Consider the following 57,671-nt stretch of genomic DNA (forward strand, 5'->3'; position numbering starts at 1 on the left):
CGTCGGCGCTCCCAGGCTTTGCAAATACGAAGAATTAGGATTTACTGTGTACTAGAACAAAGGAGCTGCTTTTTTCTCCATGATCGTCCCCAGATTCCGCCCGTGAGAATAGTTTTCCATGACGAACCGCACGGTTTTCGCCAGGATCTGGAGCGCCTCTTCCCGGGAAAAGACGCCGGACATTTCCTGCCCCAGCCGGGGACGCCTCCCCAGTTTTCCCCCGACAACAATACGAAAACCGCTGGACACGGATACAAGGGCGGACTGATCGCAGACGCGCAGGCACCTGCCGCAGCCAAGGCACAGGCCCCCGGTTATGCGGACCACGTCCCCGTCAGGGGAAATGGCCTGATCCGGACACGCCCGGACACATTTGCCGCACCCGATGCATAACTCCGGCTGAACCGAAGGGTACTCGGCCGCAATGAATCCGATATCCACGATATGGGGCCTGGAGCAACCGTTGGCGCAGGCTGCGATGCTTGCCCTGAACCGGTGGTGGTGGCCGATTTTACCTTTGACATTGTTGTGCAAAAATTCCGGCCAGCCGGAGATTTCGATGGTCCGGGTCACTTCTTGGGCGAATCCGAGGGAAAACTCCAGGCCGTTTGGGCAGCCGTCGGGTTGGGTGCCGCGGCAGGCAATGACGTCGTGGGTGAGTTGGGGCATGAGGGGTACCAGGGGTTGGGGGTGACTGTATTGACCTGATTGACCGGATTGACCTTGTTGACGGTGGATCGTGGGTTGATGCAAGGGGAGGTCGTGGTACGACACCTTCATTTTGGCAGGAGAAGATGTTTCATGGGCGAGCTGTTCGACAAACATGGCGGGTTCCGCAGGCTGCATTCTTTCACGCTGGCGACGATCATTCAGATCGAGACACTGCGGTTCTGCCGACGGTTTCTTACCTACGACGGGCGGCAGGCCGCAACCAAGATTTATGATCCCTAGGGACATCTCTACGACCAGATGACCCAGGCCGCCCGGAGTGGGCGGCAGAACATCATCGAGGGGTCCGAACGTGCGGCAACCTCCAAAGACACCGAGATGAAACTCACCGATGTGGCCCGGGCAAGTCTCGGGGAACTCCGGGGTGACTTCGGGATCATGATCCTCGAACGGAACCAGCTCCCCTGGTCGGTGCGTTCGCCCGAAGCAAAGGCCGTCAGCAGTGTTTCCCTTGACCAACCATGCTTCAAGGACGATATGGTCCGCGAATCGGCCAGGCATGCCCTGAAGCAGCGGTGCAAATACGCCCGATGGCTCGATGCCGATGACCTGGTGATCCCGGCCAATGCCATGCTCATCATAATCGGCAGGGCCATGAAAATGCTCAAACGCCAGATTGAAACCCAGGGCAAAACCTTCGAGCAAACCGGCGGGTTCCAGGAACGGCTGACAGCCAACCGCCTGGAAGCACGTGACAAGGACATGCCGCCTTCGCCGGCTTGCCCGCTGTGCGGCAACCCCATGCGCCGAAGAACCTCAGCGAGAGGGCCCTTCTGGGGGTGTTCGGCCCACCCCGACTGCAAGGGAATCCGGCCGATCGAGGAGAAATGACCGAATTGACCTGATTGACGACAAGCCCTCCGCCGTCAATCCGGTCAACAAGGTCAACCAGGTCACCCCACAAAGCCGTCAATCAGGTCAATCCGGTCATCCCCCCGCCTTCATCGACAACGCAATCCTCTTCCGGGCGACATCCACTTCCAGCACCACTACTTCCACCTGCTGCCCCACTTTTACAATGTCGGCCGGGTCCTTCACGTACGTATCAGCCAGTTGGCTGATATGCACAAGGCCGTCCTGGTGCACGCCCACGTCCACGAATGCGCCGAACCTGGTCACGTTGGTGACGATGCCCGGCAGACGCATACCCGGTTCCAGATCCTTGATGGCGGCCACATTGTCGGCAAAGGCAAAGGGCTTGAACGCCGACCGGGGGTCACGGCCGGGCTTTTTGAGTTCCTGCATGATATCCCGCAGGGTGGGCAACCCCACCTTATCGGTGACATAGTTCTCAATCAGGATCTTCTCCTGCAATTCCCCGGAGCCCATGAGATCCACAACACTGCAGCCAAGATCACCGGCCATTTTTTCAACGACGGCATAGCTCTCCGGATGCACGGCCGAACCGTCCAGGGGGTGTTTGCCCCCACGGATGCGTAGAAACCCGGCAGCCTGCTCAAAGGCCTTGGGGCCGAGACGCTTGACCTTCAAGAGCTGTTTTCTGGTCGTGAAGGGGCCGTGCTCATCCCGGTAGGCCAGGATGTTTGCCGCCAAAGTGGGTCCCAGACCGGACACAAAGGCCAGAAGCTCTCTACTGGCGGTGTTCACCTCCACGCCGACCTGGTTGACACAGGAAACCACCACCGCTTCCAGGCTTTTTTTCAGCTCTGTCTGATCCACGTCATGCTGGTACTGGCCGACACCTATGGCCTTGGGATCGATCTTGACCAGCTCGGCCAGGGGATCCATGAGTCTTCGCGCGATGGACACGGCTCCCCGGACGGTGACGTCATGATCAGGGAACTCCTCACGGGCCACCTCCGAGGCCGAATAGACCGAGGCCCCGGACTCGTTCACCATGACCACGTCCACATCCGATCCCAGATCCAGGGAACGGACAAAGGACTCGGTTTCCCGTCCGGCCGTGCCGTTACCGATGGCCACGGCCTGAATCCGGTACGTAGCACACAGGGTGGTCACCCGCTCGGCAGCCTGGGTCCGCTGCTTTTCCCCAAGGGTCGGAAAGATGGTTCCGTAATGGACAAGACCGCCCTGTTCGTCCAGGCAGACCAGCTTGGCCCCGGTCCTGAATCCGGGATCGAGCCCCATGACCCTTTTTGCCCCAAGGGGAGCGGCCATGAGGAGTTCCCGCAGATTTTCCGCAAACACCCGGATGGCTTCCTGGTCCGCCCGTTGCTTGAGCTCACCGCGCAGTTCCGTTTCCATGGACGGGGCCAGCAGCCGCTTGTAGGCATCGCGTGCAGCCTGTTCCATCTGTCTGCCTGACGGGGTGTTGTTCTTCACCGCATGCGGGATGACGAGTCCCAGGCCCCGGGCCTCCTCAGGCAGTACATGGAGGCCCAGAACCCCCTCGCGCTCCCCCCGGAACATGGCCAGGATCCGATGGCTCGGTGCTCGAGACGCCTGTTCCGACCATTCGAAATAATCCTTGAACTTGATCCCGTCCTCTTCCCTGCCCTTCTTCACCCTGGCGGCGATACCTGCCTGCCGGGCAAACAAGGTCCGCAAGCCCTTGCGGAGGCCCCCATCCTCGCTCACAACCTCGGCCAGAATATGCCGGGCTCCTTCAAGGGCCTGGGCGGTATCGGCAACGCCCTTGTCCCTGTCCACATAGGGTCTTGCCCAATCCTCCACATTTCCGGGTCGCTGGCCTGCCAGCATATCGGCCAGGGGACCCAACCCTTTTTCCCGGGCCATGGTGGCCTTGGTCCGCCTTTTGGGACGGTACGGCAGATAGAGGTCCTCGAGCACGGTCAGATTCGCCGCCGCCAGGATCGATCTTTTGAGCCCACCAGTCAGCAGCTCCCGCTCCTCGAGGGAAGAAAGGATCGCCTCGCGTCGCTGATCCAGCTGGACCAACCGGGCCAGACCATCCCTGATCGCGGCAATGGCCACCTCATCCAGCGATCCGGTCCTTTCCTTGCGGTACCGGGCAATGAACGGAACGGTTGCCCCCCCGTCCAACAGCCCGGCAACCGTTTCCACCCGTTCCGCACCAAGCCCCATCTCCCGGGCCAGCCTCGAATATCTTTCTTCCACATGCACCTTCCCGTATCAGATTGCACCCAACATGGTTTTCTCCGCGCTCCTGCGTCTTTGCGCAAAAAAAAATAAAAAACAGCCCCCCATCAACCAGAATCAATCCTGATAATGCATTGACACCTCCCCCGCAAACCCATATTGGTCCAACCAATGAGAGAAAAAAAGACGATGCCCCAGCCGGAACCGGCGGACAATGGGCCCAAGAAGTTGTACACCGAGATTGTCGACCGGATCAGGACCATGATCACGGAGGACGAACTCGGGCCGGGAGACCGGTTGCCCGCGGAACGGAAACTGGCCCACAGCTTCGGTGTCTCACGCAATTCCGTGCGGGAGGCCATCAAGCAGCTTGAAGAGGGCGGGATTCTGGAAAGCAGGATCGGGGCCGGGACCTATGTGGCGGCCCATGACAAGGCGACCCTGGTCCGGGCCTTGGCCAGGGAACTGGAGCGGGGCAAAATCAGGATCAGGGAAATCTTTGAGATCAGGACCATACTCGAACCCCAGATTGCGGGATTGGCTGCAGCCAAAATCACCGGCCCCTGCCTCAAAAAACTGCAAAAAATCGTTGACAAACAGCAAAATGCCATCGGCGATACCAAAAAATTCACCATATTGGACACCCGCTTCCATACCCTGCTGGTGCAGGCTGCAGATAACCATGTCCTGGAACAGGTCATGGTCACCCTGCGCAGCATCCTCGGGGAGAGCCGATCAGCCCCCCTCATGACCACGGCCAGGCAGACAATTTCCATCAGGGGGCACCGAGCCATCATCACGGCCCTTGAGAACCGGGACGGACACGGCGCGATCACGGCCATGCTCGAACACATCCGCGACATCGAAAAACCCGATCGGCCTTCCACTACACCATAACCCACTCACCGGAAGTCCTGGCGGAGACATCGTTCATATTCCCCGCCATTACCGGAGAATTTCTCGGACACCTTCCGTTTGCCACCTTCAACACCAAGGAACTCCCATGTTCACAGCCCTTGTTATGTATCTGCTCACCGGTGCCTTTGCCGGATTTCTGGCCGGTCTCCTGGGGATCGGCGGCGGCCTGGTCATCGTACCCATGCTCACCTTCATGTTCACCAGCCAGGGACTCCCCCACGAGCATATCCTGCACCTGGCCCTGGGAACCTCGCTGACGAGCATCCTGTTCACGTCCCTGTCCAGCCTGCACGCCCACAACAAACGGGGAGCCGTGGTATGGTCTGTGGTCCTGCGGATCACTCCCGGGATTATCGCGGGTACGCTGTTCGGCACCTGGATAGCTGCCCAGCTTTCGACCGGTTTTTTGAAAATCTTCTTCTCATGTTTTCTCTATTATGTCGGGTTCCAGATGCTCCTGGGCATCCGCCCCCAACCCAAACGGGGGCTTCCGGGTACAACCGGCATAACCACTGCGGGGGGGATCATCGGTATTTTTTCCAGCCTTGTGGGCATCGGTGGGGGAACCCTTTCCGTGCCCTTTCTGACCTGGTGCAACACCCCCATGCACAAGGCCATCGGCACATCTGCGGCCATCGGTTTCCCCATCGCTCTGGCCGGGGCGACCGGATACATGATCAACGGACTCATGGCCGAGGGGCTGCCTGCCGACTGTTTCGGTTTCATCCATCTGACCGCCCTGGGAACCATTGTCCTGGCCAGCGTGGCCATGGCCCCGCTCGGGGCGAAGACGGCCCACAGTCTGCCCGTCTCCAAGCTTAAAAAATGCTTTGCCGTGCTCCTCTTCGTCCTGGCCACGAGGATGGTCTGGAGTCTGTTCTAGGAGGACGGGTAGACCCGGTCTTGTTAGACTCCGGGGCAGTCCTCAAAAAAACGGGACACCACCCGGACATGCCCCTTTTCCTGCTCCGCAAGCAGTCGGAAAAAGGACGCGGCCTGGGGATCGCCGGCCATACGGGTCAGATGTCTGTACAGATCATAGGCCGTGTTTTCGATGACCAGGGCGGCCTCGGCAAAATCCAGGCAGGCCAAACCGCCCGCCTGGTCGAGCCGCGTTGCCCACTGGTCAAAGGTCTCTCCTCCCTCGAGGACGTCCCCTCCCAGAGAAGCGAACAGATCCTCGAAAGATCCGGACGGCTTTGGGCGGATGTGTCGTTCCCAATAGACGTACAATGCTTGGGCATGTTTTTTTTCCAGATCGACGAGCCGTTCCAGCCGGGAAATGAACCGGGCCACGGGAAAACGTTCCCGGAATAGGGAATAGAATCTGAAGGCCCCCTTTTCCATGTCCATGGCCCGGACAACGATCGTGTCCAAGGATGCATCCATATCCACGGCATCCAGTCGAGGAAGACCGACCAACCCCGTTCCCCCATACCCGCCAAATCCACCCACCAGATTGTAGATTCCCTTGAAACCGATACCGGTGCCGCGGAGCAGATTGGCCGCGGCCTTGGACCGGGCTCCGCTGCGACAATACAATAAGAAATCCTGATCGACACCGAATTCATCCAGCCGTTCCTCTATCTCCCCCAGAGGGATCAACACCGCGCCAGGAATATGACCGGCCTGATACTCTCCCGGTTGCCGGACATCCACGATTTCATATTCCCCTTCCCTGCGGGCCCCTATCAACCCTTCCAATTCTTCAGGAAAAATGTCCTTGACCACAATCTGCTCATTCTCATCGCCCATATGCCCTCCTGCAGTGCGATTATCAGGGGCAATGCCCAATACGACAAAAGGGTCAAGAGCCGACAAGGCTTTTGACCCTTTTGTGTTCCAAAGATGTAAGGCGTCCCTACTCCTTGGAGATGGCCTCCACCGGACAACTGTCTATGGCTTCTTCTACGCATTCCAAAGAGGAATCAGGATCAATGACCACAGCCTTTTCCCCTTCATCATCCATTTTGAAAACCTCCGGGCACAGCTCCACACAGGTTTCACATCCCAGACATTCATCTACATCAATAACGATCGCCATAATAGTACCTCCGTATGTGATTGGATTCATCTTCCCCATATAATGTTCAACCGGGTTTGGCAATTGTTCGTAAAAATTTTCTTTGCACCTGTCGGTGGGGCCGACGGGTTGGCTGGAATCCACAGGGGCCCCACCCAACCCCCTTTTTTGTCTTGATTTTTCCATCAAGCATAGATTATCCAAACGGTTCCGTCACATGTTTTCAACCCAAGGAGTCCCAGCATGGCATCCGTTGTCGAGATCAAGGATACAAACACCCTCTTTCGGGTCAGCAAAAATCCCAATGGAACCATCCTGGTCGACTGTCAGGGAGAGATCACCTGTATAGAAACCTTTCCCGACGGGAGTGCCCTGGCCACTTTCTGTCAAGAGCACCGTATCGATCTGAATGCGTTCTTTACCCAACTGGCGACGTGGGACAGGTCCGTTGCCGCCCAGTTCGCCAAGGGGATCTACAGATAGGCCCCCTTGCCAACTCCCGCGCATTGATTATTTTTAGACTATGACGAGGGTACACGTGCCTCCGGACCGAAGGAAAAACGAACACCAAAAAGTTGAAAGAGTCCGCAGGTCGGGCTGACACGTAGACAAAAGATTGTTTCTCCCCACCGGATCACGGTACCCTGGTCATTCCAGACAGGTTCTCCCCCATCCTCCAACTCGGGGAATGGAGTGGGCTCCCTATAAAAAAGGCTGATCCATACACGGACCAGCCTTTTCTCATTTTTGGAATATCCAATCATGGGAGCATGGAATATTCACTCCAGCTCCCACTGCATATCCTGGGCAACGGCAAAACAATCGATCGGACTCCCCTGGTCCGCAAGGATCTGCCGGCATTCCCGGACAATCGTCTCTATCTCATCATCCATCCTGTCCTGATTGTGGTGGAAAAGGCCCAACCGATCCACGCCCGCGTCCATTGCCAGCCGGACCGCGTCCACATACCTGGAATGCCCCCAGGTCCTGGTCTGCTCATAATCTTTTTCGGTGTATTCACCATCATGCACAAGGAGATCCGCTCCCCGACAGAACTCCACGAAGGCCGCATAAGAGGAACCGTTCGCATAGGTCTCATCCAGTTCGTTGTCCGTGAGAAAGACAAAAGAGCGTCCCTGCTCGGTGATCCTGAACCCCAGTCCCTGGTTCGGGTGGTTCAGGGGGATGGTCGAGATGTGGAGTTCGCCAAGATCGAGTTCCGGGGTATGGCACGCTACCGTTGAAATCTGGGCGCTGATATCCCGCGCCGGAACGGGGAAATGGGGTGGGGCCATGACATGGAAGAGTTTTTCCTGAACGTCCCCCTGTACCTTGGGCCATCCATACAGGGTCATTCTGGTCGATGCCCTGTACAATGGTCTGAAAAAGGGAAACCCGAGCACGTGGTCCCAGTGGAAATGGGTCATGACCAGGGCGAGTTCCTGTCGCCCTTCCTCCATGATCCGCATACCCAAGCGCCGCATTCCCGTCCCACAATCGATGATCAGGCATACTCCCCTGCGGTCCCTGACCTCGATACACGGGGAATCTCCCCCGAATTTTTGATAATTTTTTCCGGAAACCGGAATGGACCCCCTGGCTCCCCAACATCGGATCAGCATGCAGACCTCGTTTCCCTGTGATCGTTGCCTGCCTCAGCAGGTATCCTACCTTCTAGCATGACATGAGTGCATACCTGTTTTTTCCGCTGCTATCCAGTCCATTTTTGCCCTTTTTTGCATACCGGAAGGACCCGTTTCTCCAGGTCGTCTCTCAAGGGGGTCCGGCACTCAATGGAACCTGACCCAAGAGGCACCGGACAACGTGCAACATCTCGACAACGCCGCCGCCAGAGAAGATTGCGGTCTTTGTGGGGGCAGGCAAAGATCCATGACCGCCCCGCCGGAAAACAGCGGTAGCAGCCTGGATTGATGATCGACCACGGTCTCAAGATCCAATCCGTGGTCCTTGGGCAGTCCCATCCCATTGGTATAGTGGGGATACCCACTGTTCGAAAAAGCGATTCCCGAATACAAATCCCTGTCGATTGCCGCCAGCCGGGTACTGGGTTTTTCGTCCAGGACACCGGCCAGCGTATAGGTATTTCCTGTCTCTGCGGTGAACCCCGCAACGATACGGCCAAGACGCTCAAGCACCTTGGTCATGAGAACGGTCCCCTCTGGGGACGCTATTCCCCTAGACAGTAGATTCAAACAGGCCTCGTGTCCGCCGACCACGGACATTGTGCTGCAATGATTCCCAAAGCCATGCTCCAGATAGTATCCGGAATAGGGGTACATGTTTCTGGCCATATAGTTGGAAAGAATTTTGCGTTTGAACTCCAAGGCCTGTTTGGCATATTCGGCATATTCTTCGATCAGGTTCAAAAAATCCGTTTCGCCCCCGGCAAGAAAGGCGAGCTTGGGGAGGTTCAGGGATACAACTCCCACAGAACCGGTCCTTTCCCCCGCGCCATAAGGAATCCCGCACAGCCGTCCGTCGGAAGGGCCCTGCGTTGGGACCCTTGTTCCGGTCAGACGGAGGTGAACGCACCGTCCATTGCGTATGAGCCGTTCGATCCCCTCCCCCTGCACACTCTCCCACTGGAACCCCGGACCAATGTCAAAAAAAATGGCCGGCGACCGGTATGCCTGGCCCAGATGGTCCCCCGCAAGAAGCACATCGGTCAGGGCCCGCGTGATCATCGCGGCCTCTTGAACATATTCGGCATAGGTCCCGGCGTGGGGAGCACGGGAAAAACGGACCGGAGTTTTTTGCAACCATCCCGGCATCTCTCCATCGAACCCAAGGGCACAGGGTAATGCCGGCCCATTGGCACACAGGGAACTGTCCAGCCCCAAAACAAAATTTTCCACCACATGGCCGACCCCTTGTTCGTCCAGTCCCTCCCAGCGAACCAGCGGGGCCAACAGCGTGTCCACATGACTGAACGTCTGGGCGGCTGCCCATTCGCCCTGCATGGCCGTCAAAAAGGCAACCATCCGGCAGAAAGCCGAATCAAGATGGGTTGCGGGGGGATGGGCGGTCACCCCCTTGAACCCGCACCCCCTTCCGAGGAGGGTATTGAGATCCCATCCCGCACAATACCCGGCCATTCCAAAGGAGAGGTCGTGGATATGCAGATACCCGTTATCGTGGGCCAAGCGGATCTCTTCGGGATATTGCTCCAAGGCATACCTTTGGCGCACCGATCCCGCGAGGGCCTCGGAAAACGCCTGGAAAGAGGGGGGGATCGAAAGATCCCGGTTGTGGGCATCCCCCCTTTTCACAAAGGTGCCGGACGTGTCCCTCCCCTCCAGGAACGCCTGGTCCTGACTGCGGACACCACGCCGGCTCTCGCGGTAGAGGATATATTTTCTGGCTACCGAATAGAGCCGTTCCTCCATGAGTACCTGCTCGACCATATCCTGGACGTCTTCCTGCTCGGGCACGGACACGTCCTCAAACTGCCGCTCGACCCTGGAGGCCAGCCTGTTGGCAAGCATGGAGTCCTTGATCCCACTGGCCCATAATGATTTGAAGATGGCCTTGGCGATCCGGTCCACGGACCAGGTTTCCACCCTGCCATCACGTTTTTGGAATTTTTCCGGCATGGTTACAAGGGGGATGAGGGTTGCTCGTCATCAAAACTATTTGGCATGCCTACGGGGTCGGCCTCCGGAGGAACGATATAGTCCTGGAGCGTGAGCTCACATCCCGCAGGGAGGTACGAACGGGCCGTGAGGATATCCTCGTCCGTAAGAATGGGCACCTGGGTGCATCTAAAATAGAACCGCTCCGGCTGTTCCGTCGCCATACCGAAAATGGCGCCGAGGCTCTCACGAGCCCCGCTTGCCGTTACCCTGCCGCCGGTCAGTTCCGGATACTTGGCCCACGGCCCCTTGACATCGACAGCAAAGCAATCGACCAGCCCATCGTCCAGGAAACCACGTACGAGATCGGGACGCATTCCGTTCGTGTCCATCTTGACGGGCAGTCCAATGCCCTTGAGATCCATGAGTACCCCGGCGATGCCGGGGACGATCGAGGCCTCTCCTCCGGAAACGACAATCCCGTCCAGCCATGCCCTCCGTTTGACCAGGTCGCTCATGGTCCCCTTGAGGGGCAGCTCTGGCAGTGACTGGGGCCGCCAGGCAATGGACTGATTGTGGCAAGTAGGGCACCGCAGATTGCATCCCCCAAAAAAGAGCACGGAACACACACGCTCCGGCCAGTCGCATAGACTGACCGGGGCGATACCTCGCAACATTTGCCAACCGTTCATGATACACCGCCTTCTTTACAGCATTCCCATCGATCGAATGGGACCAGGGTCCCGTACGCCGGTCGGTACTAGGCTATCTTGTAGGTAACCCTGTCCCGGTACTCGGCGGCCTTGCCCTTGTTGAACTTGGTCACCGGTCTGTAGAAACCGGTCACCCGCGTGTAGACCTCGCAATCCGCTCCACACTCCGGACAGACAAAGTGCTCTCCGGACAGATACCCGTGCTCCTGACAAATACTGAAGGTCGGGGTGACGGAGATATACGGGATCTTCGTCTTGCCCATGGCCCGGATGATCAGTTTTTTGAGTGCCTGGAGATCCTTGACGTTTTCACCAAGGTAGCAGTGGAAAACCGTCCCGCCGGTGTACAGGGTCTGGAGCCGGTTCTGGTGTTCCAGGGCCTCGAAGACATCCGGGGTGGCATCCACGGGCAGATTCGTGCTGTTGGTGTAGTAGGGATCCTCCCCTCCCGAAACGATGATCCGGTCCCCGTAGGTCGACCGGTCGATCTTGGCCAGCCGGTAGCAGGTCCCTTCGGCCGGAGTGGCCTCCAGATTGTACAGATTGCCTGTCTCTTCCTGGAAGCGGGTCATGAGCCCACGCAGATGATTGAGGGCCCTCTGCATCAGTTCCCCGCCCCGGTCGGTGTTGATCCCTTTGTCGATGAGATTCAGACAGGCCTCGTGGCCACCGACCAGTCCGATGGTCGAGAAGTGGTTCTTGAACCCCTGTTTGAGATACCTCTGTGTAAAGGGGTAGAACCCGCGTTCCAAAAAGGAAGAGATGGTCTTGCGCTTGAGTTCCAGGGCCTCACTGGCCAATTCGGCATGTTCGGTGATCAGATCCAGGAATTCGTCCTCGGTCCGGGCCAGGAAGGCATATTTGGGCAGGTTCAGGGTGACCACACCGATGGAACCGGTCATGTCGCCCGAACCAAATAGTCCCCCGGTCTTCTTGCGTAGTTCACGCAGGTCCATCTGCAGTCTGCAGCACATGGATCTGACGTCCTCGGGGGAGATATCCGAATTGATGAAGTTCTGAAAATAGGGGGCCCCGTACTTGGCGGTCACTTGCAGAAGGAGTTCCCCGACCTCGCTCTCCCACGGAAAATCAGGGGTCACGTTGTAGGTGGGGATGGGATAGGAAAAGATTTTTCCATAGGAATCCCCCTCGAGCATGACCTCCAAAAAGGCCTTGTTGAACAGGTCCTGACCGGCCTGGAAGTCTTTGTACGTGTGGCTTTCGTGATACTTCCCACCGATGACCACCGGTTCGTCGGCCATGGATTTGGGACAGTGCAGATCCAGGGTAAAGTTGGTGAATGGACTCTGTCCGCCCCACCTGGAGGTGGTGTTCAGATTAAAAATAAATTTCTGCATCTCCTGCTTGACCTGCTCGTAGGAAAGGCCGTCCAACTCGATATACGGAGCGAGCAGGGTATCGATGTTGTTGAAGGCCTGGGCCCCGGCCCATTCGTTCTGCAGCGTTCCCAAGAAGTTGACCATCTGCATCAAAGCCGAATCCAGATGTTTGGGGGGTTTGCTGGAACAGAATCCCGCCGCGTTGAACCCTTCGAGCAGCAAATCCTTGAGGGACCACCCGGCGCAATACCCGGCCAGGCCAAAGGAGAGGTCATGGATATGGAAGTATCCATTGCGATGGGCCTGCCTGATGTGTTCCGGAAAGGCCTCCAGGGCGTACCGCGCCTGAACGGAGCCCGAAGTATGCAGAATGAGCCCCTGGAAAGAGTGGGAGACATTGGAATTTTCCTTGGACCGCCAGTCGAACTCCTGGACATAGCCGTCAATGGTGTCGCGCACAAAATCGGCCTCGGCCTCCCTGGCCCGTCGGCGGCTGTCACGGTACAGGATGTACGACTTGACCACCCTGGGCAGATTCTGCTGCACCAGCACCTGCTCCACCCGGTCCTGGACATCCTCGATATGCGGACAATCGTCCCCGTCGAGCAATTGCTCCACTTTTTTGGACAATCGCCTGGCCAGCAATACGTCGTTGATTTTCTGGGCCTTGAGGGCCTTGTGGATGGCTGACTGGATTTTTGATAAATCCCATTCGGCGATGGAGCCGTCACGTTTTATAATATGCTTGGTCTGGATTCCGGGCACGGTGCTTCCCCTTTGCTGGTTGGACCCAAAACACCCTTGAACACTCTGCGCACAAGGCCACACCTGTCCTTCAATCTCATGGATAGGCAAGTGTGCCCCGGCACGATTGTAGTCGGATAAATCGGGAAGAAATGGATCAGGGAATAGGTTATCCCTGACTAGAACATGAATGGATTTCTCGGGCCGGATCCGGATACGGAACCGACCATGGAGAGGCTACAGACCGGGCGTCTGACTCGCTCTTGGCGTGCCCGTTTTGGCGGAAGCACGGGGGGAGAGCTCACAGCGGCTGAACCGTTCCGGAATTCCACCGGATTGCCGTCAAAACCCCTGTTGGGATGGGCCTGAAGAAATAGTGACAAAGAGCAAGCGATTATACCCATGGCCGATTTTTGGCAATGGCGGAAATGTTATTCGAATAGCAATCCCAAAAAATCCCGGGGCAGCGATGGTCTTTTCTGTTACGCTTTCCGTCGCCCCATTCCTGCTCTCTTGGAATAGCCAACACGAGTTTTCCACAACCAGAACCCCTTTTTTCTCCGGACAACACCCATTTTCTTGACCTATCGTTTCTGTCCCCCGGTATCCTTTGCCTGTCCTCCTGCCGATAGAGAACGCAAGACCGGCAATTTTCCGACCAAGTAGGCCACCTTCCCTCCCCAAAAAACAAGGCCGCCAAAAAGGCGGCCTTGTTCAAGGTGCAATGGATCCCTAAGGACGAGGACCTACGCGTTGAGCTCCTTTTCCTTGGGGAAGATGGGCAGATACCTGTAGGACAGGCTCATGAGCAATGCCCCGTAGGCCACGATCATCAGGGATGTGGACCACTCCGCCCAGTTGGGAATGTATATCTGCCAGACATCAAAAGGCATGACCGGGTGGGCCGAGGTCTGGACGGTCTGGACGAACCGGTTGATGACGATGCCCGTACAATTGAGCAGGGCGGCAATGTACATCAACCCGTGGATCTTCCGGATGGCCGGGACCACGAGCATTATCGCCGGAACGACACCGCAGAAGAACAATTCGGTCCACAGGAGCCATTTACCAAAGGCGAGGCCGTAGAACATCTGGTCGAAGGTCAATCCTTCCTTGGGAAGGAGCCCATTGGCCCATGCCCAGGTATCCAGGATCTTCCAGAAGATGTAGAAGGTGAGCAGAAGGCCGGAAATCTTGGCCATGAGTTCCTTGGTGGAGTCATCGACCAGCTTCTTACCGGTCATGAATTCCATGAACTTGTTCACCAGCAGGGTAAAGGCAGGGCCCGAGGCGATGGCCGAGGCGATGAACAAAAAGAAGGTCCAGGGCCAGATAAAGAATCCTTCACGGAAGGCATAGGGACGACCGAAGAGGACCCCGTACATCCCGCCCAGAGAACCCTGGTGGAAGAAGGACAGGAAGGTACCGATACCGGCAAAGAGCGGCATGTACACGTGGAAATTATGGGCCAGATGGTGCAGGAAACGGTTCTTGTTGATGACCCGGTTTTCCAGGATCAGAGGAACGTATTCAATGATCAGAACGGTACAATAGCAGGTGATACAAAAGATAACTTCCGTGAGCATGGAGTGGACATTGGGATGCCAGTATCCGAACCAGGCCCGGAGCGGCTGCCCGATATCCAGAACCAGGACCATCATTGCTCCGGAGTAGCACAAGAATCCGATGATGACCGTCAGGTTGATGATGTTCTGGAGCTGGTCGATACGCAGAATATAGCGCAAGAAACCGGTAAAAAAGGCACCCGCTCCCAGGGCGATGACCGCCAGATCAAAGGTGATCCACAGGCCGAATCCAAAATAGTTGTCCAGCCCGGTCGTACCGAGTCCTTGGGAGAGGATGACAAATGCACCGTACAGGCCCCAACCAAGAAAAATCCCGATAAACGCCAGCCAAAGCAAGAACTTGCCAATTGAACACCGTTGTACCCCTTCGGGTATCCAAGCTTTATCAATCATTGCCTACGCCCCCTTGGTCTTTTCGTTTTTGAGGTAGTTGTCACCCTGGCGGCGGACCCATTCCCTTTTGGAATAGTAATAGACCTGCGGATCGGTGCCCAGACGTTCCAGGAGCCTAAAGGCGTATTTTTCATGGGCCATCTCATGGACCGTGTGCTCCGGATTATTCAGATCGCCGAAATGCATAGCGCCATTGGGACAGGCAGCCACACAGGCCGGGATATAATCGCCTTCTTCGAGATGGCTGGGATCACGCCCTTCAGCCCGGGCGAGTTCCTTGGCCTCTGCAAACTTGTGGTGACAAAACGTACATTTTTCGGCCACACCACGGGGACGGACGGATACGTTCGGGGTCAGGGTCTTTTCCATGCCCTCGGGCCAGATGGGATCGAACCAGTTAAAATACCGAGCGTGGTACGGACAAGCGGCCATGCAGTACCTGCATCCGATGCACCGGGGGTAGATCTGACTGACGATCCCGCCTTCCTCGCTCTTGTCGATGGCCGTGACCGGACAAACGGTCATGCACGAAGGTTTGCCGCACTGCATACAAGGACGGGGCAGATAGGCCACATCATGGTCGGGATAGGATTTGCCGTTGGTCAATTCGTACACAAGCATCCAAGACAGCGTGCGCAGCTTGTTGGATGAATCAGGGGTCGGGGCGATATTGTTCTCGGCCTCGCAGGCAACCATACAGGCACCGCAGCCCGTACACTTGTCCAGGTCAATGACCATGCCCCAGCGGATTTTCGATTCTTTATGCTCCATTGTGGACTACCTCTCTCCTTAGGCCCTGGTGATTTGTACCTGGGGATTACCGAACACGGACATACCGGTCCCGGGTTCAGGCTTTATTTCCATCAGCTTGTACACATTGTCGCCCTTGTTCTTGGAAAACTCATCCCAGGCAGTATGGCCAAATCCAAGGGGCATGGCCACCACTCCGGGCATGAGCGATTCAGACAAGGAAACAACGGCCTTGCAGGACCCGACACCACTCTTGACCGTGACGGTCTGGCCCTGACTGACCCCATGTTTTGCGGCCGTGGCACTGTTCATCTGGGCGCACAGAACATTGTCCTTGAGTTCCGTATCCCTTATGGTCAGGACACCAAAAGGCGTGGTGGGCATACCATCGACGCCCAGCCGCAGCTTGGCCACGGGGGTCAATACAAGATCTCTACCGGACGTCCGGGGAAGGCCAAGGGCCCGCAGCCCGTCGTTCCAAAGCCCCATACCGAATCCGCCAATAAAACCACCGGACACCCAGGCATTGCCGTCGGTCAGATCACCCCAGTCAGCACCCAGGGCTTCTGCCTTGGCCTTGATCGCATCCGCCATGGATCCAACGCCCAGATCGACGCCGGCCCGTTTGGCCAGATCGACCAACACATCTCCGGCCGGCTTTGTATCAAAAACCGGATCGACAATGGCATCGGAGACCGTATAGTTGGCCCGGGCCGATCCATACGGGGTATACACGTCATCCCTGGCCTCAAGAAAATACGGGGCCGGCAGGATCACATCGGCCATGGCCGCCGTTTCATCCATAAAAGTACTGACACTGACGACAAAACCACTCTTTTCCAGGGTCTTGGCTACGGTAGCCGGCTGGGGAAGGACATAGGCCGGATTGGCGTCCACGATCAGGGCCACCTTTGCGGGATTGACCTTGCCCTGGGCAACATCCTGGACATAGCCCACCGTGTCCCGGGAGAGCAGTTCATCCCGCTCCGGTCCACCGGCAACCACCCTGGGGGCAAAGGGGATTTCCCTGATCCCGCCACGGGCGTTCATTCGGCCCAGGAGAAGGTTCAGGGCCAAACCAACGGCCGTGCCCATGACATCGGCCCCCTGACCGCTTTCAGCCCCCGTGATGACCAGGGGTCTCTCCGCCCGCATGAGATCTTGGGCAAGACGCTGCATTGTCGCCTGAGAAACCCCGGTGGCCTTGGCAATCCGTGAGGGAGTGTTGGTCGTGGTCACAAAATCCTTGAAGGCTTCGTATCCGGGCATACCCATCCCTTTGCCCGCCTCGACCAAGTATGCCGCAACACCGAGAGCGACCAGGGATTCACGCCCGGGCGTACATGCAACCCAGGTTTTGGCGGGAATGGAGGTTCCCGGCTTCTGGACGGGGCCGACGTAGGTATACACGGCGTTGTTCTCGGCCATGGCCTTACCGTTGCGGACCACCGTGCCCCAGGATTCATGGATGTCGCCCCCCAGGCTGAGCACGAAATCGGCGTTTTCAATGTCGTAGCCGGGCATGCCCTGCCCACCGAGCATCTTCCAGGCCTTGGCCGCCGGAGCCGTTTCTCCGGGCAGGAGGAAACACTTGTCCGATCCCAGCCCGGCCAAAAGCCCGGCCAGAATATCCGTGGTCGTCCCGGTTTCATCACCGGTTATTGCACAGACATCCCCCCCCGCATCCCGGAGCTTTGCAGCCACGAGTTTGGAAGCTTCGTCCCATGAAATTTTTTCGAACCCATTTCCCGACTTTTTCATCGGCCCCTGGACCCTGGAAGGGCTGTACAACATCTGGACACTGGCCGCACCAAGGGGATCGATCCCTCCCTTGCTCAGGGGATGGTCGGGGTTGCCCTTTGCGGCAAAGGGACGCCCAGATGCGGTCTCGACAAGGATCCCATAGGCATCGGATCCGAATTTACAGGCCACAGGTTTGCTTTCCCGCTCACCATACTGCAATTTGGGAATCCACGGCCAATTCTGGCTCCAAATGGAAACATCGTCCAGCAACTTCCAAACCACAGGGGTGCAGAGAATCCCGCCTGTGCCGCCAGCCAAAAACGCTATAAAACTTCTGCGATCAAGTCCCATAGTTCACTATCCTCTTTTATTTATGGCACACATAGCAGGCATTACTGGCGCCGTTCTCGGCATGACAACGCTCACACTGCCACATCTTCATCGTCTGTTTACTGTACCCGGTCAGCCTATTTTCGTAATACGTCGGAGGGGTATCAACCTCGGACATATCCATGTGGCAATCGGTGCAATCCTGATCGACATGGGCCATATGCGAAAAATACACATTATCCGGCTGCTTCTGGTACACGAGCCATGGCACTTCCTTGCCCTCGGCAACGTATTTTTCAACAAATTCGATCTCGGCGGGGTCGTCGCTCATGGCTTCCTCATGACAGTCGGCACAAGTGTCCGTGGACGGGAATCCCGCATAGGAACCATCTTCCCGAAGATAGTGACACTCATCACACCCCATGCCCACATCCATGACATGGATACTGTGACTGAACCTGATCGGCTGTGTCTTCTCGGAAAAAACCAGTTTGGGATAGCCCCACCACCCCAATGCCACCGCCGCCGCAAACCCCACTAAAAGGGGCAGCATGATGCAGCTTTTTTTTCTCCGCACGTTCATAACCTCCATACCCGATTTCGTATCCCAACCAGACCGGCAAGGATAACGGTTTGAAATAAAACATCCACCATTTGCCCGGCTAAAATTCGGGCGTATGTTATAGAACACCCCAAACGGGTGTCAAGCGCAAATGAAAAAATTCACGAACTCAAAAGGTTGTAACGGGCGCCCATGGTACCGGGCCGCCTCATTCTGGGGAGGATTCCTCTTTCTTGATCCGCCCGTACACATCGTCGAACCGGACGATATCGTCCTCCTCGAGATACGGCCCGGTCTGGATCTCGATGATCTCGACGGGCACCCGTCCGGGATTGGCCAAACGGTGCGTGGCCGTCTTGGGGATATCGATGGACTGGTTCTCCGTGAGCAAATACTCGGTCCCATTGACCTCGGTCATGGCCGTCCCCGCGACCACCACCCAGTGTTCACTGCGGTGGTGGTGCATCTGCTTACTCAATTTGGCCCCGGGAAGAACCTCCAGCCGTTTGATCTTGTAGTACGGTCCCTCTTCGAGGATGGTATAACTCCCCCAAGGACGGTACACGGTCAGATGGGCTTCGACCAGACTGCTCTGTTCTTTCTTGAGCATCTCAACGACATTCTTGACCTTTTGGACCTCGTTCTTGTCACAGACCAACGTGGCGTCCCGGGTCTGGACGACGACAACATTATCCAGGCCGACAGCGGCCAGCTTGCCCCCCGAGGAATAGAGCAGGCTGTCCTTGCACTTCAGTGAGAGGACATCCCCGCTCAATACGCATCCGGAGTCATCCTTGTCCCCCATACGGTGGAGGGCTTCCCAATTGCCGAGATCATCCCATCCGAAGTCAGTCGGGACAACGGCGATCCGCCCGGCCTGCTCCATGATCCCATAATCCACGGATTCCTCCGGGATTGTCCCATACCCCTCCTCAAGGGGCCGGGCCCCACGGCTCTCCCACCAGGCGTACATCTCGGGCTGCAGCTCCTGGACGGCCTCCAAAAAGGGCTGGACACCGAACATGAACATCCCGCTATTCCAGGAATACCGTCCGCTGGACACGAACTCTTCGGCACGCTGACGATCGGGCTTTTCCACGAACCGTTCCACCTCGAATCCTCCGGGCTCGAGGGGGGCCCCCTGTTCGATATACCCGTATCCGGTCTCTGCCTTGTCCGGGGTGACGCCGAAAGTGACAAAATAATCCTGTTCGGCGAGTTTTTTCCCGAGGGCAAGGGCATCCTGCCACTTGCCCTCGTCACGGATTTGATGGTCCGAAGGGAACACAGCCACAACGGCCCCGTTGTCCCGGTCCACTATCCGATCCATACCCAGGATGATCGCCGGCAGGGTATTGCGTTTGTGGGGTTCACTGACGACCTGTCTTTCCAGCAGGGGATCGAGCTCCTTGAGCTGGGAACGGACTTCAAAGACATGCTCCTCATTGGTCACGACCCAGACCCGTTCCGGGGCGAGGATCTTCAATACCCGCAAAACGGTCTGCTGGAGCAGGGAACGGCTCCCGTTGAGAGGAAGGAGCTGTTTGGGCAGCAGGGTCCGCGACAGGGGCCAGAGTCTGGTTCCGGACCCCCCGGCCAGGATAAGGGCATGGCAGGAATCCCAGGACGTGGTAACGTCAGATGGTTGGTTCATACAGCAACCTCGCTTGCCTTGGTGGTGTGGGGTGGACAGTCTTCCCGCCATCAGGCGGGATTGTATACAAAAGGAGAGTCAAAATCCCTCATCAGGGGGAGCCGCGTATCCTTGTCCGAAAGAACGGGATCTTCGAGGGGCCAGGGTATCCCGATATCCGGATCGTTCCAGCGCAGGCCGCCGTCATGCTCCGGGGCATAAAAGCCATCAACCTTATACTGGAATTCGGTCATCGGCTCCAACGTAACGTATCCATGGGCAAAGCCCCTGGGGATCAAAAGCTGGCAAAAATTTTCACCTGAAAGTTCTTCGCCGAACCATTGGCCAAATGTCGGGGATCCCTTGCGGAGATCAACAACAACGTCAAAGACCGCCCCCCGAGTGACCCTGACCAGTTTGGCCTGGGCGGCCGGGGGGGTCTGGAAATGCAACCCGCGGAGGACCCCTACCTGTTCGGAACGGGCATGGTTATCCTGCACAAAATCATAATAGATGCCGTGGGACACGAAATCCCTTTGATTATACGTCTCTGCAAAAAATCCCCGACGGTCCTCAAAGACCTGCGGATGGATGACCCAGAGCCCTGGAAAACGGGTAGGTATGATTTCCATGTTCCAACTGTAGGAGGTAACAATGTTCCCGGCCATGCGACCACGGAACCGGATGGCTCCCCCCGCATTCCACGGGGTTCCCGTTCCACGACGGATCATGGATCTGGTCGCTGTCTGTTCGCACATACAAAAAAACCGGCGCAAGACTCCAGGTCGTGTAAACAAAAACAGGGGATGAAACAAGAAAAACAAGGGGGGAAGAAAAAAGAAAATCCCGCCCATTGCTGGTGCGGGATAGATATCGAGAATGGAATGGCGGAGGGCTAGGGATTCGAACCCCAGATACCCGTGAAGGTATGCCGGTTTTCAAGACCGGTGCAATCAACCAACTCTGCCAGCCCTCCGGGCAAAGCAAAAAAATGGCGGAGAGGGAGGGATTTGAACCCTCGATAGAGGTTTTGCCCCTATACACGCTTAGCAGGCGCGCGCCTTCAGCCAACTCGGCCACCTCTCCTTGAACAGCGGAAGAGAGTACCTATCCAAATCACCTTGCACCGTCAACTCTCTTTTCCCGATTTTTTTCCTCCGGATGATTTCTGGATTAGCGGAGGTTTTTTTGCTACGCACCACTCTTTCTCGACCACAATCTGTCAAACAACACGACAATCCCCCGAGCAGCGAGGAAACCATCTTGAACCGATCATACATCAACCTGGCTGTCGCCGGCTTCGGCACCGTGGGCACGGGTCTGGCCAAGGCGATCCGGGAAAACGCGGACTGGATAGGCCGCCGGCTGGGCAAGACCCTGCGCATCCACACGGTTCTCGTCAGGGATATCCACAAACAGCGCCATTTCATCCCCGACCCGGACACCGTGTTCACCGATGATCCCGAAACCTTTCTGACAACACCGGATATCGATATCGTGGTGGAGCTCATCGGGGGAACCGGCCTGGCCTTTGGGATCATCTCCCGGTCCCTGGCCATGGGCCGCTCCGTGGTCACGGCCAACAAGGCACTCCTTGCCGAAAAGGGCGGGGAACTCTTTGCCCTGGCCGCGGAAAAACAGACCGGACTGTACTACGAGGCCAGCGTTGCCGGAGGCATCCCCATTGTCCAGACCCTGAAGGAGAGTCTGGCCGGGAACCGGATAAAGAACCTGATGGGCATCCTGAACGGCACGGCCAATTATATCCTGTCGGAAATGACCGCCAAGGGGCTGGACTTCCAGACCGCCCTGTCCATGGCCCAGACCAAGGGGTATGCCGAGGCCGATCCCACCTTTGATATCGAAGGCATCGATGCGGCCCACAAACTGACCCTGCTCATTCGACTGGCCCACGGTCGGAATTATCGCTTTGCCGATCTGGCCGTCACCGGCATTTCCCACGTCGAGGCCCAGGATATCGCCCTGGGCGGAGGATTCGGGTACAAACTCAAACTGCTGGCCCAGGTTTCCGACACCGACGGCAAACTCCAGGCAGGGGTGTATCCCGCGTTCATCGCCAAGAACCACATGCTCGCCAAGGTGGAGGGACCGTTCAATTCTATCCTTCTGGAAGGCAATGTGGTCGGGCCGATCATGCTCTACGGGCAGGGCGCGGGCGATCTGCCCACGGGAAGCGCGGTCCTGGCCGATGTCATGGCCCTGGCCAAGACCCCCACCCCGCCCAACAACACCGGCTTTCCCGAACCCGTGCTCCCCCCGGCGGAGATCCTCGATCCCATGCTCTCCTCATCCGGCCACTATTTCCGGTTCACGGTCCAGGACCGTCCCGGGGTCCTTTCGGCCATCTCGGGCATCATGGGCACCAATGACATCAGCATCGCCCAGGCGGTCCAGAAACAGACCGAAGACCCGAGCAAGGGGGTGTCCATCGTCTTTCTGAGCCACAAGGCCCTGCTGAGGGATGTGACAAAGGCGATTGCCAAGATCGATGACTGTGATTTTGTCATGGCCCCCACGGTGCACTACAGGATCGTATAGTTCCGATTCGTTCTCGCCTCCATACGAAACAAGCGTGCACGCGCGGGCAAACCCGTACAGGGCATCATCATACAATGCTACCATCATCCCGTTTTGACCCATAAGGCGGACCGACCATGGAACAAATACTCTTTCTCGTTGCCGACGGCATGGGGGACTGGCCCCTGGAATCACTGGGAAACAAGACCCCCCTCCAGGCGGCCCAGACCCCGAACATGGATCTTTTGGCCCAAAACGGATGCATGGGCACCTGCCAGACCATCCCCCAGGGCATGCAGCCGGGATCGGACGTGGCCAACATGGCCCTGCTCGGTTACGCCCCTGAAACATATCATACCGGCCGGGGGCCCATCGAGGCGGCGGCCCAGGGGCTTGACCTCGATCCGGACGACCTTGTCTGGCGGCTCAATCTGGTCACGGTTGCGGGATCCGACGATCAATCGAGCATGCTCGACTATTCGGCAGGACATATCAATAATGACGTGGCCCGCGAGATCGTCGAACATCTCCAGGAGAAACTGGGTGATGAAACCTTTACCTTTCATCCAGGCATCCAGTACAGACATCTTCTGGTCCAGAAAAAGGGAAAGAGCGCCCCGGAAGCCGGGCTGGCCATCAATCCCCCCCATGACATCACGGACCAGCCACTTGCCGCGGACCTTGCAACCTACGCCACAAGCCCGCGCCTCATGGATCTGATCACCAGGGCCCGCGGACTCATGCGTCCCTGGTCTAAAAAGTGCGCGGCCAATGCCATCTGGCCGTGGGGGCAGGGAACGCCGCTGCTGCTCCCCGATTTCACATCGACCTTCGGCCACCGGGGCGGCATCATCTCGGCCGTGGATCTGGTCAAGGGGCTTGGCCGGGCAGCCGGCATGGATGTTCTGGATATCCCCGGAGCCACGGGCTTTCTGGACACCAACTACCGGGGCAAGGTGGACGCGGCCCGCGAATATCTGGACCAGGGCGATTATGTGTATCTCCACGTGGAGGCCCCGGACGAATGCGGCCACATGGGCGATCCGGCCAAGAAGATCCAGGCCATCGAGGATTTCGATGCCAAGATACTCGGCCCGCTCCTCGAGTCCCATGGCGACCGGGACATCCTCTGGGTCCTCACCTGCGACCATTTCACGCCCATCGTCCGCAAGACCCACACCACCGATCCGGTACCATTTGTGGTCCGCGCCATGGGAGTTGAACCAAATCATGCCGCACACGGGTTTGAGGAAATCCTTGCCGCACAAACCAGCCTCACCCTGGATTCCGGCCCCGCCCTCATGAATCTGATCACCGAACGGGCTGATTGGTAACATCGCCCTTCTCCGCGTCTTTGCGCCTCTGCGCGAGAATGCCTTTATCATCTGAGAACCATGAAACCATCCACCACCTTCCCTATCCCTGACGCCTGGCTCGACCACCGCGTCTCCTACGGCGAGACCGACGCCATGGGTGTTGTCTACTATGCCAACTACCTGCACTGGTTCGAGATGGCCCGGAGTCTGTACATCCGCGAGCTGGGCATGAGCTACCGGCTCATCGAGAAAAAGGGCGTCTTCCTGCCCGTGCGCGAGGCCTCGTGCCGGTATTTTGCGCCCGCCCGGTTCGACGATCTCGTCCGTGTGCACACGGCCATCAGCCAGTGGACGCGTGCCGCCCTGACCTTTGTCTTTGAGGTCACCGATGCGGACAGAGCCCGCGTTCTGACAACGGGCTCGACCCAGCATGCCGTGGTCGATCCCCGGGGCAAACCCCGCAGGGTCCCTGACTGGCTCAGGGAGCTGTGTACCTGATCCAAAACGCACAACCATCAATCATTCCGATCCGCTGTAGTTTCCCCAAACACATTCCCCATGCCGCCTCGGTGCGGCAATAAACACAACCACTCCGGGAACCTGGTTCCCGGATTTTTTTGGTGCCATCATGCCCATAGATATCCACACCCATGCATTCCATCCCAAGATAGCGGACAAGGTCCTGGCCCAGCTCGAAGACCATTATAACATTCCCCCCACCGGCACGGGCACGGTGGAAGACCTGCTCCCCCGCCTGCACAAGGCCGGGATCGGCCGCGCGGCCGTGCACTCGGCTGCCACTAAACCCGACCAGGTCATTCCGGCCAACAACTGGGCCATGGCCATGCAGGAAAACCATCCCCAGCTGGTCTCCTTCGGCACCATCCATCCCGGTTATGAAAACTGGGAAAAGGAACTGGACCGCCTGGAACAAAACGGCATCAAGGGCCTCAAGATCCATCCGGATTTCCAGGGCTTCTCCATGACCGACAAACGCCTCGCCCCCATCTACGAAACCATCGGCACCCGATTCGTGATCATGCTCCACGTGGGGGACACGACCCCGCCCGAAGAAAACGCCTCCAGCCCCCAGAAGGTGGCCGAACTCATCCGGAATTTCCCCCTCCTCACGGTCATCGCGGCCCATTTCGGCGGCTACCACCACTGGGAATACGTCTGTGACCACCTGGCCGGCAAAAACGTCTTTCTGGACACCTCGAGCTCCCTGTTCACCATCCCCCAGGATCTGCTGGAAGCGATCTTCAACGGACACCCCCGGGAACGGATTCTCTTTGGGAGCGACTACCCCCTGTTCGATCCATCGGAGGAAATCGGGCTGCTTGCGAAGCGGTTGCGCCTGACCGGCCCGGAGATCCAGGATCTGTTGACCAATGGAGATGCGCTGCTCGCTAAATAGTATCCCATAGACCCCACATCCATCCACCTCTGTAAAAAAAAATGCGCCGGGTCCCCTCCCCGGCGCATTCCCACTTTTTCATTTGCTGCAAGAACTCTCCACAACGGAGCAGCTCGTTCCCACTCAGGCCGCGGCGGTGTTCAACACCGGGCCCACCTTGGGGTCAAAGTCGATTTGGTAGACACTCCCGTGCAACCCAAGAAAATCCTTGTCCGCGATGAACGGGACCCCGCGTATTTCCACCAGACCATCGTCGTCCTCATCGCGTTCATCCATGCCCAGACCGAGCACGATTTTCGAGTGTCAGCCCCCGCCGACATTATATTCACGAAGACGGATGCACGTATCGTCGTCTTCGTCCTCCAACATGGTACGGAACTTTTCGAGGAGTTCCTCAGATACAGTCACGGTAAACATTACTCTCTACTCCATGGTTGTTAAACAATAACGGGCACGAGTCCATTCCGGTCAAATCGTTCGAGCACGACCTCCAGCTCATCCGGGGCATACTGAAAGATCGCCGGATACTCTTTGCCCAATGCATAATATTTGTTGCGACCAAAGGCATGGCACGGCATGACTTCGATTTCGTGACGGTCGAATTCACAGAACAACGCGGCCATGGCGGCGATATTCTCTTCGGCATCATTCATGTTCGGCATCAGCGGCATACGGATACGCACCTGGGTATCGGAGCCCAGAGCCGCCCGCATGTTCCGCAGGATGATCCCGTTTTCCTGCCCGGTAAGTTTCTTGTGTTCCACCGGGTCCATGTGCTTGCAGTCGAACAGGAAGAGATCCGCCAATTCGATGGTTCTGTCGAAACGCTCCTCCGGGCAGAACCCGCAGGTGTCCACAGTCACGTGGTATCCTTCGTCGTGGACGGCATGGACCATATCCAGAAAGAACTGCCCGCCGGCCGTGGGCTCTCCGCCGCCGAAAGTCACTCCGCCGCCGGAATTCTCATAGAACAGGGAATCCTTGCGTACCACATCCATGACCTCGTCCACGGTCATGATCTTGCCGGACATTTCCCGGGCCGATGTGGGACACGATTGCGTACATAGACCACAATCCGTGCATTGCTCGATATCCCGCCCAAAGATCCCGTCCTTCTCAACAACGGCCCCGTTCGGACAGACGTCCAGACAGGTCCCGCATCCCGTGCACATATTTTCGAAGAACATCATCTGCGGTGTCGTTTTCTGGGATTCCGGGTTGCTGCACCACAGGCACCGCAAGGGACAGCCCTTCAAGAACACCGTTGTTCGCAATCCAGGTCCGTCATGAACCGACATCCGCTGGATATTGTAAATCATCCCCTGACTCATCTCGTCCTCCGAGGTTGAACCGCTCCCTGCGGACCGACCCGCAACGTTTTCTAGTACTCCGACCGTTTCTTGCCGGACAGACCGTCATGAGCACAGCCGTGCGGCTCATTGGTTTTTTCAAGGCAGACCGCCCCTTCTTCACGGAAAGGCGGTCTGCCCGGGAAACAATAGCTCAGCACCGGATTATGCTAGGATGCATACTCGGTACGCTTGATGATCTCATTCTGCACGCCGCGATCCAGACGGGTGAAATAGGCACTGAAGCCGGCCACGCGAACGACCAGATCCTTGTACTCCACTGGAGTTTCCTGGGCCTTTTTCAGGGTTTCCGAACGCACGCAGTTGAACTGGATGTGGGATCCGCCGTAGTCGCAATAGGTCTTGATCAAGGAAAGCAGGGTACGGGCCCCATTGGGACCTTCGATAGTCGAGGGGGAGAGTTTCACGTTGAAGTGGTTGGCCCCGTAACGCACCGTATCGATACACTCGGCCCCGGATTTGATAAGGGCGGTGATCCCTTCAGCGTCAGTGCCCGGCATGGCCGAGACACTTCCGTCGGTCAAAGCCATGCCCGCCTTGCGGCCCGTGGGGATGGCGCCCATGAGACCGCCGAAGTAATTGTGATAGGACAGGGAATAGGCATCCAGCGGAGTCCGGTAGCCGAAGCAGTCCGGCCCCTGGGCGTGATGGATGGCATCCACGTCCCGGTAAAACTGCTGCACGAATCCTTCCACCTCGGGATAGTCGTTACCGTGCTTGGGCGCATTGAAGCACATCTGGCGGATGTCCTCATAGCCTTCAAAGTTGGCCTTGAGGGCCTTGAGAAGGTGCTCCATGGTGATCTTTTTGGTGTCGAAAACCAGATGCTTGATGGCGAGCAGGGAGTTGGCCGCGTCGATCCCGGCAGTCATGATGGGATTGACCTGGGGATAGCGGGTCCCCCCGGCCTCTTCACACACCCCCTTTTCTATGCAGCCGTCGTACATGGCGGAACGAAAAATGCTTGGAACGACCTGCAAACGGGCCATCTGGCTCAGATCCGAGTGTTTTCTGGACATATTGAAGAGGTGATCCAGCTGTTTCTTGGTCGCCTCGTATACCTCGTCAAAGGTCTCAAATGATGTGGGATCACCAGTTTCCGCGCCGACCTTCTTTTTGGTAACCGGACATTTGCCTCTGTTGAGCATCAGCTCGACCGTTTTGGCGAGACAGGGCTGGTCTTCCTGGGTGATAAAGCTGCCCTTGCCGCAGATGCCCGTGGACACACAGCCGTAGTTACCGCAGTTCCTGGCGTCTTCCAGGGTGATACTCTCCTCGTACGGGGCAAACCGGGCAAGATTACGCTGCACCACAACGGTGTTGTTCAATATCTGCGGCTGGCCCGAACCGGCCCGGATGCACTCCACCACCTTCTTGAGGTAGGAATCCTTCATCTTGGGATGGTAGAGCAGAGTCAGCGTGGGCTGGATGTTTCTCATGACGGTCTGCGTCTCGAGGAGCAGCTCTTCCAGTTCGGTGGAGGCGTCGTTGCCGTCCTTGTCCACACCGCCAATGGTGATGGACTGTCCTGTATGTCCGGACAGGGTGAGGGCATAGGAGTTACCCTGGTACTCGGCCAGTTCGAGATGCTTGATCCACTGGAATTTGAGCAGTGTCATGACCTGCTCACGGGAGAGGTTCCCCTCGTCGATATCCTTTTTGTAGAAGGGATACATGTACTGCCCGTACCGACCGGGGGAAGTGGCGCATGCCATCTGTTCGATCTCGATGGCCAGATGGATGAACCAGAAGGACTGGATGGCCTCGCGGAAATTGCGGGCCGGGAACTCGGGCACACGGCGGCAGACCTCGGCGATTTCCAGCAGTTCGGCCTTCGCCGCGGGATCACTTTCCTCGGCAGCGGTCGTTTCCGCCAGTTCGGCATAGCGGTGGGAATGGGTGATGACCGCCTCCAGGGTGACGAGCATTGCCCGGTACAGGTCATGCTTTTCCTTGTTGGCCAAGGTGGTCGGGCATCCGACAAACCGTTTTTTCACATCGTCGATGACCCAGCGCAGACCCTTGTTCAGGGCCAGCGGATAATCGGCGATGCCGGAACCGCTGGCCACGCTGACATTTTCGTAATACATTCCGGCCTTGGCAAAGGGCTTGGGTTTGATCCCGTACTTATCCTTGAACATCTTGTCGTTGAGATCGATACAGGTCCGCCCCTTCCATCGCTTGTACGTCTTCTGCAAAAGATCCTGGGTCTCCTGGGGGATCTTCATCTCACCCAGAGACGCCATCTTAGCCATCTGCATTTCTTCCTTGATCCAGGAGACGTTCCATTCGGGGTAGGCATACACGCCGGCCCGCACGCCGGTGAGGGTCCCCACGATGGGATTGCCGTCCAGAAAAATCTTCTTCTTTGTCAAAACCCGCTCGAAAAGCTTGGCCCGGATATAAAAGGCCGATTCGCCCTCGAATTCTTCATAGACATCGTTGAGAAACTGCAAACGTTCGGGATCCATGATCTGGGGGGCGTTCATCAAGAATTCCTTGAGGTCCTTGAGCCGGGTGCCTGCGGTCTCCCAATCGATCTTATACCCCTCGGGTGAGGGAGTTCCGGTTGTGTCGGTCGTATTGGAAAGTGTATCCATTATTTTCTCCTTGCCATGCGCTGTGATTTTCCCGGGTGACCGGGATACAAAAAGCGGGTCTGCCCTTGCCCGGGTGTGCCACCTCGTTCGGGTGCGGTGTTCCAGGTGATGCCGACCGCCGATGTGCCTTGGGGATGCGGGAATGAGCCGCCCCTGATGTTGTTCTGTCTTCCGTCCTTGACCGTTCGCTTGTTCCTATTCAGCACAAGGTATGCCACCCGGTATCCATCGTACAAATCCCAACCGAAATCCCGTCCCGTAAGGAATATCTTTGTAGAACGACGGCACCGCGCAATAAAAAAATTTTAATTTTTCAAAAAAAAACTTTCTTTTTGGAGAATTTTTTTTTACCCGCTTGCGGACACTTTTTCGAGCACACCAACCAAAACTGACGTACCCGGGTGCACCTATGTATTCCACTACAAAAAAATTCCATAATGTCAGCCGTACCAACGTACTGAACCCGGCCATGACCGCCATCTGGGATGACATGAATATCGGCGTGGCCGTGGTCAACGCCCAGGGTATATGTGAATACATGAATCCCATCCAGCGACGGATCGACGGATTCAGCCGTATCAAGGTCGTAGGCCAACACATCACCAGTCTGTACGTCCCCCACGAACTCGACCGTATCCCGACCATCGAATGCCTGCGCAAGGGTGAACCGATCCTGAAAAAATCCTATTTCTACAAAACGACCAAGAACTATCTCGCCAGCACGGTCACTGATTTTTTCCCTCTCTTTGATCATGGCAAAAAGGACGGGGTCATCACCTTCATCATCTGGACGGGCAACACCTCGCTGGTTGAACGTGACCATCGGCGTGTGAAACCGGTGCCTTCGAAAAATAAAGCCTATGATTTCTATACGTTCGAGAGTATTGTGGGTGAGGGAGAAAGCCTGCGGGAAGTGGTCAAAGAGGCACGGATAGCGGCCCAGACAGACTCGCCGGTCATGATCTGGGGGGAAAGCGGTACAGGAAAGGAGATCTTTGCCCAGGCCATCCATGCGGAGAGCGGACGCCGTGGCAATTCCTTCGTGGCCGTGAATTGTGCCGCCATCCCTGAAAATCTCCTGGAAGGGCTGCTCTTCGGGACGGTCAAAGGCGCGTACACGGACGCTCCGGACAAACCGGGACTTTTTGAAAAGGCCGACGGGGGGACCCTGCTCCTGGACGAACTCAATTCCATGCCCCTTGGTTTGCAGGCCAAACTCTTGCGTGCGCTCCAGGAAAAACGGGTCCGCCGGCTGGGCTCCCACAAGGAGGTCCCCGTGGATGTCCGTGTGGTCAGCATATTGAACCAGCCCCCCCTGGAAGCCATCGGTACGGGCAGCCTCAGGAACGATCTCTACTATCGACTGGCCGTGGTCGGCATCAAGGCCCCCCCCCTGCGGGACCGCAAAGAGGATATCAGCCTCCTGGCACAGACCTTTATCGATCGTTCCCCTCTGCGAAAGAACACTGACCCCATCTCCATTTCCGAGGAGGTCCTTCGGATATTCCTTACCTATGACTGGCCGGGCAATATCCGCGAACTACTCCACGTCATCGAGGGGAGTCTGGCTCTTCTTCCGGCGCACAACAGGATAGAGCGGTCCGGTCTGCCGCGCCACTTCCGAGAATCCTGTACCGACGGCAACGGAGTGCAGTCAGCCGTTCCCCCGCTCCAGTCACCACAGGTTCCGGAAACAATCTTGGCCACCAAGGCATATTACGACTACGACGGGGTGACGAAAAGCAGTGTCATACCGCTGAAAAACTCAGTTCGGGAATATGAAACACAATGCATCCGCAATGTGTTACGCGTCACAGGTGGCAACGTGGCCAAGGCTGCCCGTATTTTTCAGATCACTGCGGCCGGACTACGCTACAAGATGAAACAGCTCGATATCCGTGATGAGGATTGATGGCTAAGTGATAGGGGAAGGACTATTGGAAGGGATGACCAGCCATGACTCGGGCAGGGAACTAGAGGGCTCTCCAGCCCCGGGGCCATGGTAGACCATCTAGACAAGGGAACGGACCAGGCAGATGCCCCCCGCCAGAACGATGACCACCCGCAGAACCCGCTTAAAGGTATCAACATTGAGATGATTGACGACGGGGAAGGCACACAAGGTCCCCAGAATCGTGGCGGGTACGCCGTAGAGTCCATGCTGGATCAATGTGGCGGTATACATCCCCGCATGTGCCTGGAGAAGGCATGTCAGGGTCCCCCTGATGACAAAGAAGACCCCCAGCGTCCCCAAAAATACACGCGGCGACCACCCCACATAAAGGCCGTAGGCCCCTACCGGCGGCCCGTCAAAAGAGATGGCCGTCCCGAGAAGCCCTGCACCGAATCCTGCCGAGCCACCGTGCATCCAGTTTTCCTCATGGGGCCGCTCGACACTGAATGTGCGCTGCCAATATACATAGTAGAGCAAAAGGGCACCAACGCCCCCCTGCAAGACAGCCCCGGAAACGAATTGGAGGATGCACAGTCCGGCCACGGCTCCGGGCAAAGATCCCGCCAGCATCGGCCACAGGGCGGATACCCGACAATGCCGGAAATGCATGCACGCGATACATCCGTCCATGGAGACATTGAGCATACAGCTGAGCGGAATGAGTTCGTGCATGGGGATGGCGCTTGCCGCGATCGGCACGGCGACCAGTGCTCCGCCGATGCCGCTGACCCCGGAAACAAACCCGCCAATGAACCAGGCCACGAAAACGAGCAAACAGACCCCATCAACCATCGTAGCGGCCCGTCTTGTGTCCGGCATCCGCACACGCCAGACCTTCCTCACACCCGGCCAAAGAACCGTAACCGAGTTTCTCCATCAAACGGTCAAACCGCAGCCGGGCGAGATTGGAGCCCTCCTGCCTCGCCCTATCCACACACAGACCATACTCCCTTCTGCTCCGGTCCGAGTAGGTCTGCAGCTCGCATCCAAGATAGAGACAGAATGGTTCGTGCCCGTCCGGCTTGACGGTTCGGGGAAATTCCGAGGCAACGGCCCTGCGCCAGAGCCCCTCGGCGGCCACGATTTTTCCGATCATCGGATCCGTACTGATCGCGGGAATAAGACCTTCCATAAGGGCATATTTTTCAGTCATGAGATTACGGCCCTTTTGTTCCGCAACCTCGAGATCACCCACATAGGATTCAAGATATGCGCGGGAAAGGGCCCCGTGGCTGATTTCTCGCATGATGCGGAAAGACTCGGGAGATTCCTGACACGGGGAAGTCCCCCCTCTGCTCGGAACGGCCAAAAACATGGTCTGTTCGCGGTCGACGATCTCTTGTACCAGGCTCTCGTGCACGGCATCGGTCATGGTCATGTCCTCCAGGATAATGTTTTTCCATGCGCTGTATGGGCGCCACTCCGTGGGTCCATATCCGTTAGCAAAGCCAATGCCGATCCCTTGCTGCCCCCCTGTAACTGCCATGGCCTTCCACGCCCCTATCCCAAGTCCCATGCCCGAGGGGCCGCGATTGGATAAGGGATCATTTTGGAATTCTCCATAATTCCATATAAAATTTTTTTATCGAAAAAGATATTTTTTTATCGAAAAAATAACATTTCAACTCTCTACCGCACTCTCCCTCCTCCTTAGTCTTTTGGGTGACCGAGCACGCACAGGTCCCCAAAAACCACCTCCCATCAGGACGCCTCCCCTCCCCGGGGATGCCAGGGACTACCCGTTCCTGGATCTTTTTTGACCAGCCTGTTGTTCGCACAGACGACCTCGGTGGCCACAAAAACATAACAGCTTGATACGATTATACATAATGCCAAAGACGATCCTTTGCCCTTTCCTTCCTAATGAATTATTTCACATATCGGAACACTTATTGCTGAACCCCTAAAAATCGTAATGCGGAATGCTTGTTCACCCTGATCTTCTGTCCATCCCTCGGGAACCGTTCGCTGCCCCCGACAGAGAGACACACCCCGCGCCAGGCCCAAGGCCCGCAGGGGCATGTCAGACCATTTGGAGACTATGGTGGTATGAACATCCACGGCCGGATACCTCGTGACCCTTTTCCTCCAATAAAAAGGGTCCGTCCTTGTGGGCGGAAGAGGAATCTGTCCGTCAACCCGTACATTTTGAGGTTTACAATGGCTCAAACAGAACACGTCAAACTTGAAAAATCCCTTTCACCGGCCCAGGTCTGGTCACTGGCCCTGGGCTCGATCGTCGGCTGGGGCTGTTTCGTTTTACCGGGGGACATGTTTCTTCCCCAGGCAGGCCCCCTGGCCACCCTGATCGGCTTCTTGATCGGTGCCTGCCTCCTCAGCTTCATCGCCGTCTCATACAGCTACATGATCGAATGCGCCCCAGTTGCAGGCGGGGAGTTCGCCTATGCCTATCTGGGATTCGGCCCCACCGCGGCCTTTGTGTGCGGCTGGGCCTTGGTCCTTGGCTACATCGCCATCATTGCCATCGACATAGCCGCTCTCGCCTTGATCTTTCGCTTCCTTTTTCCCGGGATCTTTGAATTCGGCAAAATGTACTCCATCGCGGGATGGGATGTGTACGCAGGCGAGGTCATCCTCATGACCAGTGCCACCCTCCTGTTCGGATGGCTCAATTACCGGGGCATCAAATTCGCCGGTAAGCTGCAAATCATCCTGGCCTTTGTACTCACCTTCGGCATCATCACCCTCTTTGCGGGCTCGGTCTCCATGGATACCGCCGCCATCTCCAATCTCACCCCCCTGTTCGCGGAAGACCGTGCGCCACTTCTCTCCATTATGGGCATATTCGCAATCTCACCGTTTCTCTTCGTTGGATTCGACACGGTCCCCCAGGCAGCAGAAGAATTTTCCTTCAAACCATCCAAAGCCCGGAATCTCATGATCCTGGCCATCTTTTGCGGGGTCATTCTCTACAGTCTGGTGACCCTTGCCGTCTCCATCGGCATCCCATACCCCGAGATGCTCGCCAGAATGGATCTGCTACGGAGCAATGGCGGCACGGCATGGGCAACCGGGGCGGCCGCGACACTGGCCTTTGGCAAACTCGGGGGCATCGTTCTGGCCTGCGCTGTTCTGGGAGCGGTATGCACCGGCATCAACGGTTTTTATATCGCCACGACACGTCTGCTCCTCAGTATGGCCCGGGGGCACATCCTGCCCGCCTGGTTCGGTGACATCCATCCCAAGTACCGCACCCCGCACAAAGCGGTTCTCTTCACTATCGCCATTGTCCTGCTGACCCCGTTTGCCGGTCGCGCCATTGTTGTCTGGATCGTGGACATGTGTTCCGTCGGCACGGGTATCGGCTATCTATTCACCTGCCTTGCCGCCCGTCGCGTCATGCTCGGCAGCCCCGATGTGGCCAACAGAAATCTTCGGGTGCTCTGCACGCTCGTCGGCTCCATAACCGCCGTGATCATTATTATGCTCCTCATGTGTCCCGGATCCCCCGCGCTCATCGGCAGCCCTTCCCGCTGGTGCATGCTGGCCTGGATCGTCATGGGACTGACCTTTTATTCTTCAAACAAAACCAACTGGGTAAACATGCCCGAGGAAAAAATACGCGTCAGTGTCCTTGGCAGCCTGGATGTCCCGGTCTTCTTCAAAACACGCAAAACACCGGCAGCCGACACGGCAACCGTCGCCGAATAGGTCCCCCCTCAATGTCTTTGGGAGACATGGCTCCCATTTGTTACAAAACCGGATTCGTCATCAATCTACGCAAAAAGGCCGCCCTTCAGGTAATCCCTGAAGAGCGGCCTTTTTGGTATGAACATGTCGTCCGTCCACAGTGGTGGAGCCGTCCTGTCCTTGGTACGTAGCGTAGAGAGAAGACATACATTGTCCACTCACTCCAATTTCCCTCCCAGTTCCGCCTCGATCTCTTCGATGCTCGGCAAACTCCCCTTCAACTCTCCGGGCAGGGTATCTGCAAGTTTTGTTTCCCAATCCGCAACGCCCATGGGTTTCTCAGGCCATCCCATGCGTACTCAACGATACGTCCGTTCTTACTCTTGCACAGCAGCAGTGCGATGGCGGGATTGTCGTCGGGATGGCACAGGAGATCATCCACGGCAGAAAGATAGAGGTTGAGCTTGCCCACAAAACCGGGGCCACAAGGAACGGCCTTGAGTTCCACCACCACATAGCCACGGACCGTGAGGTGGTAGAAAAGCAGGCCGAGAGAGAAGTCCTGATCGCCCACTTCCTTGTAAAATTCAGGATGCCAAAGATTTTTTTGGGTAATGTTGGTAGGGACAGTCATGCACAGCTGCTTACCGCTCAGCGTGCGGCGTGCAGGGCACGGATCACGGCCAGGACGCAGGAGATCCCGCCTCCGGTGCCGGGGTTGGTGATATGGGTGATAGTGGTTTGGGCGAGACGCTGCTTGATCGACGGGGCGTCTGAAAATCCTGGAGGCAGGGCTATCACCAGGGCAGGGGTGGGGGATTTCTGGAGAAGTGTGTCGACAATCTGGTGGTCGGAACCCACGGCAACGATTGATTCCGACAGGTGATTCTTGAAAAAGCCTTTGATCCGGTCACCCTCAGTGGCAACGCACACGGCCTCGTGTCCCATGAACCTCACCGCAGCGACCAGCTCCTCGGTGTCGCAGAGGAGGGGCTTGCCGGACGCTATGGCACCGCCAAAGGCGCTGACTACAGGGCCGTGGACCCGGATGTCGGCAGCCAGGGACAGGTCTCCGGTGGCCAGGGCCAGGGCCCTGAACAGGGGGAAGATATCGTCAGGCTTGCCCGTGGTTGCGAAATGTGCGGCGATGATATCGTCATCATCACCAGCGGGAGCACCCTGGTTGCCACAGTCACACTCCCGGACGCGGGCCTGGAGCCGGGTGACGACGATGGCCTCGAGCAGGGGCTCGTCCTCCATGGTTTCCAGAAGATCGAAATGAATCTGTGGAAACACCTCCCGCAAGTCCTGGACGACCCCGGGGAGCTCGTCGGCGATGTGCTTTCCGCTCAGGAGAAAATAGGGAAAAATGATGATCCGGGTGACCTTGGCCCGGGCCAGTTCCGCGGCCTGTTCGGCAAGGGTCGGGCTCCCGCAGGAAAAACAGGCAGGCACGACCCGGGCAGGGGCGAGTCTGCGGCCGATCCTGTCCACCAGGGCGAAGAACCCTTGTGACGCCTCTTTCCGCCGGGTCCCGTGTCCGAGAACGATCACTGCGCAGGAAGTATTCATGTAACAGCCTTGTTTCTCAATTTTTTGGATGCAAGGGTACTGCCCGGGTTTTTATCTGTCCGTCAAGGATGAAAAAAGGAATCTTTAGCATAAATTATTTTTTTGTAACACCCCATCTTCCTCCAATCCCTCCCCTGGACAGATAATGGAAATCCATTTTTTTTTACAATAAGTACTGGAAATTATCATTAAATTTCTCTATAGGGTTTCCATATTTTCCAACGCCGTGGAACCTTGAGAAATTCCAGTCCGCGTATTGCGATTTCTCCCTTTCCGTGGCATTGTCCGCCAGAAATTGAGCACGTAATGGAAACATGGAGCGTTGGAGCTGGCTTTTTCAAAACCAGTTTTAATCCTTCACGATTCTTGTCAAGGTTAACGTCAAGAAGATTCGTTCCCGACGAATTGCCATGTGTCTAACAATTATTTCCTAAGGAGGAGAATATGGCAGACGCAGCAGTCAAAGTTGGGACAGAACCCAAGACCACCTTCATGGACAAGGTGAAAGAGATTGTGCCCGAGGGCGGGAATTTGAATCTCTGTCTCACCTGCGGTGCCTGTTCCGCTGGATGTCCTGCTACCGGTCTTGAGGGGATGGACCCGAGAAAGTTCTTGCGAATGGCTGCCCTGGGATTGGATGAGGAAGTGACCTCAACCCCTTGGGTTTGGATGTGTACACAATGCATGCGGTGTGTCCACGCCTGTCCTATGAACATCAACATCCCGCAGCTTGTTTTCTATGCCCGCCAGTCCTGGCCCCGCGAGGAACGCCCCAAGGGTATCCTGGGTTCATGCGACTTTGCACTGAAAACAGAAGGAAACAGCGCCATGGGCGCAAACTCCGATGACTTCAGGTTCGTTGTCGAAGACGTGCTTGAAGAAGTCCAGGAAGCCCAGCCGCAGTTCAAAGACATGGTCGCCCCCATTGACAAGGAAGGCGCCTATTTCTTCTTCAACCAGAACTCCCGCGAACCCGTGACCGAGCCGGAGGAAATGATTCCGTCCTGGAAGATTTTCCACACCGTCGGCGCCGACTGGACATACGGCTCCAAGGGCTGGGGTGGTGAGAACTACTGTATGTTCCTTGCCGATGATCCGGCATGGGAACAGATTGTTCGCAACAAAGTCAAAGCATGTGAGGACCTGGGTTGTAAGGTGTTCCTCAACACCGAGTGAGGCCATGAATTCTATGCACTCCGGGCCGGAATGCAAAAATATGGTATCACCCCCAAGTTCGAATTCAAATCCATCATCGAATACTACGCCAAATGGATCAGGGAAGGAAAACTTCCCGTCAACTCCGATTGGAACAAGGACCTCAAGGTCAAATTCACCGTTCAAGACCCCTGCCAGCTGGTCCGCAAGAGCCTGGGCGATCCTATTGCCGAAGATCTCAGATTTGTTGTCGAATCCGTGGTCGGCAAGGAAAACTTCATAGACATGTACCCCAACAAGTCCAACAACTTCTGTTGCGGCGGCGGTGGCGGTACGCAGCAAACCGACTACAAGGATCAACGCGCCAAATTCGGCAAGGTCAAGACCGACCAGATCCTGGCCACAGGAGCGGATTACTGTATCGCCCCCTGTCACAACTGCCACTCCCAGATCCACTTCCTGAACGACTACTTTGAAGGCGGATGGTACACCGTCCATCTGTGGACCCTGATCTGCCTGTCTCTGGGCATCCTCGGTCCCGAAGAAAGAGAATACCTCGGTCCCAAGTTGAAAAACATCGGACTGTAGTTCTCCCGGAAGTGCCCATCAGTATACAAAAGGCCCTGCCCGATGTTCCGGGCAGGGCCTTTTGTCGTTTTCATATCAAACAATAATCTTGGGGGGGACCTGTGTGTCCGCCCTTTTCCGTGTCCGTCCTTTTCCGAGCACACCGTTCACCTTTGGCATAAACGCAAAAAAAAGGGCGGACACACAGATCCGCCCCTACGCTCGAGATATCTACGCATCGTGCGAATGCCCGTGACTGTGTTCATGGGTGTGTTCGTGGCTATGCGCATGCCCGTGTTCATGGGAATGTTCGTGGGAATGACCATCCCCTTCTTTATCGGCATAGAACACGGTCTCTCCGGTCTTGGGATCGTGATAGTGGTCCGAATGCTCGTGACCGTGACCATGTTCGTGTTCATGGTCATGATCCTGATTGTGGTAGTGTTCCTTGATGAACTTGGCGTACTTGGACGGCTTGCGCGCGCCGCATCCGCAATTTTTACACATGGACTCCTCCCGTGGTTATCGCTGTATCCGCTCTCGGTATATTGCTGACGCTATCCAACAGGTGAACCGGCACCAACCTGCCCCACCCCGGATGAGCAACCCGGATTTGCGGACATCTTTGTAACAATATCTATACCTATTCAGGACCAAATCTTGATGGTACAAATGTAGGAAATTGGAGGAATTCAGAGGGGTAAAAAATTAGCAACCAATACGCAAACCGCCACTCATTTCTGCCCCCCAACTTTCTAAAACCTCTTAACCCTCTCAAATCTCTCAAATTCCCTAAATTTCCCAACTCGGCAATCCTTATTCTGGAAAAATGCACCTGACTAGTTACCAATATCTTATTAAGGATTCTTCACTACTCCTGCAAAGGGCAAAAAGGCAAGCCCCCTGATCCTCTAGCCCATCGGCCATCCCGGACTTGCCAGCCGCTCGGTTCGTGCATAGTGACTGTGTTTTTTCGGTGTATGCCGTCATCATCACAATCCGTTTAGAAACAAGTCATCCAGACAGTCACGTTCCCAGGGGAGTACGGCATCCCAACATCCCTGTCATCCCGAACATGAATCGGGATCTCCAGGCTTCCGGCACATCCCCCTATCCGACACAGCAACCCTCTTGCAGCAAAAATTTATCATACCATGCACGACCACCCATCAAAGTCCATTCCGGCGGATTTCGATCTCGCCTCGTACGAATACCAACTCGACGAATCCCGCATCGCCCAGACCCCGGCGGGAAACCGAGAAGACTCCAAGCTTCTGGTTCTCGACCGCTCCAGCTCCGGCCAAAGGGCAACGGTGTTCAATTCCATAGCCGATCATCTTCCGGAAAACGCACTCCTTGTAGCCAACAACACCAAGGTCCTGCCGGCACGTCTTCTGGGGCACAAGGAAAGCGGGGGCAAGGCGGAGTTTCTTCTCCTCACGCCCCTTGTGCTCATCCATGGGACCCCGGACAGCTCCGGATGGACCAGGGCCGAGGTCCAGGGATTGCTCAAGGCCTCCAAATCGCCCAAAGAGGGCAGCAGGGTCATCTTCAGCGGGGAGCTCTTTCTCACCGTCATCAGTCGGGGAGCGTTCGGTCAAACAACGGTCATGCTCCACTGGAACGGAGACCTCACCGATCACTTCCTGAGCGGCGGCCACATGCCCCTGCCCCCGTACATCCGCCGGGAAGACCGGGAAGAAGACCGGGAGCGCTACCAGACGGTCTTTGCCCGTGAAGACAAGCTCGGATCCGTTGCCGCGCCCACGGCAGGACTGCATCTCACGCCTGCCGTACGGGAGAGCATGGCCCAAAAATCCATCACATGGGAGGAAATCACCCTATACGTGGGCTACGGAACATTTTCTCCCCTGCGTTGCCGGGATATCCGCGACCACTCCATGCACGCGGAGTACATCGAGGTGTCTGAAAAAACCGCCGCAACCATCGCCAGGGCCAAGGACGAAGGCCGGCCCATCGTGGCCCTGGGCACGACAACAGTGAGAACCCTTGAATCCATGTTCGCCAAGACCGGGGGGATCAACGCCTTTTCAGGGTGGACGGATCTGTTCATCACGCCCGGGTATCAATTCCAGGTGATTGATCATTTAATCACAAACTTCCACTTGCCCGGTTCATCTCTTATCGTCCTTGTCTCCGCCCTGGCAGGTAGAGACAGGATCAAAGAGGCCTATGCATTTGCCCTCGATCATGGGTTCCGTTTTTTTTCCTATGGTGACGCCATGCTGATCCTGTAATCCGGTCTTTCGTCCGTTCACCGATTCGCGCTTCGTGACCGGCCGGCACCGGGTGTAGGCTCCGTTGCGAAAATGACCATTACCCTTGCAGGATTTCAAAAAATGTTTGTGGATCCCCTCCCGGGGGGCTGCACAAACGGACGTTTCGTGAATCGCCCCTACGGGATTTTGGGTAATTATATGATGTTTTTGCACGTATGCTTAAGAGCGCATTGTCCCCACGTACACGCAACCCAAACCACCAAACGAGGATTCCCATGTCCAGAATCGTGATCCAGGAAGATCGGTGCAAGGGGTGCCTGCTCTGTACCCAGGTCTGTCCCACAGGCATCATTGTCCAGTCGAACCGGTTCAACCAGCAGGGCTACAAGGTTGCCGAGGTTCCCGAGGACAAGACGGACCTTTGTAAAGGGTGTGCCTTCTGTGCCGAGATCTGTCCCGATTATGCCATCACCGTGTTTCGGACCAGAACCTCTCCCGAAAAAGGAGAAGCGTCATGACCCAGCAGACACCACAACGCATGTTTGTCAAAGGCAACGAAGCCATCGCCCGGGGTGCTCTGGCAGCCGGATGCACCTGCTATTTCGGCTACCCCATCACTCCCCAGAACGATATCCCGGAGTTCATGTCCAAGGCCATCCGCGAGAACGGCGGCCAGTTCGTCCAGGCCGAGAGCGAGGTCGCCGCGGCCAACATGGTCCTCGGGGCCACGGCCTGCGGAATCAGGGCCATGACCTCCTCCTCCAGCCCGGGCATCTCCCTCAAGCAGGAGGCCATCTCCTACATGGCCGGGAGCGAACTCCCCGGGGTTATCGTAAACATGGTCCGCGGAGGGCCGGGTCTCGGAGATATCGGCCCCTCTCAAGGTGATTATTTCCAGTCCACCCGGGGCGGCGGTCACGGCGATTACCGGTTGCTCGTCCTCGCCCCGGCCTCGGGACAGGAAGCCTATGACCTGACCATCAAGGCCTTTGACCTGGCCTTCAAGTACCGCAATCCGGTCATGGTCCTGGGTGACGCCATCCTGGGCCAGATGAAGGAGCCCATCGTTCCCTGGACACCGGAAAATATCGACCCCGAGGAAGCCGCAAACTGGCGTCTGGACGGTGCTGCAGGCAGGCCGCCGCGCCTGCACAAGTCCCTTTTCCTCCAGGAAGGGGAACTGGCCGGCCAGAACATCAAGCTCCAGGAAAAATACACGGCCATGGAAGCGGAGATCGACTATGAAACCTTTCTGGTGGACGACGCCGATCTGGTGGTGGTGGCCTTCGGCTCCATCGGACGCATTGCCAAGTCGTCCATCCGCAAACTCCGGTCCATGGGTAAGAAGGTCGGTCTGATCCGGCCCATCACCGTGTATCCCTTCCCGTCGGAAATCCTCAAGGACCTGGCCAAACAGGGCAAAAAATTCCTGACCATCGAGCACAACATGGGCCAGATGGTCGAGGATGTCCGCCTGGCCATCCGGACCATCACGGATTCGGATTTCTACGGCTGCCTGCCGGGCAACCTGCCCACGCCCGATGATTTCGAAGAACCCATTCTCAAGGCACTGGAGGGATAACATGGAAGAACAACTCGTTTATACCCGTCCCGACGTAGTTGCCGACCGGGCCACCCATTATTGCCCCGGGTGCCACCACGGAACCATCCACAAACTGGTGGCTGAAACCCTCATCGACCTGGGTGTGGTGGACAAAACCATCTGCATCGGATCCATCGGCTGCTCGGTGTTCATCTACAACTACCTGAACCTGGACACGGTGGAGGCACCCCACGGACGCGCTCCGGCCGTTGCCACCGGGGTCAAACGGGCCCGGCCCGATAATTTCGTGTTCTCCTACCAGGGAGACGGCGACCTGGCCTCCATAGGCATGGCCGAGATCATGCACTGCGCCAACCGGGGTGAAAACGTGTCCGTGGTCTTTGTGAACAACACGGTCTACGGCATGACCGGCGGCCAGATGGCCCCCACGACCCTCCTCGGCCAGCGGGCCACCACCTGCCCCTCGGGACGGTGCGAAGAGCTCGAAGGACTGCCCATCAACATGGCCGAGATCATCGGCGGACTCGGCGCGACCGCATATTCCGCCCGGGTGGCCGTAGACACCATCAAAAACCTCAAAACGGCCAAAAAGGCCCTGCGCAAGGCATTTGCCTGCCAGGTAGAAAAAAAGGGTTTCGGATTCGTGGAATTCCTGGCCGCATGCCCGACCAACTGGAAGATGACCCCCATCCAGGCCAACGAACGGATCGCCAAGGAAATGATCCCCCATTTTCCGCTGGGAACCTTCAAAGACACGACAGGGGAGGAATAATGAGCATATACAACGATGTGGTGATCGCTGGATTCGGCGGCCAGGGCGTCATGCTCATAGGCAACCTTCTGGCCTATTCGGCCATGGAGGCAGGACTCAACGTCACCTACATGCCGGTCTACGGCCCGGAGATGCGCGGTGGGACAGCCAATTGCGCGGTGGTCATTTCCGATGAGGACATCGGTTCGCCCATCATCCATAGTCCGGTGAGCCTGATCATCATGAACCGCCCCTCCCTGGACAAGTTCCAGCCCAGGATGCAGGATGGTGGAATTATGGTCCTGAATACCTCATTGATTGACGCGGACCTGGCCGATACCGGGCGGGTCAAGGCCTACGGCGTTCCTTGCAACGATATTGCCGACAGCCTCGGCAACACCCGCATGGCCAACATGGTCGCTGCCGGTGCTTATGCCCAGGCAACGGGCGTGCTGACCATTGAGCAAATCCAGACCTGTCTGGAAAAGGTCATCTCCCCCCACTACGCCCATCTCATCCCCAAAAACAGCGAGGCCATTGCCGCGGGCGCGGCCCATGTGGCCGAACACGGCACTCTGTAACCAAACAAAACGCCGGTTCCTGAATGGAACCGGCGTTTTGTTTGTTGAACATTCCTTCTGATGAGCAAGGATCATCATCCATGGAAATCTACGGCATCCTGGGCCACCCTGCCGGCCACAGCCTGAGCCCGACCATCCATAATTGGGGATTTACCGCCAGGGGACTGGCCAAGACCTACCATTTCTTCGACATCGCCCCGGACAATCTGGCCACCTTCATGACCTGCGTCCGGACCCTGCCCATCCACGGACTGAGCGTGACCATTCCCCACAAGGAAACCATCCTGCCGTTCATGGACACCTTGACCGACACGGCCCGAGCGATCGGTGCGGTGAACACCGTCGTCAGAACCCAGGACGGCCGTCTTCTGGGGGACAATACGGATGTGACCGGGTTCCTCGCCCCCCTCATCGGCCAGGCCATCCGCCCGAAGACAGCCCTGGTCCTCGGCGCGGGAGGTGCTGCCCGGGCGGTTCTGTACGGTCTGGCGCAACTCGGTACCGCCACGGTTGTCACCTGCCGCAATGCCGGAACAGGCTCCCGGTTGGCCCGGGAAATGGAAGCGTCCTTTGTGGACTGGAATGACCGTTCCGGAGTCCAGGCCGAGTTACTGGTCAACACGACCCCGCTGGGCATGCGCGGAAAATTTTTGGAAGCCTCGCCCTGGCCTTTTTCCTTTTCAAACTGCCGGGTCTGCTATGACCTTATTTATACGCCCCGCATGACCACCTTTCTGTCGCAAGCCCGCAATGGGGGCAGGACCGTCATCTCCGGTCTGGATATGTTCGTCCACCAGGCAGCGGCCCAATTCAAACGCTGGACCCAACAGCCCCTTCCACTCCCCGGGGCCGCACTACTGGTGGCTTCACGGCTTGCCCCTCCGCCTGAGGCCCAGAATGGACCGGTTGGGCAGACAATGGGTCCAGCCTGACCGTCTACCCAGGATGATACCGGGATAACGGATTTCCGCTTTGACAACCCGTTGTCCCAGGACCAACGATTCGAGCCCCCTGGCGATGGTTTCGACCCCTGGCAATTCCGACATATCTTCCCCCCAAGGACCCCGGTCCATCATAAAAAGAGCGGGCCTGCCGGCCCGCTCTTGAACACTGCGTGGTACAACCGATTCGATCACTGATCGACATAGATTTTAATCCTGTCCCCGGGGCGCAGGATAGACCGACGGTTCAGGTTGTTCCAGGCAAAGAGATCCTTGGTCGTCACCCCGAACCTGCGGGCGATCCTCCACAAGTTGTCTCCCTTGCGCACATGGTAGCGGACCAGCCGTCTGAATTCCTTGGCCGCCTTCTTCCGGGCAAGCTTGGCAGCGGTGCCTGATCCGTCCGGTATATAGAGCTTCTGTCCTATCTGTAACCCCCGTCCCGACCGCATACCATTGGCCCGCAGGAGGGTTTTGGAAGAGGTACCGAATCGTCTGGCGATATCCCATATGGTATCCCCTTTTTTGACCCGATAGTTGGCCCGTTTCTTGGCCAGGACCCGAGTATTGGACAGGGCCTGGGTACTGCTCCCCTTTCCGGGGATCATCAAACGCTGTCCCGGGCGGAGAAGATTCTTATGGTACCCGTTGACCTTCTTGAGAACGGCGATGGGGACACCGTACCGGCGGGAAATTCTCCACCATGAATCACCGCGGCGGACCCGGTAGTGCTTGTATCCGGCATATGGGCGGGCCTTGGGAGAATCCAGGTATTGTTTGGCCAGGGTTATCTTGGATGGTGGAAGATAGACGTCACAGGTCTTGCCGGGTGGGGAGACCTGCCTGCGGAAGGCGGGATTCATGCGGCGGAACCCTTTCCAGGAAAGACCGGCGTGTGAGGCCAGGGCGAGGAGATCCGTCCCCCCCTTGACCCGGACCAGCTCGGTCCCGGTTGTAGCGTCCCAGTTGATCGGTTCGAAACCGAGCTCTTCGAGATTCTGGACGATCTTGAGAATGGCGATAAACTTGGGAACATAGTGCCGCGTCTCACGCTTGAGGTATCTGCGGGTCTTGGCCAGATCGAAAAAATTGTCACATCCGGTCCGGCGCAGGGCCCGACCGATGGTCCCTTCACCGGCATTGTAGGCGGCAAGGGCCAGGTACCAATCGTTGAAATCCTTATAGAGTCGTTTCAGATATCCGATGGCCGCCTCTGTGGCCATGAAGGGATTGCGGCGCTCATCAAGCCACCAGCCCACCTGCAGACCAAAACGCCGACCAGTGGCAGGCATGAACTGCCACATACCCGCAGCCCCTGCCCAGGAATAGGCCCACGGATTAAAACCGCTTTCGGCAAAGGGAAGAAAGATGAGATCCTGGGGCAGCCCCTGCTTCTTGAATTCATCACGCAGATACGGCAAGTAGGGCTCCGCCCGCTTGAGCCATCGGGCAAAGGTTTTCCTGTGTTTGCGGGTATAGTAGCGGAAATAGAGCTGGACATCCTTTGTGTCCCGAAGGTCGAGATCAAAATGGATATTGGGTTCCGTCTTGAGGGCGGTCTCTTCCTGGGGGGTCAAGGGAGTGGACGCATCCACGGAAGGCGGAACAACGCTCGGTTCGACCTCCTCGACCAGCGCGGTCTCCTCTTCATCCGGAATAACCGTTGACTGATCGGGCCGCGTGGCGTTGGGGGATACAACGGCCGCCCCGTCCCCCAGCCCGGGGGATCCGTCCGTAGGGACCTTGGCCACGGCCATCTCGGGCGCTATGTGACGGACAGTTTGGTGGCCGGGAGCGCAGGCAGTGGTCATGGCCAGCGCAATGAACAAAACAAAGATATTGTAACGCACAGGGACCTCGTAAAAAACACTCGTCGTGGTGGATAAAACAAACGTTGACAACAACGCGCCTGCACCCCACACGGGAAGCAAGAATTTTCATCGCTAGCGTAAACCCTGGCGGATTGCAACAATGGCGAGTGGCCGCGGAACGCCCGTGCCCATGCCCCAGCATCCCTGAGACCCCATCAACCTGTTTTCCCGTTATCGGCCCACAAAGGACAGCGTATGAACCAGGACACATCCAACCACCTTGTCATAGGCCGCAAACCAGTCACCGAACTCTTGCAAACCACTCCGGAAAAAATCGAAACAGTGTATCTCCTGGACCGAGCCGGCCGCGATATGCAAGCGATCCAGACGATCTGCCGTGCCCAACGCATCAAATACAAACGGCTGCCCGCGGACAAACTCAGTCGCATCTTTTCCGGCACCCACCAGGGGGTTGTCGCGCGGGTGGTCTCCCAGGGATTCTGTCCGCTGGAAACGCTGATCGACAAGGTCCGGACCACCCCTTTTCCGCTCATTCTAGCCCTTGACCAGGTCCAGGACCCAGGAAACCTGGGCACCCTGAGCAGAACCCTCTATGCCTTCGGGGGAGCGGGGATCATCCTGCCCAAGAACCGCTCCGCCTTTCCCGGGCCGGCTGCGTCACGCGCCTCGGCCGGGGCATTGGAAAAAACCCCCATCACCCAGGTGACCAACCTGGCCCGGAGCCTGGAAACATGCGCACAGGCCGGCCTGACCATATACGCGACGGCCATGCAGGACCGGGCCCGGGACCTGTTCACCGAGGACCCCGTATTTCCCGCTGTCCTGGTGCTGGGCAACGAAGAAAAAGGGATCCGACAGGGCGTCCTCAAACGGTGCGCCCAGGTCCTGACCATCCCCATGGCCGGGACCTTCGACTCCCTGAATGTCGCCCAGGCCGGGGCCGTGGTCATGGGACAATTCCTGCGCGGGCTGCGCGTTTCCTGAAGTTGGTCAGGGGATGTTATTTGATATACTGGGGAAAATTGAGGAAGAGCTCCCGGGTGTAGTTGATCATCTTGTCCATGATCCACGGAAATGCCACCAACAGGGCGATGAACACGGCCAGTATCTTGGGGACAAAGGTCAGGGTCATCTCCTGGATCTGTGTGGCCGCCTGGATGATGCTGACGATGACCCCGACGATGAGGCCGACCCCAAGCATGGGCATGGCTATGGAAAGGGTCACTTCAATGGCCTGTCTGGCAAAACCGACGACAAAATCCGGTGTCATAGACACTCCTTGATGGGTTAGCGGGCAGGGTGGTGGGGGGAACAGGGGACAGAGGACGACACGGAAAAAAGGTTGTCACTTTGTAGACCGGATTTTAGCCCTCCGTCCTCCACGGCGTTGGCCGGGATCTTGAAGGACATGGACGTGGCAGGAGGCCACAATGATGCCGGATCCGTGACGATCCCGGATCAAGTCCGGAACGACGGTTGTTATTCCACCGTTCGCCGCCCCCGGATCTATCCGTGTTCCCCTGGTGACCACGGGTTCCTCCTCACATGAAGCTGTTGACCAGGGAACCCAAAAGCAGATTCCACCCGTCGACCATGACGAACAAAAGGATCTTGAACGGTAGGGACACCATGACCGGAGGGAGCATCATCATACCCATGGACAAAAGGACACTGGCCACGACCATATCCAGGATGAGAAAGGGAACATAGAGGAGAAAACCGATCTGGAACCCCGTCTTGAGCTCACTGATGATATAGGCAGGGACGAGCAATTTCGTCCGCACCTCGTCCTTGGACTTGGGACGCTCCAGCCCGGAGATGGTATAGAATATGGAAAGATCCTTTTCCCGCGTATGTTTGAAAAGGAATGAACGTAAGGGGACCTCGGCCCTTGCCAGGGCCTCCTTGTACCCTATCTCTTCATTCAAATAGGGCTGCAGGGCCTCGGAGTTTATTTGTGACCCCACAGGGGTCATGATGGCGACGGTGACAAAGATGGCCAGACCCGCCAGGACCTGGTTGGGAGGCATCTGCTGTGTGCCCATGGCCTGGCGCAGGAAATGGAAGACAATGATGATCCTGGTGAAGGAGGTCATGGTCAGAACAATCCCCGGAGCCATGGTCAACACCGTGAACAGGGCCAGGATTTCCAAAAGTACGGAGACCTTTTCAGGGGAGGTCTGGTCCCCGGAAAGGGTCAGGGAAAGGGAGGGCATCGAGGGATCGGCCGCCCCGGCCAGGACCGGAACGGCGAGGAATACGAGGCTAATCAGGGCGAGAAGGGCCGGTCTTTTGGGTGGTCGATCCAAGAACGTCTTCAAAGGTCGTGGTATCATCCGCGGTCATCTCCGTGACAAGATTTATCTGGGTGTCGGTAACCCCCAGCACGAGAATTTTATTCAAGAAGCGGACCACGACCAGACTGCGTTTGGGGCCGAGCCCCAATTGTCCGAGTATCTTCAAGTCATGGCCCCCCGCCATGGAGAGCCCCGCCTTGTGTCCGAACCGTTTCAAAAGATAGAGCAGCCCGAGAACCAGGGCCAGGATAACAAAGAGCCAGCCCATCATATGCAAAAAATCCCCTAGATAGGATCCCTGCTCCGAGAGTGCGGTGGCGTTAGGCAAGTTGTTTCACCCGTTCGATGGGACTGATGATATCGGTCAGGCGGACACCGAATTTTTCGTTGATGACCACGGCCTCTCCACGGGCCACAAGTTTCCCGTTGACCATGATCTCCAGGGGTTCTCCGGCCAGCTTGTTCAGCTCGATGACCGAGCCCTGCCCAAGCTGCAAGAGCTCGTTGATCAGGAGTTGTGTGCTCCCCAGCTGGGCGCTCACAGTCAAGGGGATATCCAGGATGAAATCAAGATCGCGCTTGGTCTTTTCCCCCTGTCCCGCCTTGGCCTCGGCTGTCAAATTTTTGAACTCATACTCCCGTCCCTGCCGGGCCTCGACCCCCTGGTTCTGTTCCTTGGTGATCTGTTCATGCTCATCCTGGGCCAAGGCGGCGGCCCATTCGTCGGCCAGGGCATCCTCGCCGGATCCCTTGTCCGGCCCTCCCTGGTCCTCGCTCAAGGCCGCAGCCCATTGCGCGGCGAGGGCGTCCTCGTCCTGCCCCCCTCCCGTCTCCTCTCCGCCACCATCCTGTTCCAAGGCAGCGGCCCATTCCTCAGCAAGTTTGTCCTGGTTGTCCTGATCCGTCATAATCTCTCCCTGGCCTTGGATGGCCACCGTTTATGGGGCCATGGCCTTGGTGGCCCGTCCGACCGAAGGCCGTCCACGCCACACGTATACATCCGGAAGTCCCGAAACCCGTTTCCCTTTTTCCCTGTTCTCTGCGGCAACGGGCAAAGAGCACCGGCTAGAAATGGGTTTCTTCTTCCTTGAAAATCTGGAGCGCCTTGTTCCCTTTGACCACTCCGGGCCGCCCATGGAATTTAAGAACCCCCTGGACCTCCGCCCGGAGCATGTCGTCCTCGTCCGCATCCAGGAGGATGACATCCCCGACACTGAGGTTGAGCAGCTGCCTTCCGCTGAGTTCGCATCCACCCAAGGTGACGTCCATAGTCACCGGGGTCTCCATGAGTCGGTCCCTGAACCGGGAGATCCAGGCATGGTCGACCTCCAACCGTTCGGACTGGAACGCCGCATACAGTTTGGAACGGATGGGCTCGATGGTCGCATAGGGCAGAGCGACAAGCATGGACCCGATGGAATTCTCCAGCTCCACCTCAAAGGATATGACCACGACCACGTCGCTTGGGGGCACGATGGATGCGAACTGGGGATTGATCTCAGAGCGGACCAGTTCGATGTTCACTTCGTGCACGGGCCGCCAGGCATCTTCGAGGTTGGTCAACAAAAACCTGACCACGGTATCGATGATCCGCTGTTCAATGGCGGTAAAATCCCGCCCCTCGACCTTGGGTTGTGATCCGGCCCCGCCAAAAAAATTTTCCACCAGGGAAAAGACCAATCGGGTGTCCACGATGAGGATGGCGTTCCCACGCAGGGGCTCGATCTTGAAGATATTGATGCTCGTGGGCACGGGCAGGGAACGCATGAAATCCCCGAACTTGGACATATCGATGGACACGGGATTGACATCGACGCGTTTGCGAACGGAGTTGGCCAGCGAGTTGGACGAAAGCCGGGAAAACCGGTCGTTGATGATCTCCAAAACAGGCATCCGGCCACGGATAATCCGGTCCTGGTTGGCAAGGTCAAAAGCGACAATATCCCCTTCGTCCGCAGCCGCATCGTCAGCGACCTCGATCTCTCCGCCGGAAAGCCCCCGGAGCAGGGCATCGACCTCATCCTGATTGAGAATCTTGTTCATACGCTTGTCCACACTTCCTTGGGCCGCTCATGGCCCGTGGTTCCCGCATCCTTACTGGACGATGAATTCCGTGAAATAGACATTGGACACCTTGCCCGTACCCAGAATCTGCCCAAGCCGGGACATGATCTCGTTCTTGAGGGCGATCTTGTCTTCCATGGAGGACAGATCCTCGTAGGTCTTGCTGGACAGGAGCAGGAGCAGGGAATCCTTTATCCTCGGCATGGCCTCCTCGGTTTTTTCAAGTACGGCCAGGTTCTTCACTTCAACATCCAACGACAGCTTGAGATACCTCCTGCCGAGGGGATCGGCGAGGTTGACCACAAAGGCGGGAATGGAAAACATCTGGGACCGCTCTTCCCCCTCCCCTGAACTCTCATCCCCGGAGGTCCCGTCAGCGGATCCGCCTTCACCCTGGACTGCGGACTCCCCCGGGACATTTTTTTGGGCAAAAAAATGCTGGTAAGCAAAGAATCCCCCCGCCCCGATACACGCCAACAAAATAATAAGGATCAGCCATTTGACAATGCCTCGCTTGCCTTTTTTGGGGGCTTCGCTCTCTGTATTCTTGGTGTCTGCCACGTCGTCGCCTTCCTCACTGGTTGCTATCGCGCCATCCAAGGGGTGCATCCCCTTTGGAGGTGTTTCTTGTTTTTCATAGGTAGGTAAAGGAACCGGTCTTGACCAGTATTTCAATGCGTCGGTTCTTGGCCCGACCTACCGGCGTGTCGTTGTCGGCAATGGGAAAATTGGGGCCGTATCCCGACACGGAAAAACGTTGGGATGAAATACCCATGGAGATGAGAGAACGCAAGACCGACAGGGCCCGGCGGGCCGAAATCTCGTAATTATCGATACTGCCACCGGGAATGGAGTCGGTATACCCGGCAATGTTCACCCTGGCCGTGATCGCCATGAGAAACCGTCCGATCTCCTGGACCACCCCCTTGCCGGCCGGATCCAAGGTTGTCTGCCCCAGGGGGAAAAGAATCTTGTCCGTCAGGACCAGGGCCACCCCCTCGGGACGTTTGAGGACCATGAGATTGGCATCCAGCGTGCTCCTGGATATCTCCGGGGGCAAGACATCGTCGGGAAAAAGCAGGTCCTTGATCCTGTCGGGGTTGTTGATGGCATCAAGAGGGTTCTCCAGGAGCTTACGCAACATCTCGTACCGCCTCTCTATCTTGCTCGCCCCGGGCGCGGTCAGGTGGCTCACGTTGTGTTTGAAGAACGAGGCCACCTCCATGACGATACTCTTGTTCATGGACGACATGGACAAAAGCAGGACGAAAAAGGTCAAAAGCAGGGTCATCAGATCGGAAAACGTGACCAGCCATCCGGAACCTCCCCCGCCCCCTGCGGTCGCCTTCTTTTTCTTCTTGGCCATAGTGGTCGCTCCCGCGCCCTGTTGACCGTCCTCCATCCAACAGCGGGGTCACTCCCCGGTCGTCGCGTTGAGATCGAAAACAAAGTCATGGTACATATAGGTATCCTTCGTGAGTGCCCCCCCTTTTCCGGCCTCCCGGGCCATCTGGTGGCTCCACCCGCTGCCGCGTCGGTCCAGGATGAACTCGACCCGTCTATTGGCCCTCCGCCCCTGGGGAGTCGTACTCGTCGCCTTGGGTCTGAATTTTCCAAACCCCTCCATGCGCACGTTTTCCGGGTCCACCCCCCCCTTGAGAAGGGCCCGGTAGACACTCAGCACCCTTTGCAAGGAAAGATCCCAGGAAAGATCCACCCCTCGGTCGTCCTCCCCGACCACGTAATCCGCGCGGAATTCCGAACGGAGGGATCCGGTGTGCCCGGTAATAAGCAGTGGATATTTTACCCTGGCAAATACGGGTATCAGACGCTGCAGGGTTTCACGCCCCCGGGCCGAGAGCCGGGTCTCTCCCGGTCCGAACAGGATCCGGGTATCCACGGAAAAAACCTGGATGAACCGATTGGACTGGAAGTCGAAATCCTGGCCATCCTCCTCCCAGACGAGCTCCCTGAGCGGTTCGAGATCCTTGCTGGGAACATCCTCCATGGGTCCGGGCTCCGAGGTCGACGTGGTCGGCTTGGTCGTCAGGGGCTGCACACTCCCCTTGCCCGGACCAAAGGCCCCCATGATCGACCCGAGGGACACCTTGGTCTTTCTTTCGTCCACCAGAGATGCCAGACTGAGCAGGAGAACGAAAAAGGTCAAAAGCAGGGTCATCAGATCGGAAAACGTGACCAGCCAGGCCGGAGAACCGTCTTCTTCTGCCGTGTTCTTCTGTTTCCTGCCCATACCGTTCCTTCATTGCGTTACTACGGTTGCCTTCCAACCAGCCAAAGATTCTCCCGATCCCCTTTCTCCCGGATCAATCGCTGACCTTACGGATCTTTGGGGGGAGAAAACTGTTCAGCTTCTCTTCGATGACCCGAGGGTTCTCCCCTTTTGAGATGGAAAGCACCCCTTCAAGGATCATTTCCCTGACCAGAACCTCTTCTTTGCTCCGCGTCCGTAACTTACCCGCAAGGGGGTTGAAGACCAGATTGGCGAGAACGGCCCCGTAAAACGTGGTGATCAGGGCAACGGCCATGGACGGTCCGATCGTACTTGGGTCGCTCATGGTCTGGAGCATGAGGATGAGCCCGATGACCGTCCCGATCATTCCCAGGGCCGGGGCAAACCCGCCCATGACGGAGACCACCTCGGCACCGCTACCGTGACGCTCTTCGAGATAGGCGATTTCCGTCTCCAGGATATCCCTGATGATCTCGGGTTCCAGTCCGTCCACGGTGAGCTGAAGGCCCTTTTTCAGGTAATCGTCATCGATCTCCTTGATGAGCGGCTCCAGGGAAAGGATCCCTTCCCTGCGGGCCCTCTTGGCGTACTCCATGAATTTTTCGATGATCTCGGCCGGAGAATCGACACTGCTGAATAACGTCTTTTTGATGACCCCCATGACCCCGAGAACATGCCCCAGGGGATAGTTGACCAGGGTCGCGCCGATGGTCCCCCCGACCACGATGAGCAGGGCGGGGACATTGACAAAAAGAAGCACATTTTTGCCGATCGCCCCCAATACAAGACCAAAGGCCAATAAAATCCCGATTATTGTTGCCAGATCCATGAACCGCTCTATGTGTTATATTTTTGACATCTCGGGCAATAATCAATGCAAGATAAAGGCCAACAACCTATTCTACCCCCAGGGAAGACAGGAATCCCAGGTCGTCGGTCCACCGTGCCCGGACCTTGACCCACAGGTCCAGATAGACCTTCGATCCCACCAGGTCGACGATTTCGGGACGGGCCATCGAGCCGATTTGTTTCAGAGTCCGCCCCTGCTTGCCGATGATCATCCCCTTGTAGTTGGCCTTGGAGACGTAAATGGTCGCGGCGATATTCACCAGCCCCAACTCCGGATCCCGTTCCCATGCCTCAATGGTCACGGCGAGGTTGTAGGGAATCTCGGCCTGCATGGTCATGAACAGCTTCTCGCGTATGATCTCCGTGACCATGAACCGGACCGGCAGGGTGGACAGCTGGTCCTCATCATACGTTGGGAGCCCCCGGGGGAGCAACCCGACTACACCTTTGAGCAGCGCGTCCACCCCGGTCCCCTTGGCCGCAGAAACAGGAAATATGTCGGTCCCTGGCCATTGTTCCCCGCATTGGGCCAAAAGCGGGAGCAGCCGCTCCCTGGATCCGATCTTGTCGATCTTGTTCAGGACTACGATCGTGGGCAGTCCGGACCGTTTGAGCGGGGCGATAAGCGGCCCCACATCCTTGCGCCAACGCCCCTCTCGGCCGAGATATCGCGTCGCATCGAGCATGAGGACGACCAGATCCGCACCGTACAGAGCGTTCCACGCGGCATCGACCATGCGCTGGTTCAGGCGCACCCGGCTCTGGTGGATCCCCGGTGTGTCCAAAAAAATGGCCTGGACCCCTTCCCGGGTAAAGATCCCGCTGATCTGGTTCCGGGTCGTTTGGGGCTTGGGGCTGACTATGGCCACCTTTTCTCCGACAATGGCATTGAGCAATGTCGATTTTCCGGCATTGGGAGGACCGATAAGGGCGACAACGCCGGAACGGTACGGTGTGGGGCTCTCTGTCATATTACCTACCTTGGGTACATTACCCTACTATACACTATTAAGTCCGACGGCCGAAGGGGACCCAGCAGTCGCCGCTGTGATCGTTTGCTAGCGGGCTACGCAATATATCCCCCGTGCACAAGAGCCGGCCTGTATGAATTTTTCCTTGCCCTCGGCCTGGTCCATAGCTATACGCGCCCCATTATGGGTAAAAATTTAATCATAGTCGAGTCACCCGCAAAGGTGAAGACGATCAAAAAATTTCTTGGCAAGGGCTATACTGTGGAGGCCTCGGTGGGCCACATCCGCGACCTCCCCACCAAAATTCTCGGGGTCGACGAGGACCACGACTTCACCCCGGACTACCAGATCATACCTAGCAAGAAAAAAGTGGTCAGTGGATTGCGGGCCGCGGCCAAAAAGGCGGACACCGTGTATCTCGCTCCCGACCCCGACAGAGAGGGAGAGGCCATTGCTTGGCACATAGCCGAAGTGATCCGCAAACAGAACGACAATCTCAAGCGGATCACCTTTAACGAGATCACCTCCAGGGCGGTCAAGGGGGCCCTGGAGCGTTCCACGGACCTGAACAGGGATCTCTTTGACTCCCAACAGGCCCGCCGCATCCTTGATCGGATCGTTGGGTACAAGATTTCGCCACTGCTCTGGAAAAAGGTCAAACGGGGCATCTCTGCCGGACGGGTCCAGTCCGTGGCCCTTCGACTCATTGTCGAGCGTGAAAAGGAGCGTCAGGCGTTTGTCCCCGAAGAGTATTGGGTCTTTTCCGTTCTCCTGGCCGGAGCCACCCCCCCCCCCTTCGAGGTCCAGCTGTGGAAAATCGACAACCATCCGCCAAAAATCGGTTCTGCAGACCAGGCAAGTGTTCTGGAAAAGGCCCTGGAAAAGGCCGCCTTCAGGGTGGAAAAAGTCGTGGAGAAAGAGCGCAAACGCCAGCCGCGTCCGCCATTTATCACCTCGACCCTGCAGCAGGAAGCCAGCAACCGGCTGGGGTTCTCTGCAAAACGGACCATGATGGTCGCCCAGCGCCTCTACGAGGGCGTCGAACTCGGAGCCCGCGGGACCACGGCCCTGATTACCTACATGCGTACCGATTCCGTACGGATTTCCGATGAAGCCCGCGGGACCGCGGAGTCATGGATCAAGAAACAACTCGGGCCCGAATACTATCCGGAAAAACCCCGCAAGTTCAAATCCAAGGGGGGGGCACAGGACGCCCACGAGGCCATCCGCCCGGTCGACCCCCTGCTCACCCCGCAGGAAGTGGCCCCCTTTGTTCCCAAAGAACAACTGGGCCTGTACCGGCTGATCTGGGAACGGTTCATCGCCTCACAAATGGCCCCGGCAAGGTTTTGGGACACCACGGTGACGGTCAGTGCCGACACGACCCTGTGGCGGACCAAAGGAGAGAGGCTCATCTTTCCGGGATTCTTGAAGGTCATGAGCGGCGAGCAATCCCTGGGGGGGAAAAACATCGAACTCCCCCGTCTCGAACAGGGGATGGAACTGGGGCTGGAACGGCTCACCAAGGAACAAAAATTCACCCAGCCCCCGGCACGATTTTCCGAGGCCTCACTCGTGCGCAACCTCGAAAAACTCGGCATCGGCAGACCGTCCACGTACGCAACCATCATCTCCACTCTCAAAGACCGTGAATACGTCGCAACGGACGAGGGCCACTTCGTTCCCACCGACCTCGGTACCGTGGTCAGCGACCTCCTGGTCGCCCACTTTACCCAACTCATGGATGTGGGCTTCACCGCCCATATGGAAGAGGATCTGGACAAGGTCGCCGAAGGACGGCGCAACTGGGTCGAGCTGCTCAAGGATTTTGCCAAGGGGTTCTACCCCACCCTGGACAAGGCGGCCAAGGAAATGGCCGCGGTCAAGGGGGGCCTGGAAACCGACCTTCCCTGCCCGAAATGCGGCAGCCCGCTGGTCATCAAATTCGGAAAGAACGGCCCCTTTCTGGCATGTTCCGCGTACCCGGGATGCGGCTTCACCAGCAACTATACACGTGACGAAAAAGGGACCATCCACATTGATGTGGACAAAGACGCCGGCAAAAAAATGGGGACCTGTCCCCAATGCGGCGGGGACCTGGTCCTCAAAAAATCCCGTACCGGAAGCCGGTTCATCGCCTGCAACAACTATCCCGACTGCAGATATACCCTCTCCTTCTCCACCGGTGTCGCCTGCCCCAGGGAAGGCTGTCCCGGGGAATTGGTCGAAAAGAGCTCCCGTAGGGGCAAGGTCTTTTATGCCTGCAACCAATACCCCCAATGCGACTATGCGGTCTGGGACTGGCCGGTGGATAAGCCCTGCCCGGAATGCGGGTCGAAAATACTCGTGCGCAAGACGACCAAGTCCCGAGGGACCCATCTCGCCTGTCCGGAAAAAGGCTGCAAATACTGGAAACCCCTCGAGGACAACGGATAGACCGCTACCGCCATGCAGGTAACATTCAAGCGTCATATCAAGCTGCCCGATCCCGCAACATTGCAACGGTGTGTTCGGGGGCCCGAGCTCGGTCCGGGAATCCTTTTTTTTTCAGGCGGTTCCGCCCTGAAGGCATTGAGCCGAGAACTGATCGCGTATACCCACAATTCAATCCACATCATCACCCCCTTTGACTCGGGGGGAAGTTCCGCTGTCCTCCGCAACTCCTTTGATATGCCTGCCATTGGCGACCTGCGCAGCCGGCTCATGGCCCTGGCGGACAGGTCGGTGCTCGGGTACCCGGAAATCCGGACCCTCTTTTCCCACCGGCTGGGGAGCAAACACTCCCAGGGGGCCCTGGAGAGGGAACTGCAGGAGATGATCCGCGGCACCCACCCCATGGTCGGATCCATCCCTTTGCCCATGAGGACGATCATTCGGCGTTATCTGCACCGGTTCTATTCCAACATGGACCGTTTTTTTGATCTGCATGGGGCGAATATCGGCAATCTCGTGCTCACCGGAGGCTTCCTGGCAAACGACAGGGATCTTGAATCCACGTTGTTTATCTTCTCCCAGTTGGTCAAGGTCCGGGGAAAGGTCAACGCAGTACTCAGCGATCCTCTGCACCTGGGGGGACGGTTGCGGGACGGGA

General features: G+C 57.2%; 55 protein-coding genes, 2 tRNA genes and 1 riboswitch (1 of these 58 running past the window's edge). Of the genes, 21 read left to right on the forward strand and 36 right to left on the reverse strand.

What is annotated here, in order from left to right; genetic code table 11:
* Positions 1-51 precede the first annotated feature (51 nt).
* A complete protein-coding gene (locus tag ACY692_RS03305) occupies positions 52-669 on the reverse strand; it encodes a 4Fe-4S dicluster-binding protein (protein WP_462323913.1) in 618 nt (205 codons plus the stop codon).
* A 132-nt stretch (positions 670-801) separates the two neighbouring features.
* Here ACY692_RS03305 and ACY692_RS03310 point away from each other — a divergent pair, with 132 nt between their 5' ends.
* The gene (locus tag ACY692_RS03310) at positions 802-951 is read left to right on the forward strand and encodes a hypothetical protein (protein WP_462323914.1); all 150 of its coding nucleotides are present in this window, start codon (positions 802-804) and stop codon (positions 949-951) included.
* A gap of 18 nt (positions 952-969) precedes the next feature.
* Positions 970-1,560: a four helix bundle suffix domain-containing protein gene (locus ACY692_RS03315; RefSeq protein WP_462323915.1), complete on the forward strand. Its 591-nt coding sequence runs from the start codon at positions 970-972 to the stop codon at positions 1,558-1,560.
* A 96-nt stretch (positions 1,561-1,656) separates the two neighbouring features.
* Here ACY692_RS03315 and ACY692_RS03320 read toward each other — a convergent pair whose 3' ends face one another.
* Complete coding sequence (locus tag ACY692_RS03320; protein ID WP_462323916.1) at positions 1,657-3,789, reverse strand: Tex family protein; 2,133 nt, start codon at positions 3,787-3,789, stop codon at positions 1,657-1,659.
* A gap of 171 nt (positions 3,790-3,960) precedes the next feature.
* Here ACY692_RS03320 and ACY692_RS03325 point away from each other — a divergent pair, with 171 nt between their 5' ends.
* Positions 3,961-4,668, forward strand: coding sequence for a FadR/GntR family transcriptional regulator (locus tag ACY692_RS03325; RefSeq protein ID WP_462323917.1), 708 nt, complete (start codon positions 3,961-3,963; stop codon positions 4,666-4,668).
* Between the two features lie 106 nt (positions 4,669-4,774).
* Positions 4,775-5,572, forward strand: a complete 798-nt coding sequence (locus tag ACY692_RS03330) for a sulfite exporter TauE/SafE family protein (RefSeq protein WP_462323918.1) — start codon at positions 4,775-4,777, stop codon at positions 5,570-5,572.
* Between the two features lie 23 nt (positions 5,573-5,595).
* Here the strand turns inward: ACY692_RS03330 and ACY692_RS03335 are convergent, their stop codons facing one another.
* Both ACY692_RS03335 and ACY692_RS03340 read right to left on the reverse strand, forming a co-directional pair.
* Positions 5,596-6,444, reverse strand: a complete 849-nt coding sequence (locus ACY692_RS03335) for a rhodanese-like domain-containing protein (RefSeq protein ID WP_462323919.1) — start codon at positions 6,442-6,444, stop codon at positions 5,596-5,598.
* 106 nt (positions 6,445-6,550) lie between these two features.
* Entirely contained in the window at positions 6,551-6,733 is a 183-nt protein-coding gene (locus tag ACY692_RS03340) for a ferredoxin (protein WP_462323920.1), read from the reverse strand.
* Between the two features lie 222 nt (positions 6,734-6,955).
* On the opposite strand from ACY692_RS03340, the gene ACY692_RS03345 reads away from it, so the two are divergent.
* Entirely contained in the window at positions 6,956-7,195 is a 240-nt protein-coding gene (locus tag ACY692_RS03345) for a hypothetical protein (protein ID WP_462323921.1), read from the forward strand.
* 296 nt (positions 7,196-7,491) lie between these two features.
* Here the strand turns inward: ACY692_RS03345 and ACY692_RS03350 are convergent, their stop codons facing one another.
* The 12 genes from ACY692_RS03350 to ACY692_RS03405 form a co-directional block, all read right to left on the reverse strand.
* Positions 7,492-8,334 (reverse strand): MBL fold metallo-hydrolase, encoded by an 843-nt coding sequence (locus ACY692_RS03350; RefSeq protein ID WP_462323922.1) that lies wholly within the window; start codon positions 8,332-8,334, stop codon positions 7,492-7,494.
* A 168-nt stretch (positions 8,335-8,502) separates the two neighbouring features.
* A complete protein-coding gene (gene nrdD / locus ACY692_RS03355) occupies positions 8,503-10,326 on the reverse strand; it encodes an anaerobic ribonucleoside-triphosphate reductase (protein WP_462323923.1) in 1,824 nt (607 codons plus the stop codon).
* Positions 10,327-10,328: 2 nt separating this feature from the next.
* Positions 10,329-10,997: a radical SAM protein gene (locus ACY692_RS03360; protein ID WP_462323924.1), complete on the reverse strand. Its 669-nt coding sequence runs from the start codon at positions 10,995-10,997 to the stop codon at positions 10,329-10,331.
* A 68-nt stretch (positions 10,998-11,065) separates the two neighbouring features.
* Positions 11,066-13,123, reverse strand: coding sequence for a ribonucleoside triphosphate reductase (locus ACY692_RS03365; RefSeq protein WP_462323925.1), 2,058 nt, complete (start codon positions 13,121-13,123; stop codon positions 11,066-11,068).
* A 204-nt stretch (positions 13,124-13,327) separates the two neighbouring features.
* Positions 13,328-13,486, reverse strand: a riboswitch (cobalamin riboswitch).
* 362 nt (positions 13,487-13,848) lie between these two features.
* Positions 13,849-15,081, reverse strand: coding sequence for a menaquinone reductase integral membrane subunit QrcD (gene qrcD / locus ACY692_RS03370; RefSeq protein ID WP_462323926.1), 1,233 nt, complete (start codon positions 15,079-15,081; stop codon positions 13,849-13,851).
* Between the two features lie 3 nt (positions 15,082-15,084).
* Positions 15,085-15,852 (reverse strand): menaquinone reductase iron-sulfur cluster-binding subunit QrcC, encoded by a 768-nt coding sequence (gene qrcC, locus ACY692_RS03375; protein ID WP_462323927.1) that lies wholly within the window; start codon positions 15,850-15,852, stop codon positions 15,085-15,087.
* 18 nt (positions 15,853-15,870) lie between these two features.
* The gene (qrcB, locus tag ACY692_RS03380) at positions 15,871-17,925 is read right to left on the reverse strand and encodes a menaquinone reductase molybdopterin-binding-like subunit QrcB (RefSeq protein WP_462323928.1); all 2,055 of its coding nucleotides are present in this window, start codon (positions 17,923-17,925) and stop codon (positions 15,871-15,873) included.
* A 16-nt stretch (positions 17,926-17,941) separates the two neighbouring features.
* A complete protein-coding gene (gene qrcA / locus ACY692_RS03385) occupies positions 17,942-18,487 on the reverse strand; it encodes a menaquinone reductase multiheme cytochrome c subunit QrcA (protein ID WP_462323975.1) in 546 nt (181 codons plus the stop codon).
* Between the two features lie 187 nt (positions 18,488-18,674).
* Positions 18,675-20,120 carry a mannose-1-phosphate guanylyltransferase/mannose-6-phosphate isomerase gene (locus tag ACY692_RS03390; protein WP_462323929.1) on the reverse strand — a complete coding sequence of 482 codons (1,446 nt, stop codon included), beginning with the start codon at positions 20,118-20,120 and terminating at the stop codon, positions 18,675-18,677.
* Positions 20,121-20,170: 50 nt separating this feature from the next.
* Positions 20,171-20,731 carry a dTDP-4-dehydrorhamnose 3,5-epimerase gene (gene rfbC / locus ACY692_RS03395; RefSeq protein ID WP_462323976.1) on the reverse strand — a complete coding sequence of 187 codons (561 nt, stop codon included), beginning with the start codon at positions 20,729-20,731 and terminating at the stop codon, positions 20,171-20,173.
* A gap of 253 nt (positions 20,732-20,984) precedes the next feature.
* Positions 20,985-21,075: transfer RNA gene (locus ACY692_RS03400), tRNA-Ser, on the reverse strand.
* 16 nt (positions 21,076-21,091) lie between these two features.
* Positions 21,092-21,185, reverse strand: a tRNA-Ser gene (locus ACY692_RS03405).
* 177 nt (positions 21,186-21,362) lie between these two features.
* On the opposite strand from ACY692_RS03405, the gene ACY692_RS03410 reads away from it, so the two are divergent.
* The 4 genes from ACY692_RS03410 (at position 21,363) to ACY692_RS03425 (ending at position 25,370) form a co-directional block, all read left to right on the forward strand.
* On the forward strand, positions 21,363-22,658 hold the full coding sequence (locus ACY692_RS03410) for a homoserine dehydrogenase (protein WP_462323930.1): 1,296 nt from the start codon (positions 21,363-21,365) through the stop codon (positions 22,656-22,658).
* Positions 22,659-22,774: 116 nt separating this feature from the next.
* A complete protein-coding gene (locus tag ACY692_RS03415) occupies positions 22,775-23,971 on the forward strand; it encodes a cofactor-independent phosphoglycerate mutase (protein ID WP_462323931.1) in 1,197 nt (398 codons plus the stop codon).
* Between the two features lie 60 nt (positions 23,972-24,031).
* The gene (locus ACY692_RS03420; RefSeq protein ID WP_462323932.1) at positions 24,032-24,451 is read left to right on the forward strand and encodes an acyl-CoA thioesterase; all 420 of its coding nucleotides are present in this window, start codon (positions 24,032-24,034) and stop codon (positions 24,449-24,451) included.
* Between the two features lie 130 nt (positions 24,452-24,581).
* Positions 24,582-25,370, forward strand: coding sequence for an amidohydrolase family protein (locus ACY692_RS03425; protein ID WP_462323933.1), 789 nt, complete (start codon positions 24,582-24,584; stop codon positions 25,368-25,370).
* Positions 25,371-25,493: 123 nt separating this feature from the next.
* On the opposite strand, the gene ACY692_RS03430 is transcribed toward ACY692_RS03425, so the two are convergent.
* The 3 genes from ACY692_RS03430 to ACY692_RS03440 all read right to left on the reverse strand — a co-directional run bounded on the left by ACY692_RS03430 (position 25,494) and on the right by ACY692_RS03440 (position 29,340).
* The gene (locus tag ACY692_RS03430) at positions 25,494-25,646 is read right to left on the reverse strand and encodes a hypothetical protein (RefSeq protein WP_462323934.1); all 153 of its coding nucleotides are present in this window, start codon (positions 25,644-25,646) and stop codon (positions 25,494-25,496) included.
* 161 nt (positions 25,647-25,807) lie between these two features.
* Positions 25,808-26,701, reverse strand: a complete 894-nt coding sequence (locus ACY692_RS03435; protein WP_462323935.1) for a glycyl-radical enzyme activating protein — start codon at positions 26,699-26,701, stop codon at positions 25,808-25,810.
* A gap of 188 nt (positions 26,702-26,889) precedes the next feature.
* Complete coding sequence (locus tag ACY692_RS03440) at positions 26,890-29,340, reverse strand: glycyl radical protein (protein ID WP_462323936.1); 2,451 nt, start codon at positions 29,338-29,340, stop codon at positions 26,890-26,892.
* Positions 29,341-29,749: 409 nt separating this feature from the next.
* Here ACY692_RS03440 and ACY692_RS03445 point away from each other — a divergent pair, with 409 nt between their 5' ends.
* A complete protein-coding gene (locus ACY692_RS03445; RefSeq protein WP_462323937.1) occupies positions 29,750-31,252 on the forward strand; it encodes a sigma-54 interaction domain-containing protein in 1,503 nt (500 codons plus the stop codon).
* Positions 31,253-31,351: 99 nt separating this feature from the next.
* Here ACY692_RS03445 and ACY692_RS03450 read toward each other — a convergent pair whose 3' ends face one another.
* Complete coding sequence (locus ACY692_RS03450; protein WP_462323938.1) at positions 31,352-32,113, reverse strand: sulfite exporter TauE/SafE family protein; 762 nt, start codon at positions 32,111-32,113, stop codon at positions 31,352-31,354.
* Complete coding sequence (locus tag ACY692_RS03455; RefSeq protein ID WP_462323939.1) at positions 32,079-32,672, reverse strand: DUF4125 family protein; 594 nt, start codon at positions 32,670-32,672, stop codon at positions 32,079-32,081. Before ACY692_RS03455 ends, ACY692_RS03450 begins: the two co-directional genes overlap by 35 nt.
* A gap of 782 nt (positions 32,673-33,454) precedes the next feature.
* On the opposite strand from ACY692_RS03455, the gene ACY692_RS03460 reads away from it, so the two are divergent.
* A complete protein-coding gene (locus ACY692_RS03460) occupies positions 33,455-34,966 on the forward strand; it encodes an APC family permease (protein WP_462323940.1) in 1,512 nt (503 codons plus the stop codon).
* A gap of 256 nt (positions 34,967-35,222) precedes the next feature.
* Here ACY692_RS03460 and ACY692_RS03465 read toward each other — a convergent pair whose 3' ends face one another.
* Together ACY692_RS03465 and ACY692_RS03470 are read right to left on the reverse strand one after the other, a co-directional pair.
* Complete coding sequence (locus ACY692_RS03465) at positions 35,223-35,579, reverse strand: PDDEXK nuclease domain-containing protein (RefSeq protein ID WP_462323941.1); 357 nt, start codon at positions 35,577-35,579, stop codon at positions 35,223-35,225.
* A gap of 17 nt (positions 35,580-35,596) precedes the next feature.
* On the reverse strand, positions 35,597-36,517 hold the full coding sequence (locus ACY692_RS03470) for a precorrin-8X methylmutase (protein ID WP_462323942.1): 921 nt from the start codon (positions 36,515-36,517) through the stop codon (positions 35,597-35,599).
* Between the two features lie 444 nt (positions 36,518-36,961).
* On the opposite strand from ACY692_RS03470, the gene ACY692_RS03475 reads away from it, so the two are divergent.
* Positions 36,962-38,260 carry a (Fe-S)-binding protein gene (locus ACY692_RS03475; RefSeq protein ID WP_462323943.1) on the forward strand — a complete coding sequence of 433 codons (1,299 nt, stop codon included), beginning with the start codon at positions 36,962-36,964 and terminating at the stop codon, positions 38,258-38,260.
* 210 nt (positions 38,261-38,470) lie between these two features.
* Here the strand turns inward: ACY692_RS03475 and ACY692_RS03480 are convergent, their stop codons facing one another.
* Positions 38,471-38,746: a hypothetical protein gene (locus ACY692_RS03480; protein WP_462323944.1), complete on the reverse strand. Its 276-nt coding sequence runs from the start codon at positions 38,744-38,746 to the stop codon at positions 38,471-38,473.
* Between the two features lie 647 nt (positions 38,747-39,393).
* Here ACY692_RS03480 and queA point away from each other — a divergent pair.
* The 6 genes from queA to aroE all read left to right on the forward strand — a co-directional run bounded on the left by queA (position 39,394) and on the right by aroE (position 44,307).
* Entirely contained in the window at positions 39,394-40,497 is a 1,104-nt protein-coding gene (gene queA, locus ACY692_RS03485; RefSeq protein WP_462323945.1) for a tRNA preQ1(34) S-adenosylmethionine ribosyltransferase-isomerase QueA, read from the forward strand.
* 197 nt (positions 40,498-40,694) lie between these two features.
* On the forward strand, positions 40,695-40,997 hold the full coding sequence (locus ACY692_RS03490) for a 4Fe-4S binding protein (protein ID WP_462323946.1): 303 nt from the start codon (positions 40,695-40,697) through the stop codon (positions 40,995-40,997).
* Positions 40,994-42,061, forward strand: a complete 1,068-nt coding sequence (locus ACY692_RS03495) for a 3-methyl-2-oxobutanoate dehydrogenase subunit VorB (protein ID WP_462323947.1) — start codon at positions 40,994-40,996, stop codon at positions 42,059-42,061. Before ACY692_RS03490 ends, ACY692_RS03495 begins: the two co-directional genes overlap by 4 nt.
* Before the next feature lies 1 nt (position 42,062).
* A complete protein-coding gene (locus ACY692_RS03500) occupies positions 42,063-42,815 on the forward strand; it encodes a thiamine pyrophosphate-dependent enzyme (RefSeq protein ID WP_462323948.1) in 753 nt (250 codons plus the stop codon).
* Positions 42,815-43,375 (forward strand): 2-oxoacid:acceptor oxidoreductase family protein, encoded by a 561-nt coding sequence (locus ACY692_RS03505; protein ID WP_462323949.1) that lies wholly within the window; start codon positions 42,815-42,817, stop codon positions 43,373-43,375. The genes ACY692_RS03500 and ACY692_RS03505 overlap by 1 nt, the downstream gene beginning before the upstream one ends.
* 80 nt (positions 43,376-43,455) lie before the next feature.
* Positions 43,456-44,307, forward strand: coding sequence for a shikimate dehydrogenase (gene aroE, locus ACY692_RS03510; RefSeq protein ID WP_462323950.1), 852 nt, complete (start codon positions 43,456-43,458; stop codon positions 44,305-44,307).
* Here aroE and ACY692_RS03515 read toward each other — a convergent pair.
* Complete coding sequence (locus ACY692_RS03515) at positions 44,242-44,451, reverse strand: DNA-formamidopyrimidine glycosylase family protein (protein ID WP_462323977.1); 210 nt, start codon at positions 44,449-44,451, stop codon at positions 44,242-44,244. The two genes, aroE and ACY692_RS03515, sit on opposite strands and share 66 nt — an antisense overlap.
* A 56-nt stretch (positions 44,452-44,507) precedes the next feature.
* Positions 44,508-46,166: a LysM peptidoglycan-binding domain-containing protein gene (locus ACY692_RS03520; RefSeq protein WP_462323951.1), complete on the reverse strand. Its 1,659-nt coding sequence runs from the start codon at positions 46,164-46,166 to the stop codon at positions 44,508-44,510.
* A gap of 216 nt (positions 46,167-46,382) precedes the next feature.
* On the opposite strand from ACY692_RS03520, the gene rlmB reads away from it, so the two are divergent.
* On the forward strand, positions 46,383-47,132 hold the full coding sequence (rlmB, locus tag ACY692_RS03525) for a 23S rRNA (guanosine(2251)-2'-O)-methyltransferase RlmB (protein ID WP_462323952.1): 750 nt from the start codon (positions 46,383-46,385) through the stop codon (positions 47,130-47,132).
* Positions 47,133-47,148: 16 nt separating this feature from the next.
* Here the strand turns inward: rlmB and fliQ are convergent, their stop codons facing one another.
* The 10 genes from fliQ to era all read right to left on the reverse strand — a co-directional run bounded on the left by fliQ (position 47,149) and on the right by era (position 54,580).
* On the reverse strand, positions 47,149-47,418 hold the full coding sequence (gene fliQ / locus ACY692_RS03530; protein WP_462323953.1) for a flagellar biosynthesis protein FliQ: 270 nt from the start codon (positions 47,416-47,418) through the stop codon (positions 47,149-47,151).
* Positions 47,419-47,689: 271 nt separating this feature from the next.
* Entirely contained in the window at positions 47,690-48,364 is a 675-nt protein-coding gene (gene fliP / locus ACY692_RS03535) for a flagellar type III secretion system pore protein FliP (RefSeq protein WP_462323978.1), read from the reverse strand.
* Between the two features lie 49 nt (positions 48,365-48,413).
* Positions 48,414-48,773, reverse strand: a complete 360-nt coding sequence (gene fliO / locus ACY692_RS03540; RefSeq protein ID WP_462323954.1) for a flagellar biosynthetic protein FliO — start codon at positions 48,771-48,773, stop codon at positions 48,414-48,416.
* Positions 48,766-49,353 (reverse strand): flagellar motor switch protein FliN, encoded by a 588-nt coding sequence (gene fliN / locus ACY692_RS03545; protein ID WP_462323955.1) that lies wholly within the window; start codon positions 49,351-49,353, stop codon positions 48,766-48,768. Before fliN ends, fliO begins: the two co-directional genes overlap by 8 nt.
* 157 nt (positions 49,354-49,510) lie before the next feature.
* A complete protein-coding gene (gene fliM, locus ACY692_RS03550) occupies positions 49,511-50,488 on the reverse strand; it encodes a flagellar motor switch protein FliM (RefSeq protein WP_462323956.1) in 978 nt (325 codons plus the stop codon).
* A 51-nt stretch (positions 50,489-50,539) separates the two neighbouring features.
* Positions 50,540-51,109 (reverse strand): flagellar basal body-associated FliL family protein, encoded by a 570-nt coding sequence (locus ACY692_RS03555; protein ID WP_462323957.1) that lies wholly within the window; start codon positions 51,107-51,109, stop codon positions 50,540-50,542.
* 34 nt (positions 51,110-51,143) lie between these two features.
* Entirely contained in the window at positions 51,144-51,875 is a 732-nt protein-coding gene (locus ACY692_RS03560; protein ID WP_462323958.1) for an OmpA/MotB family protein, read from the reverse strand.
* Between the two features lie 48 nt (positions 51,876-51,923).
* Entirely contained in the window at positions 51,924-52,760 is an 837-nt protein-coding gene (locus tag ACY692_RS03565) for an OmpA/MotB family protein (protein WP_462323959.1), read from the reverse strand.
* Between the two features lie 73 nt (positions 52,761-52,833).
* The gene (locus ACY692_RS03570; RefSeq protein ID WP_462323960.1) at positions 52,834-53,589 is read right to left on the reverse strand and encodes a motility protein A; all 756 of its coding nucleotides are present in this window, start codon (positions 53,587-53,589) and stop codon (positions 52,834-52,836) included.
* Between the two features lie 67 nt (positions 53,590-53,656).
* Positions 53,657-54,580 (reverse strand): GTPase Era, encoded by a 924-nt coding sequence (gene era / locus ACY692_RS03575; RefSeq protein WP_462323961.1) that lies wholly within the window; start codon positions 54,578-54,580, stop codon positions 53,657-53,659.
* Between the two features lie 183 nt (positions 54,581-54,763).
* Here era and topA point away from each other — a divergent pair, with 183 nt between their 5' ends.
* Both topA and ACY692_RS03585 read left to right on the forward strand, forming a co-directional pair.
* A complete protein-coding gene (gene topA / locus ACY692_RS03580) occupies positions 54,764-57,016 on the forward strand; it encodes a type I DNA topoisomerase (RefSeq protein WP_462323962.1) in 2,253 nt (750 codons plus the stop codon).
* A gap of 12 nt (positions 57,017-57,028) precedes the next feature.
* Positions 57,029-57,671 carry the 5' portion of a GAK system CofD-like protein gene (locus ACY692_RS03585; protein WP_462323963.1) on the forward strand. Its footprint extends 548 nt past the window's final position, so only the first 643 of its 1,191 coding nucleotides appear in the window; the start codon lies at positions 57,029-57,031; its stop codon lies beyond the right edge, outside the window.

It is taken from the genome of Desulfoplanes sp. (assembly GCF_054921335.1).

Coding starts and splice junctions, on each gene's coding strand:
- ACY692_RS03305 (WP_462323913.1), bottom strand. CDS start 669: ATGCCCCAACTCACCCACGACGTCATTGCCTGCCGCGGCACCCAACCC.
- ACY692_RS03310 (WP_462323914.1), top strand. CDS start 802: ATGGGCGAGCTGTTCGACAAACATGGCGGGTTCCGCAGGCTGCATTCT.
- ACY692_RS03315 (WP_462323915.1), top strand. CDS start 970: ATGACCCAGGCCGCCCGGAGTGGGCGGCAGAACATCATCGAGGGGTCC.
- ACY692_RS03325 (WP_462323917.1), top strand. CDS start 3,961: ATGCCCCAGCCGGAACCGGCGGACAATGGGCCCAAGAAGTTGTACACC.
- ACY692_RS03330 (WP_462323918.1), top strand. CDS start 4,775: ATGTTCACAGCCCTTGTTATGTATCTGCTCACCGGTGCCTTTGCCGGA.
- ACY692_RS03335 (WP_462323919.1), bottom strand. CDS start 6,444: ATGGGCGATGAGAATGAGCAGATTGTGGTCAAGGACATTTTTCCTGAA.
- ACY692_RS03340 (WP_462323920.1), bottom strand. CDS start 6,733: ATGGCGATCGTTATTGATGTAGATGAATGTCTGGGATGTGAAACCTGT.
- ACY692_RS03345 (WP_462323921.1), top strand. CDS start 6,956: ATGGCATCCGTTGTCGAGATCAAGGATACAAACACCCTCTTTCGGGTC.
- ACY692_RS03350 (WP_462323922.1), bottom strand. CDS start 8,334: ATGCTGATCCGATGTTGGGGAGCCAGGGGGTCCATTCCGGTTTCCGGA.
- nrdD (WP_462323923.1), bottom strand. CDS start 10,326: ATGCCGGAAAAATTCCAAAAACGTGATGGCAGGGTGGAAACCTGGTCC.
- ACY692_RS03360 (WP_462323924.1), bottom strand. CDS start 10,997: ATGAACGGTTGGCAAATGTTGCGAGGTATCGCCCCGGTCAGTCTATGC.
- qrcD (WP_462323926.1), bottom strand. CDS start 15,081: ATGATTGATAAAGCTTGGATACCCGAAGGGGTACAACGGTGTTCAATT.
- qrcC (WP_462323927.1), bottom strand. CDS start 15,852: ATGGAGCATAAAGAATCGAAAATCCGCTGGGGCATGGTCATTGACCTG.
- qrcB (WP_462323928.1), bottom strand. CDS start 17,925: ATGGGACTTGATCGCAGAAGTTTTATAGCGTTTTTGGCTGGCGGCACA.
- qrcA (WP_462323975.1), bottom strand. CDS start 18,487: ATGAACGTGCGGAGAAAAAAAAGCTGCATCATGCTGCCCCTTTTAGTG.
- ACY692_RS03390 (WP_462323929.1), bottom strand. CDS start 20,120: ATGAACCAACCATCTGACGTTACCACGTCCTGGGATTCCTGCCATGCC.
- rfbC (WP_462323976.1), bottom strand. CDS start 20,731: ATGGAAATCATACCTACCCGTTTTCCAGGGCTCTGGGTCATCCATCCG.
- ACY692_RS03415 (WP_462323931.1), top strand. CDS start 22,775: ATGGAACAAATACTCTTTCTCGTTGCCGACGGCATGGGGGACTGGCCC.
- ACY692_RS03420 (WP_462323932.1), top strand. CDS start 24,032: ATGAAACCATCCACCACCTTCCCTATCCCTGACGCCTGGCTCGACCAC.
- ACY692_RS03425 (WP_462323933.1), top strand. CDS start 24,582: ATGCCCATAGATATCCACACCCATGCATTCCATCCCAAGATAGCGGAC.
- ACY692_RS03430 (WP_462323934.1), bottom strand. CDS start 25,646: ATGGATGAACGCGATGAGGACGACGATGGTCTGGTGGAAATACGCGGG.
- ACY692_RS03435 (WP_462323935.1), bottom strand. CDS start 26,701: ATGAGTCAGGGGATGATTTACAATATCCAGCGGATGTCGGTTCATGAC.
- ACY692_RS03440 (WP_462323936.1), bottom strand. CDS start 29,340: ATGGATACACTTTCCAATACGACCGACACAACCGGAACTCCCTCACCC.
- ACY692_RS03445 (WP_462323937.1), top strand. CDS start 29,750: ATGTATTCCACTACAAAAAAATTCCATAATGTCAGCCGTACCAACGTA.
- ACY692_RS03450 (WP_462323938.1), bottom strand. CDS start 32,113: ATGCCGGACACAAGACGGGCCGCTACGATGGTTGATGGGGTCTGTTTG.
- ACY692_RS03455 (WP_462323939.1), bottom strand. CDS start 32,672: ATGACCATGACCGATGCCGTGCACGAGAGCCTGGTACAAGAGATCGTC.
- ACY692_RS03460 (WP_462323940.1), top strand. CDS start 33,455: ATGGCTCAAACAGAACACGTCAAACTTGAAAAATCCCTTTCACCGGCC.
- ACY692_RS03465 (WP_462323941.1), bottom strand. CDS start 35,579: ATGACTGTCCCTACCAACATTACCCAAAAAAATCTTTGGCATCCTGAA.
- ACY692_RS03470 (WP_462323942.1), bottom strand. CDS start 36,517: ATGAATACTTCCTGCGCAGTGATCGTTCTCGGACACGGGACCCGGCGG.
- ACY692_RS03480 (WP_462323944.1), bottom strand. CDS start 38,746: ATGTGTAAAAATTGCGGATGCGGCGCGCGCAAGCCGTCCAAGTACGCC.
- queA (WP_462323945.1), top strand. CDS start 39,394: ATGCACGACCACCCATCAAAGTCCATTCCGGCGGATTTCGATCTCGCC.
- ACY692_RS03490 (WP_462323946.1), top strand. CDS start 40,695: ATGCTTAAGAGCGCATTGTCCCCACGTACACGCAACCCAAACCACCAA.
- ACY692_RS03495 (WP_462323947.1), top strand. CDS start 40,994: ATGACCCAGCAGACACCACAACGCATGTTTGTCAAAGGCAACGAAGCC.
- ACY692_RS03500 (WP_462323948.1), top strand. CDS start 42,063: ATGGAAGAACAACTCGTTTATACCCGTCCCGACGTAGTTGCCGACCGG.
- ACY692_RS03505 (WP_462323949.1), top strand. CDS start 42,815: ATGAGCATATACAACGATGTGGTGATCGCTGGATTCGGCGGCCAGGGC.
- aroE (WP_462323950.1), top strand. CDS start 43,456: ATGGAAATCTACGGCATCCTGGGCCACCCTGCCGGCCACAGCCTGAGC.
- ACY692_RS03515 (WP_462323977.1), bottom strand. CDS start 44,451: ATGATGGACCGGGGTCCTTGGGGGGAAGATATGTCGGAATTGCCAGGG.
- rlmB (WP_462323952.1), top strand. CDS start 46,383: ATGAACCAGGACACATCCAACCACCTTGTCATAGGCCGCAAACCAGTC.
- fliQ (WP_462323953.1), bottom strand. CDS start 47,418: ATGACACCGGATTTTGTCGTCGGTTTTGCCAGACAGGCCATTGAAGTG.
- fliP (WP_462323978.1), bottom strand. CDS start 48,364: ATGCCCTCCCTTTCCCTGACCCTTTCCGGGGACCAGACCTCCCCTGAA.
- fliN (WP_462323955.1), bottom strand. CDS start 49,353: ATGACGGATCAGGACAACCAGGACAAACTTGCTGAGGAATGGGCCGCT.
- fliM (WP_462323956.1), bottom strand. CDS start 50,488: ATGAACAAGATTCTCAATCAGGATGAGGTCGATGCCCTGCTCCGGGGG.
- ACY692_RS03560 (WP_462323958.1), bottom strand. CDS start 51,875: ATGGCCAAGAAGAAAAAGAAGGCGACCGCAGGGGGCGGGGGAGGTTCC.
- ACY692_RS03565 (WP_462323959.1), bottom strand. CDS start 52,760: ATGGGCAGGAAACAGAAGAACACGGCAGAAGAAGACGGTTCTCCGGCC.
- ACY692_RS03570 (WP_462323960.1), bottom strand. CDS start 53,589: ATGGATCTGGCAACAATAATCGGGATTTTATTGGCCTTTGGTCTTGTA.
- era (WP_462323961.1), bottom strand. CDS start 54,580: ATGACAGAGAGCCCCACACCGTACCGTTCCGGCGTTGTCGCCCTTATC.
- topA (WP_462323962.1), top strand. CDS start 54,764: ATGGGTAAAAATTTAATCATAGTCGAGTCACCCGCAAAGGTGAAGACG.